The sequence below is a fragment of the Gemmobacter sp. 24YEA27 genome (assembly GCF_030052995.1).
Classification (GTDB): Bacteria; Pseudomonadota; Alphaproteobacteria; order Rhodobacterales; family Rhodobacteraceae; genus Pseudogemmobacter.
Genome location: NZ_JASJPW010000001.1, coordinates 3,417,678 through 3,471,746 on the forward strand (window position 1 = coordinate 3,417,678; position 54,069 = coordinate 3,471,746).

General features: G+C 61.8%; 65 protein-coding genes and 1 tRNA gene. 37 read left to right on the top strand and 29 right to left on the bottom strand.

What is annotated here, in order from left to right:
* The first annotated feature begins 703 nt into the window (after positions 1-703).
* Positions 704-2,203 carry an IS21 family transposase gene (gene istA / locus QNO18_RS16910; protein WP_283177606.1) on the top strand — a complete coding sequence of 500 codons (1,500 nt, stop codon included), beginning with the start codon at positions 704-706 and terminating at the stop codon, positions 2,201-2,203.
* On the top strand, positions 2,203-2,931 hold the full coding sequence (gene istB, locus QNO18_RS16915; protein ID WP_283177605.1) for an IS21-like element helper ATPase IstB: 729 nt from the start codon (positions 2,203-2,205) through the stop codon (positions 2,929-2,931). Before istA ends, istB begins: the two co-directional genes overlap by 1 nt.
* A 309-nt stretch (positions 2,932-3,240) precedes the next feature.
* Here the strand turns inward: istB and QNO18_RS16920 are convergent, their stop codons facing one another.
* On the bottom strand, positions 3,241-3,726 hold the full coding sequence (locus QNO18_RS16920; RefSeq protein ID WP_283178628.1) for a universal stress protein: 486 nt from the start codon (positions 3,724-3,726) through the stop codon (positions 3,241-3,243).
* 131 nt (positions 3,727-3,857) lie between these two features.
* Here QNO18_RS16920 and QNO18_RS16925 point away from each other — a divergent pair, with 131 nt between their 5' ends.
* From QNO18_RS16925 to QNO18_RS16945, 5 genes are all read left to right on the top strand, one after another.
* Complete coding sequence (locus QNO18_RS16925; RefSeq protein ID WP_283178629.1) at positions 3,858-4,355, top strand: terminase small subunit; 498 nt, start codon at positions 3,858-3,860, stop codon at positions 4,353-4,355.
* Positions 4,279-5,607, top strand: a complete 1,329-nt coding sequence (locus tag QNO18_RS16930; protein WP_283178630.1) for a terminase family protein — start codon at positions 4,279-4,281, stop codon at positions 5,605-5,607. The genes QNO18_RS16925 and QNO18_RS16930 overlap by 77 nt, the downstream gene beginning before the upstream one ends.
* An 8-nt stretch (positions 5,608-5,615) precedes the next feature.
* Positions 5,616-5,822, top strand: coding sequence for a hypothetical protein (locus QNO18_RS16935; protein WP_283178631.1), 207 nt, complete (start codon positions 5,616-5,618; stop codon positions 5,820-5,822).
* A gap of 87 nt (positions 5,823-5,909) precedes the next feature.
* Complete coding sequence (locus tag QNO18_RS16940) at positions 5,910-6,098, top strand: hypothetical protein (protein ID WP_283178632.1); 189 nt, start codon at positions 5,910-5,912, stop codon at positions 6,096-6,098.
* A 233-nt stretch (positions 6,099-6,331) separates the two neighbouring features.
* Entirely contained in the window at positions 6,332-6,835 is a 504-nt protein-coding gene (locus QNO18_RS16945; RefSeq protein WP_283178633.1) for a site-specific integrase, read from the top strand.
* A 103-nt stretch (positions 6,836-6,938) separates the two neighbouring features.
* On the opposite strand, the gene QNO18_RS16950 is transcribed toward QNO18_RS16945, so the two are convergent.
* Both QNO18_RS16950 and QNO18_RS16955 read right to left on the bottom strand, forming a co-directional pair.
* Positions 6,939-7,205, bottom strand: coding sequence for a glutaredoxin family protein (locus tag QNO18_RS16950; protein WP_283178634.1), 267 nt, complete (start codon positions 7,203-7,205; stop codon positions 6,939-6,941).
* Positions 7,206-7,464: 259 nt separating this feature from the next.
* Entirely contained in the window at positions 7,465-7,677 is a 213-nt protein-coding gene (locus tag QNO18_RS16955; protein WP_283178635.1) for a hypothetical protein, read from the bottom strand.
* 23 nt (positions 7,678-7,700) lie between these two features.
* Here QNO18_RS16955 and QNO18_RS16960 point away from each other — a divergent pair, with 23 nt between their 5' ends.
* The 3 genes from QNO18_RS16960 to QNO18_RS16970 all read left to right on the top strand — a co-directional run bounded on the left by QNO18_RS16960 (position 7,701) and on the right by QNO18_RS16970 (position 10,567).
* Positions 7,701-8,459 (top strand): SOS response-associated peptidase, encoded by a 759-nt coding sequence (locus QNO18_RS16960; protein ID WP_283178636.1) that lies wholly within the window; start codon positions 7,701-7,703, stop codon positions 8,457-8,459.
* A gap of 388 nt (positions 8,460-8,847) precedes the next feature.
* Positions 8,848-9,381: an ImmA/IrrE family metallo-endopeptidase gene (locus QNO18_RS16965; protein ID WP_283178637.1), complete on the top strand. Its 534-nt coding sequence runs from the start codon at positions 8,848-8,850 to the stop codon at positions 9,379-9,381.
* 7 nt (positions 9,382-9,388) lie between these two features.
* Positions 9,389-10,567, top strand: coding sequence for a hypothetical protein (locus QNO18_RS16970; RefSeq protein ID WP_283178638.1), 1,179 nt, complete (start codon positions 9,389-9,391; stop codon positions 10,565-10,567).
* 220 nt (positions 10,568-10,787) lie between these two features.
* Here QNO18_RS16970 and QNO18_RS16975 read toward each other — a convergent pair whose 3' ends face one another.
* The 4 genes from QNO18_RS16975 to QNO18_RS16990 are packed head-to-tail and all read right to left on the bottom strand — an operon-like array spanning position 10,788 to position 11,973.
* The gene (locus tag QNO18_RS16975; RefSeq protein ID WP_283178639.1) at positions 10,788-10,949 is read right to left on the bottom strand and encodes a hypothetical protein; all 162 of its coding nucleotides are present in this window, start codon (positions 10,947-10,949) and stop codon (positions 10,788-10,790) included.
* Positions 10,924-11,154, bottom strand: coding sequence for a hypothetical protein (locus QNO18_RS16980; protein WP_283178640.1), 231 nt, complete (start codon positions 11,152-11,154; stop codon positions 10,924-10,926). The genes QNO18_RS16975 and QNO18_RS16980 overlap by 26 nt, the downstream gene beginning before the upstream one ends.
* Positions 11,151-11,432, bottom strand: coding sequence for a hypothetical protein (locus QNO18_RS16985; protein WP_283178641.1), 282 nt, complete (start codon positions 11,430-11,432; stop codon positions 11,151-11,153). Before QNO18_RS16985 ends, QNO18_RS16980 begins: the two co-directional genes overlap by 4 nt.
* Position 11,433: 1 nt before the next feature.
* Positions 11,434-11,973, bottom strand: coding sequence for a lysozyme (locus tag QNO18_RS16990; RefSeq protein ID WP_283178642.1), 540 nt, complete (start codon positions 11,971-11,973; stop codon positions 11,434-11,436).
* Between the two features lie 367 nt (positions 11,974-12,340).
* Between QNO18_RS16990 and QNO18_RS16995 the strand changes: the two genes are divergently transcribed.
* Both QNO18_RS16995 and QNO18_RS17000 read left to right on the top strand, forming a co-directional pair.
* A complete protein-coding gene (locus QNO18_RS16995) occupies positions 12,341-13,540 on the top strand; it encodes a hypothetical protein (protein ID WP_283178643.1) in 1,200 nt (399 codons plus the stop codon).
* 224 nt (positions 13,541-13,764) lie between these two features.
* Entirely contained in the window at positions 13,765-13,995 is a 231-nt protein-coding gene (locus tag QNO18_RS17000) for a hypothetical protein (protein ID WP_283178644.1), read from the top strand.
* Positions 13,996-14,440: 445 nt separating this feature from the next.
* Here the strand turns inward: QNO18_RS17000 and QNO18_RS17005 are convergent, their stop codons facing one another.
* The 12 genes from QNO18_RS17005 to QNO18_RS17060 all read right to left on the bottom strand — a co-directional run bounded on the left by QNO18_RS17005 (position 14,441) and on the right by QNO18_RS17060 (position 24,032).
* A complete protein-coding gene (locus QNO18_RS17005) occupies positions 14,441-14,767 on the bottom strand; it encodes a phage holin family protein (protein ID WP_283178645.1) in 327 nt (108 codons plus the stop codon).
* 482 nt (positions 14,768-15,249) lie between these two features.
* A complete protein-coding gene (locus tag QNO18_RS17010) occupies positions 15,250-18,165 on the bottom strand; it encodes a terminase large subunit (protein WP_283178646.1) in 2,916 nt (971 codons plus the stop codon).
* The gene (locus QNO18_RS17015) at positions 18,149-18,667 is read right to left on the bottom strand and encodes a hypothetical protein (protein ID WP_253188248.1); all 519 of its coding nucleotides are present in this window, start codon (positions 18,665-18,667) and stop codon (positions 18,149-18,151) included. Before QNO18_RS17015 ends, QNO18_RS17010 begins: the two co-directional genes overlap by 17 nt.
* Positions 18,668-18,747: 80 nt before the next feature.
* Positions 18,748-18,945, bottom strand: a complete 198-nt coding sequence (locus tag QNO18_RS17020) for an HNH endonuclease signature motif containing protein (RefSeq protein WP_283178647.1) — start codon at positions 18,943-18,945, stop codon at positions 18,748-18,750.
* 337 nt (positions 18,946-19,282) lie between these two features.
* Positions 19,283-19,882: a transcription termination/antitermination NusG family protein gene (locus QNO18_RS17025; RefSeq protein ID WP_283178648.1), complete on the bottom strand. Its 600-nt coding sequence runs from the start codon at positions 19,880-19,882 to the stop codon at positions 19,283-19,285.
* Positions 19,842-19,991: a hypothetical protein gene (locus QNO18_RS17030; protein WP_283178649.1), complete on the bottom strand. Its 150-nt coding sequence runs from the start codon at positions 19,989-19,991 to the stop codon at positions 19,842-19,844. Before QNO18_RS17030 ends, QNO18_RS17025 begins: the two co-directional genes overlap by 41 nt.
* Positions 19,992-20,199: 208 nt before the next feature.
* Positions 20,200-20,886, bottom strand: coding sequence for a hypothetical protein (locus tag QNO18_RS17035; RefSeq protein WP_283178650.1), 687 nt, complete (start codon positions 20,884-20,886; stop codon positions 20,200-20,202).
* Positions 20,887-20,943: 57 nt separating this feature from the next.
* Positions 20,944-21,744, bottom strand: a complete 801-nt coding sequence (locus tag QNO18_RS17040) for a phosphoadenosine phosphosulfate reductase family protein (RefSeq protein ID WP_283178651.1) — start codon at positions 21,742-21,744, stop codon at positions 20,944-20,946.
* Entirely contained in the window at positions 21,741-22,535 is a 795-nt protein-coding gene (locus QNO18_RS17045; protein WP_283178652.1) for a hypothetical protein, read from the bottom strand. The genes QNO18_RS17040 and QNO18_RS17045 overlap by 4 nt, the downstream gene beginning before the upstream one ends.
* A gap of 9 nt (positions 22,536-22,544) precedes the next feature.
* Positions 22,545-22,955, bottom strand: coding sequence for an HNH endonuclease signature motif containing protein (locus QNO18_RS17050; RefSeq protein ID WP_092897414.1), 411 nt, complete (start codon positions 22,953-22,955; stop codon positions 22,545-22,547).
* Positions 22,952-23,656 (bottom strand): hypothetical protein, encoded by a 705-nt coding sequence (locus QNO18_RS17055; RefSeq protein WP_283178653.1) that lies wholly within the window; start codon positions 23,654-23,656, stop codon positions 22,952-22,954. The genes QNO18_RS17050 and QNO18_RS17055 overlap by 4 nt, the downstream gene beginning before the upstream one ends.
* 148 nt (positions 23,657-23,804) lie before the next feature.
* The gene (locus QNO18_RS17060; RefSeq protein ID WP_283178654.1) at positions 23,805-24,032 is read right to left on the bottom strand and encodes a hypothetical protein; all 228 of its coding nucleotides are present in this window, start codon (positions 24,030-24,032) and stop codon (positions 23,805-23,807) included.
* A 411-nt stretch (positions 24,033-24,443) separates the two neighbouring features.
* Here QNO18_RS17060 and QNO18_RS17065 point away from each other — a divergent pair, with 411 nt between their 5' ends.
* The 13 genes from QNO18_RS17065 to QNO18_RS17125 all read left to right on the top strand — a co-directional run bounded on the left by QNO18_RS17065 (position 24,444) and on the right by QNO18_RS17125 (position 30,159).
* Entirely contained in the window at positions 24,444-24,749 is a 306-nt protein-coding gene (locus tag QNO18_RS17065) for a hypothetical protein (RefSeq protein WP_092897410.1), read from the top strand.
* Positions 24,750-24,987: 238 nt separating this feature from the next.
* Positions 24,988-25,215 carry a hypothetical protein gene (locus QNO18_RS17070; protein WP_143040454.1) on the top strand — a complete coding sequence of 76 codons (228 nt, stop codon included), beginning with the start codon at positions 24,988-24,990 and terminating at the stop codon, positions 25,213-25,215.
* Complete coding sequence (locus QNO18_RS17075) at positions 25,212-25,478, top strand: hypothetical protein (protein WP_092897406.1); 267 nt, start codon at positions 25,212-25,214, stop codon at positions 25,476-25,478. The genes QNO18_RS17070 and QNO18_RS17075 overlap by 4 nt, the downstream gene beginning before the upstream one ends.
* Positions 25,475-25,669 carry a hypothetical protein gene (locus QNO18_RS17080; protein WP_283178655.1) on the top strand — a complete coding sequence of 65 codons (195 nt, stop codon included), beginning with the start codon at positions 25,475-25,477 and terminating at the stop codon, positions 25,667-25,669. The genes QNO18_RS17075 and QNO18_RS17080 overlap by 4 nt, the downstream gene beginning before the upstream one ends.
* Positions 25,670-25,680: 11 nt before the next feature.
* Positions 25,681-26,016, top strand: a complete 336-nt coding sequence (locus QNO18_RS17085) for a hypothetical protein (protein ID WP_143040453.1) — start codon at positions 25,681-25,683, stop codon at positions 26,014-26,016.
* A gap of 41 nt (positions 26,017-26,057) precedes the next feature.
* Positions 26,058-26,954, top strand: coding sequence for a DUF2303 family protein (locus QNO18_RS17090; RefSeq protein WP_283178656.1), 897 nt, complete (start codon positions 26,058-26,060; stop codon positions 26,952-26,954).
* A 175-nt stretch (positions 26,955-27,129) separates the two neighbouring features.
* Positions 27,130-27,324 (top strand): hypothetical protein, encoded by a 195-nt coding sequence (locus QNO18_RS17095; protein ID WP_283178657.1) that lies wholly within the window; start codon positions 27,130-27,132, stop codon positions 27,322-27,324.
* Positions 27,325-27,403: 79 nt separating this feature from the next.
* Complete coding sequence (locus QNO18_RS17100; RefSeq protein ID WP_283178658.1) at positions 27,404-27,778, top strand: hypothetical protein; 375 nt, start codon at positions 27,404-27,406, stop codon at positions 27,776-27,778.
* 2 nt (positions 27,779-27,780) lie between these two features.
* Positions 27,781-28,215: a DUF4326 domain-containing protein gene (locus QNO18_RS17105; protein WP_283178659.1), complete on the top strand. Its 435-nt coding sequence runs from the start codon at positions 27,781-27,783 to the stop codon at positions 28,213-28,215.
* On the top strand, positions 28,208-28,489 hold the full coding sequence (locus QNO18_RS17110; RefSeq protein ID WP_283178660.1) for a hypothetical protein: 282 nt from the start codon (positions 28,208-28,210) through the stop codon (positions 28,487-28,489). Before QNO18_RS17105 ends, QNO18_RS17110 begins: the two co-directional genes overlap by 8 nt.
* Positions 28,490-28,491: 2 nt before the next feature.
* Entirely contained in the window at positions 28,492-28,815 is a 324-nt protein-coding gene (locus tag QNO18_RS17115) for a hypothetical protein (protein WP_283178661.1), read from the top strand.
* 46 nt (positions 28,816-28,861) lie between these two features.
* Positions 28,862-29,107, top strand: a complete 246-nt coding sequence (locus QNO18_RS17120; RefSeq protein ID WP_283178662.1) for a helix-turn-helix domain-containing protein — start codon at positions 28,862-28,864, stop codon at positions 29,105-29,107.
* The gene (locus tag QNO18_RS17125; protein WP_283178663.1) at positions 29,104-30,159 is read left to right on the top strand and encodes a site-specific integrase; all 1,056 of its coding nucleotides are present in this window, start codon (positions 29,104-29,106) and stop codon (positions 30,157-30,159) included. Before QNO18_RS17120 ends, QNO18_RS17125 begins: the two co-directional genes overlap by 4 nt.
* Before the next feature lie 36 nt (positions 30,160-30,195).
* Here QNO18_RS17125 and QNO18_RS17130 read toward each other — a convergent pair.
* The 4 genes from QNO18_RS17130 to QNO18_RS17145 form a co-directional block, all read right to left on the bottom strand.
* A tRNA-Arg gene (locus QNO18_RS17130) sits at positions 30,196-30,272 on the bottom strand.
* A 91-nt stretch (positions 30,273-30,363) separates the two neighbouring features.
* Positions 30,364-32,391 carry a M3 family metallopeptidase gene (locus QNO18_RS17135; RefSeq protein ID WP_283178664.1) on the bottom strand — a complete coding sequence of 676 codons (2,028 nt, stop codon included), beginning with the start codon at positions 32,389-32,391 and terminating at the stop codon, positions 30,364-30,366.
* Positions 32,392-32,481: 90 nt separating this feature from the next.
* Complete coding sequence (locus QNO18_RS17140) at positions 32,482-33,282, bottom strand: amino acid ABC transporter permease (protein WP_283178665.1); 801 nt, start codon at positions 33,280-33,282, stop codon at positions 32,482-32,484.
* Between the two features lie 20 nt (positions 33,283-33,302).
* Positions 33,303-34,055: a transporter substrate-binding domain-containing protein gene (locus tag QNO18_RS17145; RefSeq protein ID WP_283178833.1), complete on the bottom strand. Its 753-nt coding sequence runs from the start codon at positions 34,053-34,055 to the stop codon at positions 33,303-33,305.
* Positions 34,056-34,216: 161 nt separating this feature from the next.
* On the opposite strand from QNO18_RS17145, the gene QNO18_RS17150 reads away from it, so the two are divergent.
* A complete protein-coding gene (locus tag QNO18_RS17150) occupies positions 34,217-34,882 on the top strand; it encodes a 5-formyltetrahydrofolate cyclo-ligase (protein WP_283178666.1) in 666 nt (221 codons plus the stop codon).
* Positions 34,883-34,888: 6 nt separating this feature from the next.
* On the opposite strand, the gene moeB is transcribed toward QNO18_RS17150, so the two are convergent.
* Together moeB and dut are read right to left on the bottom strand one after the other, a co-directional pair.
* A complete protein-coding gene (moeB, locus tag QNO18_RS17155) occupies positions 34,889-35,920 on the bottom strand; it encodes a molybdopterin-synthase adenylyltransferase MoeB (RefSeq protein ID WP_283178667.1) in 1,032 nt (343 codons plus the stop codon).
* 58 nt (positions 35,921-35,978) lie between these two features.
* Positions 35,979-36,467, bottom strand: a complete 489-nt coding sequence (gene dut / locus QNO18_RS17160) for a dUTP diphosphatase (RefSeq protein WP_283178668.1) — start codon at positions 36,465-36,467, stop codon at positions 35,979-35,981.
* A gap of 99 nt (positions 36,468-36,566) precedes the next feature.
* Between dut and QNO18_RS17165 the strand changes: the two genes are divergently transcribed.
* On the top strand, positions 36,567-37,436 hold the full coding sequence (locus tag QNO18_RS17165; RefSeq protein ID WP_283178669.1) for an oxygenase MpaB family protein: 870 nt from the start codon (positions 36,567-36,569) through the stop codon (positions 37,434-37,436).
* Positions 37,437-37,454: 18 nt separating this feature from the next.
* Here QNO18_RS17165 and ychF read toward each other — a convergent pair whose 3' ends face one another.
* Positions 37,455-38,552 (bottom strand): redox-regulated ATPase YchF, encoded by a 1,098-nt coding sequence (gene ychF / locus QNO18_RS17170; RefSeq protein ID WP_283178670.1) that lies wholly within the window; start codon positions 38,550-38,552, stop codon positions 37,455-37,457.
* A gap of 213 nt (positions 38,553-38,765) precedes the next feature.
* Here ychF and trpA point away from each other — a divergent pair, with 213 nt between their 5' ends.
* A complete protein-coding gene (gene trpA / locus QNO18_RS17175; protein ID WP_283178671.1) occupies positions 38,766-39,557 on the top strand; it encodes a tryptophan synthase subunit alpha in 792 nt (263 codons plus the stop codon).
* A gap of 14 nt (positions 39,558-39,571) precedes the next feature.
* On the opposite strand, the gene QNO18_RS17180 is transcribed toward trpA, so the two are convergent.
* Positions 39,572-40,504: a DMT family transporter gene (locus QNO18_RS17180; protein WP_283178672.1), complete on the bottom strand. Its 933-nt coding sequence runs from the start codon at positions 40,502-40,504 to the stop codon at positions 39,572-39,574.
* Between the two features lie 143 nt (positions 40,505-40,647).
* Here QNO18_RS17180 and ade point away from each other — a divergent pair, with 143 nt between their 5' ends.
* The 7 genes from ade (at position 40,648) to QNO18_RS17215 (ending at position 48,244) form a co-directional block, all read left to right on the top strand.
* Positions 40,648-42,372 carry an adenine deaminase gene (gene ade, locus QNO18_RS17185; RefSeq protein ID WP_283178673.1) on the top strand — a complete coding sequence of 575 codons (1,725 nt, stop codon included), beginning with the start codon at positions 40,648-40,650 and terminating at the stop codon, positions 42,370-42,372.
* Positions 42,369-42,803: an arsenate reductase (glutaredoxin) gene (arsC, locus tag QNO18_RS17190; protein ID WP_283178674.1), complete on the top strand. Its 435-nt coding sequence runs from the start codon at positions 42,369-42,371 to the stop codon at positions 42,801-42,803. The genes ade and arsC overlap by 4 nt, the downstream gene beginning before the upstream one ends.
* The gene (locus QNO18_RS17195; protein ID WP_283178675.1) at positions 42,800-43,438 is read left to right on the top strand and encodes a GDSL-type esterase/lipase family protein; all 639 of its coding nucleotides are present in this window, start codon (positions 42,800-42,802) and stop codon (positions 43,436-43,438) included. Before arsC ends, QNO18_RS17195 begins: the two co-directional genes overlap by 4 nt.
* A 69-nt stretch (positions 43,439-43,507) precedes the next feature.
* Entirely contained in the window at positions 43,508-44,176 is a 669-nt protein-coding gene (locus QNO18_RS17200; RefSeq protein ID WP_349293873.1) for a CbiX/SirB N-terminal domain-containing protein, read from the top strand.
* Between the two features lie 31 nt (positions 44,177-44,207).
* Positions 44,208-45,371 (top strand): alpha-hydroxy acid oxidase, encoded by a 1,164-nt coding sequence (locus QNO18_RS17205; protein ID WP_283178676.1) that lies wholly within the window; start codon positions 44,208-44,210, stop codon positions 45,369-45,371.
* Between the two features lie 70 nt (positions 45,372-45,441).
* A complete protein-coding gene (locus QNO18_RS17210) occupies positions 45,442-46,854 on the top strand; it encodes an aspartate aminotransferase family protein (RefSeq protein ID WP_283178677.1) in 1,413 nt (470 codons plus the stop codon).
* A 1-nt stretch (position 46,855) separates the two neighbouring features.
* Positions 46,856-48,244, top strand: a complete 1,389-nt coding sequence (locus QNO18_RS17215; protein WP_283178678.1) for a glutamine synthetase family protein — start codon at positions 46,856-46,858, stop codon at positions 48,242-48,244.
* Between the two features lie 167 nt (positions 48,245-48,411).
* Here QNO18_RS17215 and QNO18_RS17220 read toward each other — a convergent pair whose 3' ends face one another.
* Both QNO18_RS17220 and QNO18_RS17225 read right to left on the bottom strand, forming a co-directional pair.
* On the bottom strand, positions 48,412-48,735 hold the full coding sequence (locus QNO18_RS17220) for a YnfA family protein (protein WP_283178679.1): 324 nt from the start codon (positions 48,733-48,735) through the stop codon (positions 48,412-48,414).
* The gene (locus QNO18_RS17225) at positions 48,732-50,396 is read right to left on the bottom strand and encodes an NAD+ synthase (protein WP_283178680.1); all 1,665 of its coding nucleotides are present in this window, start codon (positions 50,394-50,396) and stop codon (positions 48,732-48,734) included. The genes QNO18_RS17220 and QNO18_RS17225 overlap by 4 nt, the downstream gene beginning before the upstream one ends.
* 151 nt (positions 50,397-50,547) lie before the next feature.
* Here QNO18_RS17225 and QNO18_RS17230 point away from each other — a divergent pair, with 151 nt between their 5' ends.
* Together QNO18_RS17230 and QNO18_RS17235 are read left to right on the top strand one after the other, a co-directional pair.
* The gene (locus QNO18_RS17230) at positions 50,548-51,987 is read left to right on the top strand and encodes a 2-isopropylmalate synthase (RefSeq protein ID WP_283178681.1); all 1,440 of its coding nucleotides are present in this window, start codon (positions 50,548-50,550) and stop codon (positions 51,985-51,987) included.
* A gap of 423 nt (positions 51,988-52,410) precedes the next feature.
* Positions 52,411-54,000 (top strand): 2-isopropylmalate synthase, encoded by a 1,590-nt coding sequence (locus QNO18_RS17235; RefSeq protein WP_283178682.1) that lies wholly within the window; start codon positions 52,411-52,413, stop codon positions 53,998-54,000.
* The last annotated feature ends 69 nt before the right edge of the window (positions 54,001-54,069 follow it).

Here is a 54,069-nt window from a genome sequence, read left to right on the forward strand (position 1 = left end):
TTGCCGAGGGCATTTTTATTCTAGGGAAGTGAAACCGGCGGTGGGGAAATGATGTTGCCATTCTCCCGATGATACAGACCCTGCACCCGCGACACCGGCTCGCAGTTCCCGAGAACGAACCTTTCCTCAACAACTTCGTTCGCCCCGTCCTTCAACACCTGATGGAAAACGCGAGTTAAATCGCCATTCTCATCACGGCAGGCGAGCTTATGCGCTGTCGTCCATTTCTGACCCATCGCGACCTCCTCCTTTTGTTGTGCGGTGATCGAAGTGTGACCAGACGATTCGTGCAACCATGGCGGGTAATGAAGCAAGAATTCGAGCGAAGTTCTGCCACACGCACCTATTACAGCAAGGGCCGTCACTACCCCGGCTTCCTGAACCCTTTCATCGGCCCGCACCTCCCTCGGCCACCACGCCAGTCGAAACATCTCTGATGGGCCTCAGTCATGGAACCGTCCAGATGCTCACCGACCACGGTTACGCTCTGTTGGGTGTTGATCGCCTTTGCGGGCCGACTATTCGTGACGGTGGCTTTGGTTGCGACCTTGATGGCGGCGGCGGCGGCGAAGGAAGCCGCCTGGGTGTTGAACGGCTTGCAATAAGGACCCCGCTTCTGGGGTGATCGGCGTCCAAAAGGGACCCCACCGACCGGGGGTTGGGTCCATTGTGCCTTCGATGATTATCGGAGGCCGAGCACGGGATGCTGATCGTGGAGACAATAGCAAAAATCAGGCGGCTACATTTCACCGAGGGCAAGGGGATCAAGACGATCTGCCGTGACCTGAAGCTGTCGAAGAAGGTGGTGCGGAAGGTGGTCCGCACCGGGATTACCGAGTTCACCTATACCCGGACGGTGCAGCCGCGCCCGAAGCTGGGTGCCTGGCTGGGTGAACTCAACCGGCTGCTTGAGGTCAACGCCGCGCGGGCCAGCCGGGAACGGCAGTCTCTGACACAGATCTACGAAGAGCTGAGCGGTCTCGGTTATGAAGGTGGGTATGACGCGGTGCGCCGCTACGCCTCGAACTGGGCGCGCAATCAGAGCTGGGGTGCCTCTTCCGCTTTCGTGCCTCTGAGCTTTGCGCCCGGCGAAGCCTATCAGTTCGATTGGAGCCACGAGGTTGTGGTCATTGATGGGGCGACGACCACCATCAAAGTGGCTCATGTTCGCCTGTGTCACAGCCGGATGTTCTTCGTGCGGGCCTATCCTCGCGAGACGCAGGAGATGTTGTTCGATGCCCACGACAGGGCCTTCGCCTTCTTCAAGGGCACCTGCACCCGCGGGATCTACGACAACATGAAGACAGCGGTGGAGACCATCTTCACCGGCAAAGAGCGTCTCTACAATCGTCGGTTCCTACAGATGGTCAGCCATTATCTGGTAGAACCTGTTGCCTGCAGCCCTGCTGCGGGTTGGGAGAAAGGCCAGGTGGAGAGCCAAGTTGGCACAGTTCGCCAGCGGTTCTTCGCGCCGCGCGTCAGGGTCAAAAGCTACGAGGAACTGAATGCCTGGCTGCTGGACAAGTGCATCGCCTCGGCCAGAACCAGCAAGCATCCGGAGCTGACGGACAAAACCGTCTGGCAGGTCTTCCAGGAAGAGCGCCCACACCTTGTTCCCTATGCCGGGCGCTTCGACGGGTTCCATTCGCTGCCTGCGGCGGTGTCGAAGACCTGCCTCGTGCGCTTCGACAATAACAAATACTCGGTTGCGGCAACGGCTGTCGGGCGGCAGGTCGAGATCAGGGCCTATGCTGAGCGGATCGAGATCCGGCAGGAGGGCCGACTGGTCGGAGACCACCCGCGCCACTTCGGCCGAGACCGAACGGTCTACAATCCCTGGCATTATGTGCCTGTTTTGCTTCGTAAACCCGGAGCGCTGCGTAACGGCGCACCGTTCAAGGATTGGGTTCTTCCCGGAGCTCTCGAACAGATCCGCCGTAAGCTGCAGGGCTCATCAGATGGCGACCGCCAGATGGTGAAGGTCCTCGGCGCCGTGCTGACGGAAGGGATGCCTACGGTGCAAAAGGCATGCGCCGAAGCCCTCTCGCAAGGTGTCCATTCTGCCGATGTGATCCTCAATATTATATCCCGCAGGCGCGATCCCGAACCGCCGCCTCTCCTGCTGACCTCCCCGGCCTTGCGCCTGACCCACGAACCGGTGGCGGACTGCGCCCGTTATGACCTGCTGCGGAGGGCCAGCTGATGGATCGTGCTGACATCATGGCCGCAATGGGCGAGCTGAAGCTCTACGGGATGCGCGCCGCTTATGATGAACTCATGGCGGTGGCTGTGCGCCGCCAGCATGAACCCCGCCAGATCGTTGGAGATCTTCTGGCCGCCGAGATCAACGAGAAGAAAGCGCGGTCGGTCAAATACCAGATCACCACCGCCAAGCTGCCCTATGCCCGGGAGATCGAGGAGTTCACCTTCGATGACACCCCGATCAACGAGACCCTGGTGCGAGATCTGGCCAGCGGGGAGTTCCTCAGCCAACAGCGCAATGTCGTGCTGGTTGGTGGCACGGGGACCGGCAAGACCCATATCTCTGTGGCCATCGCGCGCGCGGTCATCCGCAATGGTGCCCGGGGCAGGTTCTTCAATGTCGTCGATCTGGTGAACAGGCTGGAGGCCGAGGCCCGTGCTGGACGGGCGGGCCGGCTTGCAGAACATCTGATGCGGCTCGACTTCGTTATCCTCGATGAACTCGGATACCTGCCATTCGCCCAATCCGGAGGCCAGTTGCTGTTCCATCTGATCAGCAAGCTCTATGAGCAGACTTCCGTCATCGTCACCACCAACCTCGCATTCGGGGAGTGGCCGACCGTCTTCGGGGACGCAAAGATGACCACCGCGCTGCTCGACCGGCTCACCCACCACTGCGACATCGTCGAGACCGGCAACGACAGTTGGCGCATCAAAACCCGAGTCTGAACACCCTCCAAAACGCAGGCCCGCGTCGGCTGCGCAAGCTGAAAAGCTACGCCGCCACGGGCCTGCTCACCCGCGCGCCGAAGGGGTTACTTTTGGACGCCGATCAGGGGGCCCGTTTGGATGCCGATTGACAGCCTGGGCCGGTAGCGCCGGAATCTGCGAGGCATTCCGTTCATCCTTCCTGTTCGGTTGGAGCGAGTATCGATTACCTCGAAGTCTGCCACGAGCGCCGAAGGAGTCAAACCTTGTTAAGGGCTGATGCGGGCCCGCAGGCCGCGAATGCGGGCAATCGGGCTTGCACAACATATATCAACGCAAGAAGATCTCGGGATTATTGACTATGAGCACGGGCAGTTTGGTGCCTGCAAGAACTTCTGCTGCCTGGCTGCCCAAAAGCAGCTTTGTTAAGCCTCGCCTGCCTCGCGACCCAATGACAATCAGATCGCAGTCCAAATCCTCGGCTTTCTCGTAAATTGCTACTGCCGGGGCACTGTCTGGAACATAAACAAACTCAGGGTTTACGCAGCGGGTTTCCGCAAGGGGTTTTAGATCCGCGAAAATACTGTCGGCACGTGTTGAAAGAGCAAGCCTTGCTTCATCTTCGCGGTCACGAAAGCTGAACTCCTCGGCATAGAAATAGCTGCTGTAGGATTCTGACGCGTGAACAACGGTCAGGCGGGCCTCGAGGGCTTTAGCCATGTCAAATGCTACCGTGACCCCTCTCAGTGCCCAGTCCGATCCATCTGTCGCTGTGAGTATGTGCCTGAACATCACTTCCTCCATGGCTTTGAGCATGGGGCGCGAGATCGCCGGATCTTACCCCAGCTGCCGCAGCATATCAGAAATTACTCGCGGAGTCATGGCCGGCCTGACACCGCCGATAGCTCGACTTAACGAGGCAGAGCCGCACAGCATAGGGCAACACCATGGGTGAACCGACAGAGTCTGGTGCTGTGCTGACGCCGAAGCAAGAGGCCTTCGCCCTCGCTTATTTCGAGACCGGTAACGCCGCCGAGGCTTACCGCCGCGCCTATGATGTGGCCGAAAACGCCCGCGATTCATGGGTCTATGTCGAGGCCTGCCAACTCCTCGATCACCCTAAGATTACCCTAAGGCTCGAGCAGCTTCAGGAGCAGGCTGCAAAGCTCTCCATCTTTACCCGCCAGAAGGCGCTGGAGGAGCTGGAGCAGGCCAGATCGGAAGCAATCAAGCTCGGCATGCCGGCCGCTGCCGTCAGTGCGATCAACAGCAAGGTGAAGCTGTTCGGGCTGGATGCGCCGACCAAGATCAAGGCTGAGGTGACCGGCAAGGATGGAGGCCCGATCCGGTCGGAAGAGGTGACCGCCCGTGACCGCATCGCTCGCCGAATTGCTGGCATCGCAGCCAGAACAGATGCGCCTGGAGATACTGGCGGGGCTGAGTGACGAAGAGGCTGCGGCTCTCGAATACGACTGGCAGTTCTGGGCACGGAAGAACCAGATTGCCCCACCCGGTGAATGGCAGACCTGGCTGGCGCTCGCTGGTCGCGGTTTCGGTAAAACAGAGGCCGGCGCGCAGTGGGTTCGCCAGAGGGTAGCGGAAGGCGCCCGATCCATCGCCCTTGTGGCGGAGACCCAGAAAGACCTTGAGGAGGTCATGGTTGCCAGGTTGGTGAAGATCCACCCGCCCGGCGAGGAGCCGAAGGTCAGATACAAGCCGGTTCGGGTGATCTGGCCGAATGGTGCGATTGCCCTCGGCTACAACGGCACCGAGCCGAACCAGCTGCGCGGCCCCGAGTTTGATACCGCATGGGTCGATGAGCTGGCGAAATACCGTTACGCCCGCGAAACATGGGATATGCTGCAATTCACGATGCGCAGCGGGCCAGACCCGCGCGTGTTCGTCACCACCACGCCCCGGCCGATCCCGGTCCTGCGCGAGATCCTCGCAGACAAGACTACCGTCGTCACGCGAGGCTCGACATTCGATAACGCGGGCAACCTGCCCAAATCGTTCCTGACCAAGCTGAAGGCGAGATACGAAGGCACGCGCCTCGGGCGGCAGGAACTCAATGCCGAGATGCTGGACGATCTGCCCGGCGCGCTCTGGACGCGAGCGATGTTCGATGCGCCCGATGGCAGCGGCCAGATCGGCAGGGTGATCAAAGCGCCGGATCTGCAACGGATTGTGGTCGCGGTCGACCCCTCCGGAACCGGCGGGTCGGGAGATGGCGGAGACAGCATCGGGATCGTGGTGGCGGGCCTTGGTGTCGATGGTCGCGGCTATGTGCTGGCAGACCGGACCTGCAAGCTTTCGCCGGCGGGATGGGGCAGGCGGGCCGTCGAGGCCTTCCACGAGTTCTCAGCCGACCGGATCGTCGCTGAGCGCAACTTTGGCGGCGCGATGGTTGAGCATGTGATCCGAACCACGGATGCCAAGGTCGCATACAAGGAAGTCACCGCCAGCCGCGGTAAGGTCGCCCGGGCCGAGCCGGTTGCCGCTCTCTACGAGCAAGGCAAAATCAGCCATGTCGGGGCCTTCCCCGATCTGGAGGATCAGTGCTGCCTGATCGGGCCTGATGGCTTCATCGGCGAGGGCAGCCCCGACCGGGCCGACGCGCTGGTATGGGCACTTACGGAATTGATGCTGGGTGATGGGCCGCGCCGCGCTGCCGTAATCGAAACTGGCTTCTACTGAGGGCGGACATGCAAGATATCACGATCCGCCACCCGCAATACGATGCCTTCGCCGAAAGCTGGCGGCAGGTCCGCGATGCCAATGCAGGCGAGGACGATATCAAACAGGCGGGCGAGCGATATCTGCCCATGAAATCGGGGCAGGCGGCCATCTCATTATCGCCGCCATCTGCATCGCAGCCTGGTTCACACACATTATCACATGCCTTTCGGTAGGCCTTTGGGGCTTCCTGATTGCCGGTGCGCTGCTTTTCCCCATCGCCATCGTTCATGGGGTCGGCATTTGGTTTGGGGCGTTCTGACATGAGCCGCAAACTGATCGACCTCGCCCGTGACGCCCTTCGCGAAGCCTATGCCGTGCAGGCGTCCGATCTGGCAGCAAAGGCCCATGCGCGCCGGGCGTTGACCGCTCGTGGGCATGATGAGGCTGCGGTGTCGGATGCAGTCGAGGCGGCGTTTGCGCGCTGGTTTGACGTGTCGGAGGCCTGCTGATGCCGACCATGGTCCTGCGCGATCCATCCCACGTTGACGCTCTGGCGCGCCGCCTGTCAGGGCGCAAGCTTCAACGGGCGATATGTCGTCATGTGGAACGAGGGCGGAAAGCGCCGACGCTTTCGTCTTGACGCACACACGACCAAAGAGGCGGAGCGCGAAGCCCGCGATCTGATCATGCAGCAGACCGCGCCCTCTCAGGGGGTGACGGTTGCGCAGATATCCGGCTGGCGATGCTGCTAATGCTGACGACAGCAGGCCGTATCGGGGCAATTCTGGAACTGACCTGGGACCGCGTTGACCTGTCGCGCCGAACAATCCGGCTGGCAAGCAACGAAATCGGCCCCCGCAAGGGCCGAGCTACCGTGCCTATCAATGACACACTGATCGCCGCACTACAGAGCGCAAAGGCGGCTGCAATGTCGGATTTCGTCGTGGAATGGGGCGGGCGTCAGGTCGGCTCTATCAAGACCGGCTTCAATGCCGCCGTAAAGCGCGCGGGCATCGAGCACTGCACTCCACACGATTTGCGCCGCACCGCCGGCCGCTTCATGGCCGAGGCCGGGGTGACCATTGACGAGATTGCGCAATATCTCGGCCACACGAACCCCAGCGTGACCCGCAGCACATATGCCCGATTCTCGCCGGATCACCTGCGCCGCGCAGCAGGTTCGCTTGAGCTTGGCGGTGTGAGATTGGTTCATCGAACCAGAGGGAAAACCCCCAAATCCTCATAAGCCACTGATTTTATGGTGATCCCGACAGAATGGAAATAACCATTATGTTTCAATTACATGAATGGTAAACGCCCACCCTGCACCCCTTATGAATTTCAAGGGCTTACGAAGAGCCTTGTAAACAGGCTGACGCCTGCTCACTCTCCATCGAAGCAACTTCAGAAAGTCTGGCGGGCTGAAAGCCCGACCAGACGTGATCCCCGGCCACGACCAGCGGCCCCTGTCGCGAGCCCGCGATTCGGGCCAGCCGCTCGACCTCATCCGGCCAGTCAGCCCCTGCCCGCTCCTCATAGGCCAGCCCTGCCCGATCCAGCGCGCGTTTCGTCGCAACGCACGGGCCACAGCCCGGCGAGGTGTAGAGGATGATCATGGTGTTGGTCCGTCTTTGAAGGTGGATCAGAGGCCGGTGTAGCCAGAAGGCGTCATGATTGGCGCGGGCGGTGCAGCTTCAGGCATCAGCATTTCGACAAGCGCTGGCGCGCCGCGCCTCCCGCAATGCAGGCATTTCATGATGGCGAGGGCCTCGGCACGGATGGCCCGGCCGCCCGGTTCAAGCCATTGCGGCGGCATATCGTCGGCCGCCAGATGGCGAGATTGCCCGCAAGAACATTTGAGGTGAAAGATCCGCTTCATGGTGAGAACATATACAGAACATTTAACGATTCGAGAAGCCCGGAACCGGCCATATGCCCTCTGTCCATCCATCGGCCAACCCCTTCCAGAACCGGCGGATGATCCACGCCGCGCAGGACGGCATGATCATCACCATGCGGTGCAATGGCTGCAGGCGGAGCGTTCACTTCTGGGCATCCGATCTCGTGAAAGTCGTCGGCAATGATCACCAGCTGCACATCGCACCGTGGCCATGCGCGCGGTGCAAAAGCACCGAGTCGATCAGTGTCTCCTGGCGAGTTCCTTCACCCGACTTCCTGAATGGATTGACCATCCGCCGTCCGGTCAGGCAGGTTGTGAAATGGCTATGGCGCAACGAGAAGGCCTGACGATGTGCAATCTTTACAGCCAGACCACCTCACCCGAGGCGATGCGCCAGATCTTTGCCGGGCTGACGAACGCCGCCGGCAACATCGAGCCCGGCGATATCTACCCGGATCGCATGGCGCCGATCATCACTGCCGGAGAGGGAGGGCATGTTCTGCGCAGCGCCCGGTGGGGCCTGCCCTCCCCGCCTCAGTTCCACAGCAAGAGCGGCATCGATCGCGGCGTCACCAATGTGCGCAACACCAACTCGCCACACTGGCGGCGCTGGCTGGGTCCGCCGCATCGCTGCCTAGTGCCAGTCGAGAGGTTCGCGGAGCCGCGCCAGGGCAAGGGCGCAGGCAATGCGTGGTTCGCGCTGAAAGAGGATCGCCCGGCGTTCTTTGCCGGTATCTGGGTGCCAGACTGGACGAGCATCCGCAAGCTGAAGGACGGTGAAACCACCGATGACCTCTTCGCCTTCCTGACCTGTGATCCGAATGCGGAAGTGGCAGCGATCCATCCGAAAGCCATGCCGGTGATCCTGACGGAGCCGGATGACTGGGAAGAATGGCTGGTAGAGCCGTGGACAGACGCCAGATCCTTACAGGGTCCACTGCCGGCCGGATCTCTGGAGGTCATTGAATGATCCGGATGACCGCCCTCGCGTTCTTCATCGCCCTCTCAGGCTGCGGCCCGTTGGATTACTACAGCGGGCGCAACATGGAGTTCTATCACGCTGGATAGCCCGGACCTCATCAACAGCCGGTTTGAGTCAGGGACGATCAGGCTGGGGGTGAACCAGCCGCATCCAGGGTTCTTTGATCGAGGGTGAAGTCCCTACAACCTAACCGCAACCTATATACATATATCAGCCTTTCTGCCCGAAACATGACGGCGACAAAACCAGAACATGGAGGAACGTATGCTTGCCACACACACCCTTGTGTGCATAATGCATGCGCCGCGAAGCCAAACTGCGACGCGGCGACCAGAAGGCGCATGAACGTGAATGAAGCAGAACAGAAAGGGCGCCCATGACTACTTTCGTGCTACCGACAGGTTTGGGTGCGCCCAAGCACTCCATCGAGAGTTTTGCTGAGTATGCGGCAGAATACTGGGGTTACCAACCCGGCGGATCGCTCGAAGAGATTGTGGCGAAAGCCGGAGGTCGTATTGTCGTTGGCTCAAGCGGGTTCGAAGATGGGGAAAGCGGATCCATCGTCGCCAAGGCATTAAACGACTTCACGATATACATATCAAGAAACACATCCCGCCAGAGGGATCGCTTCACCATTGCTCATGAGCTTGGCCATTTAACTCTTCACTTGGGCCCCATACTGGAAGCGAATCCGGGGGCAGTGATGAGGGCAACACGATGGGTAGACGACAATGACCCAGAACAGCAAAGAGCGGAATGGGAGGCTAATTGGTTCGCAGCAGCCTTCCTGATGCCAAAAGAAAAGTTCACTGAAACGTATAGAAATTTAGGACTTCAGGGAACCGTCGACCTATTTGATGTTAGTGAATCCGCAGCAACAACTCGAGCAAGAACCCTTTCATTGACTTAGATTAATTATGAACCTTAATCCGCCCAAATACCGCCTACGTTTATTCCTTTCTGTTGACTTGGTTGGATCAACCGCCTTCAAGTCGAGGGCTGGTAACTCAAATCTGAAATGGATAAAGGCATTTCAGAAATTTTACGCCGAATTCCCGGATCACTTAACTAAGAATTTCAAGGAAACTGCAGGAGGTATCGACGAAATCGCGGGAAGCGAAATATCGTACGAACCAAAGGTGTGGAAGACTATTGGTGATGAGATACTATTCGTCACCCGCGTCAATAGCGTGACGCATTTAGGTGCTTGCATTACTGCCTTCTCCAAAACATTGATTGATTTTGGCAGGGTCATCTCTAGCTTCGGCTTGGACACAAAAGGAAATGCGTGGGTTGCCGCATTTCCAACTCCAAACATGAGCATTAAGCTCGCTCAGAGTGGATCTGATCCGCTGACTGGCGATGCATCACTGCCCTCGGAGGAACGGGAACTCCTAGTAGACGCGACACCAAGCCAATATGATTTCTTGGGCAAAGGTATCGATGGTGGATTCCGCATCTCTAGAAACTCATCGATCGATGACCTAACATTATCCCCTGCTCTTGCTTACTTGCTTTGCAAAGCTAAACGCATGACCGACGTCACCAAGTTTGACGCTAGGTTCAGCTTTCATGAACCACAAGTATTCAAAGGCGTAGTAAATGGTGCGAGGTACCCTGTTGTATCTCTAAGCACCAGTCGAGACGTAAATGCAGATAAAATGAGGCAGCTGGAAGCAACGCTACTTCAGAAACCCGCAGAAGCGAGGACCGACGAGCTTCTTGATTATCTTGAGCGCTTCATTGCACAAAACGATATCGAGGCCCCTGTTTTGAAATTGACAGATCATTCTCCAGACCCGAAGCCACCACCTCACTATGAGGCATATGTGGAAGAGTGGAAGAGAGATTTCGATGACCTGATATCCACACAAAAATTAGAAGAAAAATCAGCCAATGCTGGACGTGATGAAGCCGCTGACGGCTCGGCGGATAACAGCAATTCCGATGGCGGCGCCCCTAACGGAAGCCAGCACTGGTCAGGCATGATGGATGAGGCAAAAAGAGCACTTGAGGCTGCAATGCGCATCCGAAATGATTATTCAGAAGAGATCCACCGCATCCTCGGAACCAACGCTAGCGGTAAGCAGAATTAGGGCGCTCTTAGCTCACCATGGCCAAACCCGAGTTGGAACCTGACCGATATTGCTCCGCACAACCTTGGCGATGATCGAAGTAGCCGCCCCTTGGTAACGACCAGATCTCCGCAGACACACTTGGTGTGGTGGCGTCGCACCGGGCGATAATGTGATTGCTGTTGAGGCTGATCGCTCCTTGGCGACACGCAAATATCGCCCCTCCAGCCCGATCAGAAAATCAGCTGGCGGGGCCACATCCCGCATCAATCAGCGCGATCAGCCGCGCCCCGCTCACCACCGACCGATCATCCGGCGACACCGCAAGGGCCGCTGCATGATCGGCCCGCGCCGCCCTCGACCCGTCGCAGATCGCCTCACCGCTGGTTTGCGTCCCGCTCACGCATGAGCCGGCGGGCAGCATCAGGATCAGCGCCATGAATTTCAGTGTCCGCATCGATCATTCCCTTCAGGGTTTTGCCGTAGCCTTCCGCTGCTTCCAGCGCGGCCTGCTGCTTTGCGCTCGCCCGGCCACGCCACCACACTGCCAGCAGGGCCAGCAGCACGGCGACGGGCTTCCAGAGCGCGGCGAGGATTGCGCGGATCACTGCCGCGCCCTCGGGTTGGCGGTATAGGGCCGCGCTGACCCAGCCCGCTGCTGAGCGATCACCAGCGCCAGCAGCGGTGCGATCCGCAGCATCCACCCCTCGATCACCACGGGGTCACCACCGAACAGCCAGCCGATCAGCGTGGCCACCGGCGGCACAAGGGCGGGATCAGAGGCGACGGCCGCCACGATGTTCACTGCGAGATCCAACACGATCAGCAGCGAGGGGAAGATCCCGAGCCAGAAGCTGCGGGTCCAGAGAATGAAGATCGGGCGCATGTCAGGCTCCTTTCAGCGAGGCGAGGCAAAGGCGCTGCTCATCGACGCGCCGGTTGGTCAGGCCCCTGACCACCTTGCCGCCGGCCTTGTTCCATTTCGGAAGCTCGTTGCAGGCGGCCACCCAATCCCCGGCATTCGCCCGCTTCGCCAGCGTCGAGCTGCAGGCCGCGCCGGCGCCGACATTGTAGGTCCAGCTGGTCAGCGCGACCTGGACGCCCTGGGGCTGCTGCGAGAGCCCGGGAACGCATTTGACCAGCTGAGCATAATATCCGGCCAGCGAGGCGGTCAGCATGTCGAGGCATTGCTTCGGGGTGTAGCTGTCACCTTGCTTTACGCCCTTCGTCTCGCCGTAACAGACGGTCCAGACCGCCGGGACAGCGATGCGGTCGAGATAGGCCTCTGTCCGCTCGCCCTCCCAGGGCGCCACGAAAATGGCGGCTGCGGCCAGCATGGCCGTGAGGCCGCCTGTGGTAGTGGATTTCGGGCGCGCACGGAAAAGCGCACCGATCCGGGCCAGAAGCCCGGTCAGGAACTGGATCATGTCGATCTCCATGTTTGGATGTGAAAAAGCCCCGCTGCATGGTGGGGCTTCGCTGGGATGAGGCGGCATTTCAGGAGTGGCGAGCTTCCGTTATACGGCGGTTGCTACCGTTTGCAGCTGCAGCACGGAAATTGCATGCGCCTAAGCACGCTCGCCCCCAAAAGAAGGTGAGAAATCGGGCTGTCGCAGATGTGGCATAAAAGCCGCATCAACGCCGAGAATGCGATCATTCATATGACATGCCCTGATGGACATGTCTGGTCTCTTGCACGCGGAAAGCTACGTTCACCGAGTGCCGCAACACTATTGACTCCAATCAACCTTCGCCACAATCTCCGGGAGGCATTACATTTTCTGGCGATATTCTATGAATGATCTGATACCTGCAGCGAATGTGGAACTCATGGCATCATCTGGTATGCCATCACTGCTCCGAAAGATAAGGCCACAGTGGCAAGCGAAATCTCTTATCGACAGAGTTAATAGGCTTGTTGGCGTGGATCCGAGTAGTGCCTGCCAGCGGCTTTTCAATGCTTCGATACACGACCTTCGGGAAAAGGTTATAATTGCAGGTATAGACATCGCGGGTGAAGCTGCAGAGCAGCACAAACTGCCACCCGTGCGTCGCGACGAAGATGTTGAAAACTACTCCGCTTCTAAGCTGATTGATCTCTGCTATCGAATGGGACTCCTAACTCGTCCAGAATGGCGAAGAGTAAGTCGGTGTTATGAAATTCGCAGAGATTTGGAGCACGAGGATGATGAGTATGAGGCAGGTATCGAAGACTGTGTGTACATTTTCACAACTTGCATAGAAGTCATCTTATCAGTTGATCCTGTCAACCTTCTCAAAGTTACGGACGTAAAGCAAATTGTCGAGAATTCCGTTCCTAGCCAGCCAGGTGATGAGCTTCTCGCCGATTTTGAAAGAGCTCCGCAGCCACGACAGCAAGAGATTTTAGGTTTTCTGGTGAGCATTGCTCTTGACAAGAAGCAATCAGACATCATTCAGCAGAATTCATTCAGTTTCCTCCACGCTTTCAGGCCAAGAGCAGCGAATCCAGTCTTGGTAAGCTTAGCGAGCAATTTTCAAGAAAGAGTAAATAGAAATAGCCTAGATGAACGCCATGCCAGAGTTGCAGCAGCATCTGGAGCTATGCCGTATCTCAAACAATCCGCAAGGCGAGATCTGTTTAATTCATACCTGCGCAGGTTAGAACAGATCGGAACTGATTGGAGCGCCCATGATCGACACGGTGACATTCTAAGGCAATTCAGCGATCTGGGTGGTTTTTCCAGCTGTCCAAATCCACCGCGAAAAGAGATTTTGACATGGATGGTGAAAACATACATCGGAACACGCGGAGGATTAACTTCTTATGGAAATGTCAGGCATGTATTTTACAGCAATTCAGCGGCCCCTATTATCAAGGATATAATTACTTCAGATTCGGATATAATCGGGAATGATCTTAAAGATCTTCGCAATGATGAGAAGATTAGTAGCCGCTGCGAGAATGAGCACATCGCTCGCAGGTTTGAAAAGCTACTAGACCTTCTTGAATAGCGTTCTGTTCGTCTGAACTGCGCAGCCATCAGCAACTTGATCCAATGTCGCTGATGGGTCTTCTATCCCGGCCTCGGCCCCCTGAGCATTCCCTAAATCACCAGGCCTGTCCGGTCATAAACCGCCCGCCCGGCACACTGACCGGGCGGGCGGATTGAAAACTCAGGGCCACGCACCATATTCCGGGGATGTTCGCTATCCCGTTCCATAAGCGCCTGCGAGACATGCGGGATCGGACAATCCGGACCCCGGATTACCGGACGGTCTATGCCCACGCGCCGATGGTGGCGCATATGTCAGGCCGGCTTATCGCAGACGACCACCCAGGCTGGGCGAGGATCGAGGAAGCGGTGCAGGCCGCCCGAGCGGGCGATCTGTCGGCGCTGGACATCATCGAACGTGAAATCGGTCGGATGATGGGCGACGGCGTCAAGCCGCCTACCATCCAGGAATGATTACGGCGTTAGGCCCGATCACCAGAGCGATCTTGCTCATGATGTTCTCCATAATGGAAAAAAACCGGCGCGACGGACAGGCCGGTGGAACCAGAGTCACGTAAGCGAGTTAGGCAGATATCAGCTCATTGACGGAGGAAACGATGAATATTGTTCGCTTCTACGCCGCCTGCTGCGCGGCATCACTTGTAGTCGCTGCTACAGCATTCTCTTACGCGCTGAAGGTTCTGTGATGAAGACTCCAGGACCGGTGAAATCCCTTTACTGTCTCGCAGCAAATATGAGGTTTGTCGAAAAGGGGTTGTGGCCACGGATCGTTGAGCGGTTTCAGGATACCCTTGACCTGCAAGAGAGCGAAGCCACCGTCTCTCTCAAAGATGACCGGCTGACCCTTGCGGCCAACTCAGGCAGCTATGAGGTGAAAATCTTAGCTGCTTAGGGTGCATCACCCCTTACGACTGGCCCACCGCTCCACCATCGCCCCGGCCCCGCGCGGGCCGAGGTAGGACAGCACCGCGATCAGCCCGACCGTGACCTCTCGCGACAGCCCCATGTGGGCGCCAGGCGCATCCCCGGCGATGGCCATGCCAACGGCTGTCGGGATTTCCCAGATCAGGTCATAGGACAGGATCGGCCGGCGCCGGGCCCGGACCTCACCGGCATGGTACATCGCGCGACCAGAGAAGGCAGCCAGAAGCGCAGTCGCGGCCCCACCGATGAATTGGTTGATGGTGGCGATCAGGCCGGGATCGGGCGGGGGAAGATCAGTCAAAGGCGCCTCCTGGGCATTCGTATATTCTTGATTTTGCGCAATGCTCGCGCTACGGTTGAGACGGCTCCTCCAATACTACTGCAGGATCCGCCTCACTGCCCCGCCCTTAACCCGGTGGGGCATTTTCATTTTGCAGGGCGTGGCATATGGTCAGTCGTCGCTTGATCTTTTCGGAGATCGCGGCAGACCGGCGGTTGAGCTAGGCCCAACCTGAGCAGCCGCCGGCCACCCCGCCTCCAGCGCTACGGGATTTCACGAATATCGGGAGAAGACCGACGCGGTCTTGATGGTCACGTCGGCGGGGCTCAACCTGGTGCCGACGCGCTGCCCCGGGGTTCTCTGGCCGGTCGGGGCAATGCGAACAGGCGGGAGAGGCACCCCCATGCCCTCCCGCCGCTCAGCTTTTCAGTGAGGCGCTCTGGACTATTGCGCATGAAAAAGCCCGCGCGAGGCGGGGCATGTCAGGTCGGATTGCGGAAGGATCACATGCCCCGGATGGCGTTGATCACATTGCGCGCCATCAGCGCGTGACCGAGCCGGTTGGGGTGGAGGCCATCAGCAAGGTATTTCCCGGCATCGAGGCGCGCGAAGGGGGCGAAGTTGTCGATCAGGTCGAGCGTGTTATCCTGCGCCGCCTCCAGCAGCATCTGTCGAATGTCGCCCATCGTGCATTTGAAGTCCGGCGGCCCGTCCAGCGTCGGGCGATTGGCGCACATCATGATCAGTTTGGCGGTGGGCGAGAGGGTTTTCACCGTGTCGATCAGCGCCTGCGCATGTCCGCGCGCCTCGGACAGAGTATAGGACAGGTCCGGGCGCTTGCCCCGGTCATTGGTCCCGAGCTGGATGAAGATAAACCCATCCTCGGCATCAACCGCCAGACCATCGCCATGGCCGCCCGAGGTCAGCATATTGTTGCGATAGGTCATAAAGGACGTGCCGTTGATCCCCTGATTGGAAATCACGATCTGGCGGCGGAACTCGATGGCATAGGTGTAAAGCGACTGTGTCGCCCCGGCCCCGGCATTGTTCACCGTGCGGATCTCGATATTCGCATCGACGGTATAGGCGGCAAGGGCATGGTGGCGGCGGGTGAGCGCGGTATTTCCATCCTCGCCCAGTGTGGTTGAATAGACACCGCCAAGCTGCACCCCATTGACCCAGACAGTATAATCAAGACAGCCGGAGGCCAGTGCAGCAAAGCAGAACGTGAACTCTTTGCCCGTCATTTTGAAGGCATACTTGCCAGAGCTTGTGCCGCCAGATCCGTCAGTAAACCTATGCTGTGCGCCATAGGGATAGGCGGCGTTGTAAAGGGTCTGCTGCGTAAAGCTGCCCCCGGTGATGGTGACAGTGAATTTCGGCCCGGCCGGGAACACCCCATCCGTGCGGGAGAAGGTCGCGATGCTTTCGCCCGAGGGGCTGGCGGGCCAATTCGAGAGGACCGGCGCGGCCCCATTCGCATACTGCTTGCCGATCCAGCGTTTAAGCTCATTGGCCCAGGAGGCCGTGTTGTAAAGGTTCCTGGCATCCGAACCAGTCGCATCGCGCGGGGCGTCCGCGCCATTCTCGGGAAGCGTCTGGCCCCAGGTGATGCTGTCGCCCAGAAGGCTGATTTTCAGGTACTGGCGGAAGGGGTCACCAAGCGCGCGGGCCAGCTGTGCGATCTGCCTGCCGAAGCGCCAGACTGCCGCAGGGGCGTCGTCCATCTCACCCAGAACCAGAGTTGAGCGGGTCAGACCACCCACGGTGAAAAACCCGTTGACGTATTTATTGCCCGCCGGCAGCGCCGCGACCTGATACGTCCGTCCGCCGAGGTCGATCACCTGTCCGCTGACACGCGCCTCCATCCGCGTGAACGCAGCATCAGCATTGCCAGAGGCCGGTACGTTATAGGCCTCGACCTGACGCACAAGACCCGTGGTCACCGCCCGCAAGCGCACCCCGCCCGGCGTCAGGATCTCCCCGCCGGAGGCCAGCACCTCAAAGGACAGGCCCTCTTCTTTGATCCTGACGATTGTACCTGCCGTTACGCTGGATGGTGTGCCGGGCGTCCCCGACGCCTCTGGCAGCTTTCCTGCCGCCCAGATCCGGGCGCAGATCGCCGCTGCCTCTGCGGCCTGTTCCTCGCCGGTCGCTACAACCTTCAGATCGCCATCCGCCTCGAAATCCCTCAACTGCGGCGCGATCTTCGGGCGCTGTTCAAAAACCGATGGCCGCGCCCAGGCGCGAACCCATAGCAGCCAGACCTTATCCACCTTGCGGCGTCCGAGAACTGCGAGGGCCGCAAGGTCATCTGCACCACCCCAGTCAACGCCGATGGTGCATACCTCGGACTGGTCGAGCAGCTCGTCGAGGGTCAGGCCGTCGCAGACCGCCTCTTCCCAGTGCATAGCGCCGGACCATGCCGAGCCGCCAAGACCAACACCGATTTCGATATTGAGATGCTGGCTGGCCCAGATCTGCTCCGCCTCTTTCGAGACCTTGCCGTTGTTGTCGTAATCGTCCTCGAGGGCCTGCTCATCAATCGAAAGGCCATAATTCGGCAGCACCAGCGGCCAGTTCTTCTTGTCGCGCCAATAGGACTTGTCGCGCTGCAACACCTCTGGAAACTCATAGAGAACCGGCAACATGATCGGCGACTTGCCGCCCTTGCCGTCCCTGATGGCGCGAGCCTTGTCCAATTCGGTCTTCCAGATCCCCGCCGGCGTTTCGTCCGACTGGGTGGTTATCATCAGCACTTTGCCGCGCTGCTTGGTGATGCCCCCACCCCGGATCTGCTGCATCACCTTCGCAGCCTTGGCCTTTTTCCCCAGCTCGTGAAGCTCGTCGAGGATGGTAAGCACCGGGATCTCCCCGGTCACAATCGAAGTATCGAAGGTTTTCACATCCAGCGCAGTGCCGGTTTTGCGCCGGGTGATCGTCTTCAGGTGCGTCTGCACCTTGAAGATGTCCACCAGAATGGGATCGAGATCGATCATCCCGGTGGCCTGGCCGAACAGGCGTTCCGAAATGTTCTGGCTGGGCCCCACCAGCAGCATCTGCCGGTTCGGCGCATCCTCCATGTAAAGCGCGGTCAGGCCGAGGGCCGCAGCATAGGTCGATTTCGAATTCTTCTTGGGCACCGCGCAAAGCAGTTCCCAGACCAGATCACGGTGCGTTTCCGGATCCTCGCTGGCAAGAAACGCCACCAGCAGATCCTTGAACCAGTCACCGCAGGCCGTGGCCAGCGGCGGATTTCCAGCGACATCGGGCAACCGCAGCCGGTTGAAGAAGGCCAGCACCTTCGCCGCCTTCTCCTGATTGAGCGGCACATCCGCCATCGGCGTTTCGCCACGCTGCAGCTTTTCCCACCAGTCCGGACAGGCAAAGCGCGGCAGCGGTTCAATGCCGTCGGGCATTGCCGGCCTCAAGATTCAGCTGGGCAGCCAGGGCGTCATCTGCATCCAGCGCCTTCTGCTCATCGACGATCTTCTTACCGACCTTCGGCTGCGCGCTGTCTTTCGGCTTCGCGGCCAGCTTACGCTCCGATTCCATCCGGTCATTGCGCTCGAGGAGTTGAACGAATAAGCGCTCTGCGCCGACATTCCCGGTCTGGGCATTGCTCCACACCCGCATCAGGCGCTCTGCATCGAGACGATCACGGGCTGCATCACGAATCTGGAGCTCGGATCTAAAATGCCGCTTCAGCGTCGGCACCGAGATGGATTTCCCGGTGCGAGGATCGAGGATCACGCCCGCGATCCGCTCATTCGACCAACCAGCCGCAAGCAACATACTGACTTTGTTAGAATTTTCTTCCGTCCACTCAAAAGCCGGGCGACCACGCCGCTTGTCAGCAGCCAGCCACGTCTCCCCAAAGAGGTTGCGGAAGCCCTCAGCCCCCAGATTTTCACCAGCCATCAGAAAAAAAAATCCCTCGCTGAGGGGGGCGCGGGTCTCCGGCCGCGAGGCCCCCAGACTTTTGATACCCCCCTGTCCGGTCAGCCGTGCAGACCGCGCCGCTCTTCGGCCTGCTTGACCCGGTCGTGACAGCCCTTGCAGAGGCATTGGAGGTTCGACCGATCCCAGAACCGGCCCTCATCACCGCGATGGGGAATGATGTGGTCGGCAACCAGCTTTGACGTATCGCCTTCAAGGTGACCGCAGCGACCGCAGGTAAAGAGCGCACTCTCCAGCACATCCCAGCGGAGATCCTTCCAGCGAGCCGTGTTGTACCAGTTGCGCCAGGGCGACTGGATGCGGCGCTGTCGGGATCGCTCCGCCTCTGACTGAGGCGCCGAGCCGAGCCTACCGGGCGCGGCGACGAAGCGCGATGGCGCTTGCTTCAACCTTCCCATGGTCACCCCGGATAAAGCAAAGCGCCCGAGAGCGTTTGCTCCGGGCGCTATTCAGGCGTGTCAGACAGGCGTGTAACCCATCCCCGCCGCCCAGCAGCTGGGGCGCTGTCTGCAATGGCAGAGGGCCGGTCAGCGTGAGGCTATGGGAACGGAAGATAGACGGCGTGATTCACCCCTGTCAACTGGGCTTCAAAGGGATCAGTGCATCATCGGTCGCGGCAATCAGTGTCTCGCGCCCGAACAGCTCGAATTTCACCATAGCACCGCCCTCTGCCTTCAGCTCCACTACCTCAGCGCGGAAGCCAGCAAACGGCCCGGAACGGAACATGACGCCATCGCCAGATCGCAACCGAGCCTCAGCAAGGCGGCGCGCCCGCAAGGCTGCCCTGGCATCGCGCTGGCCCGCATCAATCTTGCGCATCGCATGGATCTTGCGAAGGCCGGAGCGCTCCAGCACGCCCCACTCACCATTTGATAGGCACAAAGCACCAATGATCCATGGGCAGGACATGACGCGATGCGGCAACGGCTCACCCTTGAAGCGTGCGAAGACATAGCCAGGCAGGTAGCGGCGATGGTATTCGCGCAAAATGCCATGGCGACGCACTTGTCGGGCGAGTACCGGATGAAATGCGGAGACACCCCTGATCCCCAACCACGCCTCGGCCTCATCCTCACGCTGCGGCGCGACACGAAGCGCGTACCAATCCGGCTTGCCCGGCGTGAAGATCGCTGCCCTAGGCCAGACGCGCGGCCAGTCCTTCCATCGTGGCCTCATGCTGCGCGACGGTTGCCCCGCCGGCCCGCTTCAGCCCTCTGGCGGTCAGCGGCTCGACCAGAAGCTTTCTGACCCGTTCCTTGCCTGCCTTCAGCGCATCGCTTTCCATTTCTGCCCCCTTTCTTTTCTCAGCAATTCCCCGGTTATCCACAGGCCGGAACTCGGCCAATCCGGGAAGGAATGTTCTGTTATGTCTTGTTCTGTCATTGTCCTGTCCTGTAGGGCAATTACACCTCAAGAGCCTGAAAATGCGCTGAAATCCCCTGCCAGATTTCAGCGCCGTTACTGTAATCATGTCACCGCATTACAGCGGCATTTCAGTTGCCATCGCCCCGCCCGAGGCTCACCACGCGCGGGATATTGTGAAGTGTTTCGAGACCGGCGAGGATGTTCTCGTCGTTCACAAAGAGACTGTTCTCATCGAGCCACCTGGTCACTGAAGCCACGAGTTCCGCGTTCTCCGAGAAGCGCGCCTTGCCCATGCTTTTCATCTTGGTTTTGACCCGACTGCGCATCGTCGCGAGCCGCTGCGTTTCCCGGCCCGCCGCCTTGGCAGACTTACGGGTTGCGGTGCGCTTTGCGATCTGCGCAAGCAGACCAAGGCCTCCTCGCGCTGATAAATGGCAAAGCCTGCCTCCCAGGTATTCCCCGGTCTCAGGGTCAAGGACACGCGCAGGCGCCCAATCATGAAGCGCAAGCGGTCTCATCTCTCGCCAGGCATCGATATCCTTGACCTTGGCCTTGTCCGCCAGCAGCTCATCATCGTCTGGCAAGGTGCCGGCTGGGTTCTCTTTCAGCGAGGCATTCCAGAGGATGACCGCAACCCCGATCACGTCGAAACGCTGCAGGCGGGTCATCCGGGTGACAAAAGTCCCGTCCAGAAACTTGTGCAGATGCCACTCGACCCACTCATTCGTCACCAGCAAGTCACCGAAGGCGAGAGGGTAGATCATCGCATTGGTTCCTGCGGCCATGACGCTGTCGCCGCCAAAATCCTCAATCAATTCTTCACCCCTTTCGTCAGAACCACACAGATCCCCTCAACCAGCGCGCTCGGCACTTCAATCGCCTTGGCGTTCCATGAAGTCGCGCAGCTCGCGCTTGCTGAAACGCATGGAAAACTGGCCATTATCCTCCGGGCGCCCTTTGCTGGCTTCCAGCGCCGCGATCCGCGCCTCTGCGGCTTCCCACCACGCATGGCGATCAGGGAAGTCTCGGGCAAGCACCGCCTGCGACCGTTCCGATTTCAGGAAACAGCCATCACAATTCCCCAGCCAGCAGTTGCCCCGAACATTCGGCAGGCGAAGGTCAAAGGGCTGCGACTGCCAGAACGCCGCCACGTGGCGGCGCGTGACCATCGCATCGGCCAGCGGATACCAGACTGACCAGCGCTCTTTCGCAGGATCGCCCCGCAGGCGCGCAGGTTCATCGGCCCGAATGCCGGTGGCCACTGTCCAGCGATCCCATTCGAGGGCAAGGCAGTAGCGCTTTACCGGCCTGACCTTCATTTCAGTGGTGCAATAGCGGGTGACCTTGTTCGGCAGGAACTGCTTTGCATCAATCAGCGCGTCGAAAGGCTCGCCGTTCCGGCTGGCGCTGTTATGGCTGACCACCTCAAAGAATGGGGCCTCGCGCCGGTATTCCAGCCAGACGATATTAACGCCCCAGCGGTCGCCGCACTCCTGGACGAAATCCAGCGTCTCGGGCATTTCCCGCCCGGTATTCTGAAATGAAACGATGCAGCGTTCAGGCAGGCCGCCATTGGCCTCAAGGATCTTGTGCAGCATGTAAGCGCTGGTGCGACCGCCGCTGAAAGCGATCTGCACATTTCCCTCCGGCAGGATGTAGGGCGAGGCGCTCATTCCTTCACCTCCCCGTCAGCCGATGCAGGCGGAGGGGTGCGAAGGGCGGCGACAGGCATCTGCGCATACTCGTTTCCGGTCACACGGCGGATGAACGGCCCATTTCCACCAGCGCGAAAGGCTTCCCGATCCGCCTCAGTGTCAAACCCCGACAGGCCCGTTTCAGGCTCGTCCCGATACCACACCACGCGGTCAGGCTCGATCTGACCGGGATACTCAGGCCGCCACCAGCGCCGCCGTTCTTCAAGCATTCCTGCGCCCTTGGCCTTGCGGATGGCCTCATTCACCCCGGCGCTGACCGGCTCGGGGGCGGCGGGAACCAGACAAACAGACTTGATCTGTGTCAAAGACACATTTGACCTGTCGGCACTCTGATGTGCGCTGTTGTAAACAGTGCTGTGGCCGTCGCCAGCATCTCCGCCTTGCAAGGCGGCGGCCTTTTCTTCTGCTCGACGCAGAGCCGCCTCCCCCTGTGCCTGAGAGGCGGGGAGAGAGGCGAGGGCATCTCGGCAGTTTTTCGCGCCGAGAGCGGGATGAGGCTGGCGCATAGATCTCCAGCCATCCATCACGGTTTGGCGGGCTGCCAAAGCCGCCCCCCTGCTGATCAGGTCGCCCTCGGGCGTGGGGGGTGATGGTATCGCCCTTTCAGCCTGTCCGGCCGAGGACGCCACAGCGGCGAGCGCCCCAGGGTGGTGGCCGGGGATGGCGGAGGAACCACCCTCCCCCAAACCTGCGCCGGCGGCGGCTACAGTGAGATCTGCGCCGGTGTTTTGCTCGGGATGATCTGACATATCGGCCCCCTATCGTCTGGTGACGGGTTCCCGGGTGTCGCGGTGAAGAACCCTGCCACCCGGCTGAATTATGAAGTTTTTCGCGTTCTGCCCGCCGACCGGTCGGCTGGACTTCGGCTTGAGGCCGAGGTGATTTCCACGAACGCGGGCGACCTTCGCCTTGAGCGCCACATCGGCGGCGGTTTTCTTGCCGTGGCATGGGCCGCAAAGCGCCTGCAGGTTGCTCTCGCGGTTCTCGCCCAGATTGATCAGGGCGGTAATGTGATCGAATTCCGGGCGCAGCTGTGCGCAGAAATCATTGCGGCATTCCGCGCAGCGACCATCCTGCGCATCGAGGATGCGGGATTTGACCCACGATGGCACAGCCGTGTCTGGCGTTTTGCCGATCCATTCCGGGTGCTTGCGGGCGGTCGGGGTCATATCAGCACCGCCCCAGCATCAACCGGCGCGAACTCGCCCGGCTCGGCCGGATAATCGCCGTCCCGTTCAAGATTGCCCCGGCAAGGCGCGATCCAGCGGAAGCGGGTTACAGAGCCCTGATACCGCGACCGCCAGATGATCCAGCAATAGGCCGTGGCAGTTGTGCCGCCCGGCCCCGCCAGCTTGCCGCGATGCATCGGCACCCTTTCCGTGAATTGCAGAACATCCGACGGCGGCATTACCGAAAACAGGTCGCGATACCGACCAACGCCCTCAAGGAACGCGCTGCGGACGATCACTGCGATGCCGTGCCGGCTGGTGCGCAGGCCGCGCTGGATGAACTGCTCAGCCAGGCGGAAAGGCGGGTTCATCACGGTCCAGTCGACCAGTTCGGGATCCGGCCCGAACAGGTAATCGCGCACCGGAAACCCGGCGCCGTAATCATGGACATCAGCGGCATCGACAGTCGCAAAATACTCACACAGCACCCGCACCATGTGCCCTCTGTTGGCGCAGGGCTCGCGAGCGGCCAGCACCAAAGGGTGATCCTCAGCACCCTCAGCGGACACCTTGAGCCACTCACAAAGGGCGCGCGTGGCCCAAGGCGGCGTCGGGAAATCGTCGAGGCTGTCATGTGGTTCGACCCGGCGCTGCATGACAGCCGTCGACACGTTCTGCCCCTTGGGCGCAGCGGCGGTCATTGCCCTGCCCTCCGGCGCTCAATTTCTCTGGTCAAAAACTTTTGCAGCGGGATCAGCCTGCTGGCTGCCTCCCTGGGCAAAAAGGACACGCCGGTCAGCGCCATGATTGCGGCGCTGACCCCTGCCCTGATTGCCCCCAGAACCAAGATCATCCCCGAGCCTCCAGAAAATCCTGGAACGGGCGACCGGCCAGCGCGACCACATCGCCCGAGGGCCGGTTGATCCCCTGCCACCAGTTCAGTGCGGTCTGATACCGGACGCCGAAAGCGACCGAGACCTCTTCGGGGTTGCGGTAGTTTTCGTGAAGGAAATCAGACCAGAAACCGGCGAACCGCGCCCGGAAAGAGCGAGGCTCAAAAACTTTTGACCATGACATTTGTGTGGGTCCTTCCCCATGTTGAGCGCAGGAGACGCGATCAACCGGGTTTGGATGGGAAAGGGACGAGGGCGCTGTGTGCTTCATCACGCAGCGTCCTTTTCATCTTTAGGAGGGAGCACTTCGAAGGAGAACAGGGAGCGAGGCGGTGGCTCGACCCCAATCTCTGACGCAAGAGCCAGTAGCGCCGAATACCAGCGCGGAGGCAGGGAGCCTGCTGTCACGTATCCATGAAGCGTCGAGGATCCCATGCGAAGCCGAGCGGCCACCGCGCGGTAGCCACCAAGAGCATCGATAAAGGAGCGAGCATTTTGATACATACCGCATCTTACAATCTGATTATTTCAGATCGTCAAGATCAGATTGCGATGCTGTTCGATTTTTTCAGATCAAACCGTTAGAAGTCGGGTCATGGATATCGAAGAAAAAGAGCGCATCGCGCGCTTCCGAGACACATCTCCCGAAGCGATAGCGCTGCGGCTCCGCGCAGCCAGGTCACTTGTGGCCGAACAACAAAAAGACTTCGCCGCGCTACTGAACATCAATCCAAAGACCTACCACTACCAAGAAAAAACCGGCGCGCCATCATTCCAAGTGCTTGATTATCTCTACAGAAACGCCCGAGTGGGCCCAAACTTCGTCATCATCGGTGAGATGCTTCCGCTCCCCGGCGACGTTCAGCTCGCATTGATAGCCGCTCTCCAGCGCGCCAACTGACAATCGGCCACAGGACTCGCTGCGGATTTATCCCAAGTTTGTGCAGCAGCACGATCAGCCGAATCGTGATCCTCAAATCCTCTCCTCCCATTCATCCGCTCACGCAAAGCGCGAGTGGCGCTGAGATATGCGACCATCATGCGGCATAATTCTGTCTGAAAAAATCAGATTGCAAGATTGACAGTCTGATTTTTTCAGATCAATGTCCACCCCCATCGCAACCCGATGGAGGCCACCCGTGCCCGACTATCGCCCTTCCCAGATCGAGCGCGCCCGGCGGATGCTGGCGCGCCCCGATCCTGCGCTCTCGCCCGCCGAGCAGGCCTTTCAGGAGCGCAAAGCCCGCCACGTCCTGAAATCGGCAGGTGTCCCGGTTGACTGTATAATCCTCCAGCTGCCCAGCAGCGTGGCCGAGGCCGGGCTGAGCAACCGCCGCCTCGATCAGCACCCCGGCGGTGCCGCATGAGCGCCCGCTGGTATTACGAGACGGTCTCGCCCGAGGGCCGCTGGATGCCGCATCTGGCAGAGACCCGCCCCGAGACCGTGATCCATGGCGGGCATTTGCGCCTGCAACCCGCCAGCGGCAAAGGCCTCGGCCCGCGCATCCGCGCGCTGTCCAGCATCCACCCCGGCCTGGCTGATCGCAGCGTCGAGGAATTGCAGGCCATTCTCTCGCCCGACATCAACGGCGCCGCGGTGAACCCGCCCAATCCGGGAGCGGCCGCATGATCCCGCGCATCTCTTACGCCCGCGAGGTCAGGCGCTTTCTGTTCTGGCGCCGCTTCTGGCAGGCGATGGATCACCTCACCACCATCGCAATCGTGGTCTTCCTCGCCATTCTGGTCGTGATCAGCGCCCGGATGATGCTGACCACCCTTCTCTCCCTCACCTTCACCGGCACCCCGCCGGGATGCTGCTGAAAGGATCTGGCATGTCTGCGCCTGAACTGAACTTCCTTCAATTCGTGCAAACCTTTCGTCGGGGCGAGTTGCTCGACGACTGCAACCAGAAACTCAACGAGTTGATGGACGCGATCGGTGAAACCGGAAAGAGCGGCAAGCTCGCCCTGACTTTCGATTTCAAGATCGCGAAGGGTGGCCACCTTGAGGTCACTGCCACGCCGAAGATCTCGAAGCCCAGCCAGGCGATCCCGCCGGGCATCTATTTCACGAACGATCAGAACCGGCTCACCCGGCGCGACCCGCGCCAGATGGACATCGAGGACGAGATCGAGCGGCAGCGCGAGCGTGACCGCGAGACCGGCTGACCGCATCCACCTTTCCCTTTCCACCCTCAAAGGAGCCTGCAATGGCCAAAGAGAACCAGACCGAGACCGCGCCCGATGGCGAACTGATATCGCCCCTCACCCTCGGCTTCGATGTGCGCAACCCCGGGGAGACGCTGGAAACCATCCTGAAAGGCGCGCGCCTTTTGGATCCGAACATCGCGGGCCCAGATGGCCGCGCCTATGTCGCCCTGCCGCATGACTTCAGCCTGCACGAAATGAAGGATCGGGCAGAGTTGCCCCCCTGGCAAAAGCAGCGCGTGATCGTCGATGACCGCGCCTCGCTTTCGGCCTATGCCAACCGCTTCTCGGATGAGCGCTCGATCATCATCGCCGATTATGACGCACTGACCATCTCGGCCCGGCTCGACTGGCACCACGACAACCAGTCGCACAACACCGGCACCCCCGGCCCGAACGAACACAGCGTTACCTTGAAGCTGCGCCCCTCTGAGGAGTTCAGCCGCTGGGATGCTTTTGTGAAGGCGAAGTTTCAGGATCAGGAGACCTTCGCGCGCTTCCTGGAAGAAAACAGTTCGGACGTGCTGCACCCCGATCCTGCAACCCTGATCGAGATCAGCCGCGACTTCGAAGCCACGGTCGGCCAGACCTATAAGACCTCGACGCGCCTCGACAATGGCGACCGCAAGATCTTCTTCGAGACCGAGAACCGCGCGTCCAACGGTGTGACCGTGCCGAAGAAGATCACGCTGAACATCCCGTTCTATAACGGCGAAGAGCCGTCTGACCTCGAGGCGTTGTTCCGGTGGCGCCCGTCTGGTGGCGGCGCAGTCGTGTTCGCCCTGGAATGGCACCGCGTCGAATATGCCCGCCGGGCACATTTCACCGCCATCGCCTACGCCGCTGCCGAAGAGACCGGCCTGCCCGTCGTCATCGGTCGCGAAGCTCCCGCAGCCTGAGTTTCGCAGGCGCGAGCGGCATGCCTTGCCCCGCGCCTACTTGCCCCGGTGGCGCCCTGCCAGGTGACCACCGGGGTTTTTACCCCGACCGGGGCGGCGGGTGATCCGCCCCAACCCTCCCTGTTGGACCTCTCTCGGCCAGATCAAAGGCCGGGAGCTTTTTCCAGGAACCGATATGACCCTGCATTGCGATAAAACCGGCCGCCACTGGCCCTGCGACAGCTTCTCGCAGGCGGTGCGTATGGCTCCAAACCTTGGCCTGACCGACTGGACATGGTGCCAGGGCGATACCACTCCGCCCACCATGCGCGAGACCATCGCCGAGATGCGGCGCCGCCCGCGCCACCGGATTACCGCGGGGATCGAGTGATGCTGGATCAGTCGCCCCGCATAGCCTGCCGCCCGACCGCGAGCCCGACTTCATCATCGGCACCGCTGAGCGCCCCTACATGCTCCGCTGGTGGATGATCCCGCGCAACGAGGTCTTCAACGTCTACTACCACCGCATCCTGCGCGACGACGACGACCGCGCCCTGCACGATCACCCTTGGCCAAGTTTTTCGGTGATGATCGCAGGCCAGTTGCGCGAAATCACTGCCGACGGCGCGCGCATCATCCGCGCTGGCGAGTGCGTGTATCGCGGCCCGGATTTCGCTCACCGTCTGGAATTGATCGACGGCCAGCCGTGCGAGACCCTTTTCATCACCGGCCCGAAGGTCCGCGAATGGGGCTTCCACTGCCCGCGAGGCTGGGTTCACTGGCAGGACTTCGTTGCGCCGGGCGAGCATGGCCAGGTTGGTAGCGGCTGCGGGGAGATGGGATGATCATGCGCGACCATACCCCATCCTCCCGCGTCCAGCTTTCACGCGCCAAAGGCTCGCGCCTGCCGGCCAATACCGTACGCTGCGACCGTTCCACCATGTTTGGCAATCCATGGGTACCGGGCGAGCCCAGTGGCTTGCGCATCCCGAACGGATCACTGCAGGGGAAAATGGATTGGTATCCGCCGATCCCCATGAGCGAGATCCTGACGCCGGAACGCGCGGTTGCGCTTCACGCTGACTGGCTGCGCACCGGTAACCCCTATCTGCCCGCAGGCCTGAGCGGGCCGGATGTGACGCGCTGCATCGACGCCCTCGAAGAGCTGCGCATTGCAGTCCTTGAGCGCCTGCCCGCCCTGCGCGGTCACTGCTTCGCATGCTGGTGCAAGCCGGGATCGCCCTGCCATGCCGAGACGCTGATGGAGATCGCTAATGGATGATCGTGTTCAGCTTTATGTCTGTGAGAACTGCGGCAGATCCATCCACGAAGGCGAAAAGTACCAGCCCGCTGACGATGCGAATTTTTGCGAGGAGCATGCAGCAACTCTCGCCGATATCCTTGCCTTCTGGGAAGGCGATGTCGCCGACCAGTCTGGTGATGCCTACTGGCCGGATGAGTTCGAATCCCTCGAAGACGCGCAAGAACATGTCGCTGAACTGCGTGAGCGCGTTGCCCGCGACGGCGCAGACTTCAAGCCGCTGCGTGAGGCCTGATTATGGATGGCCACACCATTCCCCACACCTGCAAAGGCAGTCTCGCCATAGCCGAGGAGACCATTGAAGTCTGCTGGGACGATCCTGCCGCAGCAGCGCAGGTTCTCGCATTTGCCGCGATCATTGCAGCGCTGAAAGCCGGCATCACCATCGGCGAACTCGCCCAGCACGTCATCCGGATGGAGGAACCTGCCCGCGTTCTGACCGGCACAGGCCAGCTCGCGAAACCGGCGCCGAATTGCGCGCGCTGCGAGGACACCCGGTTTCTGGATAGCCACTTGATCCTTGAGCAGTGCCCGGACTGCAACCCGGAGATCCCGAAATGACCCGGGCGAACTGCGCCCATCTGATGGTGAGGGAGGAAGCGGCATAATGGGGAAGCACGCACCAGTCAGCTACCAGCCCCGCTTGCTAGGGTCGCAAGAGGCCGCAACATATCTGGGCGTCAGCGAGACCACGCTTCGCGCGCTGGAGATCCCTCGCCGCATTATGGGCGGTCGCAAGCTATTTGATCGCCTCGACCTTGACCGATATGCGTCTGAACTGCCCTATGAAGGCGACAAGGCAAATGCCGACGAGGTAGATCTTTGCGATCAGCATTTCGGATTGAAGCGGTGAAGCTGCCCCGGGTGCAAAGGATCCGCCGCGGGGACAAGGTGCTATGTTACCACCGGCCGACTGGTACACGCCTGCCGGATCTCCCCGAAACCCACCCGGAATTTATAGCCGCCTGGGCCAGGGCCGAGGCGACAGTGCCGGACTATGCGCCTAAGCTGGACAAGGGTTCAGTCGCAATGATGGTGCGGAACGTTCGCGCATCGAAACGCTGGAAAGGTCTGTCCACGACCTACAAGGTCAGCCTCAGATTTCATCTGGAACGTATTGAGGGCGCCCATGGCACCCTTCCCGTCAAAGGTCTGCGCGAGAAACACATTGCGGCCGACCTCGCAACGCTCGACCCCAATCCCGCCAATGCCAGCCTTAAATGTTGGCGCCTTATCTTTGCGCAAGCAAAGGTCGACAATGTCATCGAGACCGATCCAAGCCTCGGGATCAAGAAGGCGCAGACGAAAAGCCCCGGCCACGCCGCGTGGTCACAGCATGACGTGGACAGGTTTCGCGAACACTGGCGCCCCGGAACCCGTCAGCGCGCCGCCTTCGAACTTCTGGCATGGACCGGCGCACGGGTGAGCGATGCTGCAACCATGTGCCGATCACATATTGCCAGCGATGGGCTGCTGTCGTTCCGCCAACAAAAAACCGGCGGGCTTGCACATGTGCCTTGGACCTCGCCTCTGCCCGCCTGGGCGAGAGCGTGGGAAACGGAACGGGAAGAAGTGCGCGCCATCGTAATGGCAACTGCCGGCTTCACCCTGCTCGAAACGTCATTGGGCAAATCCAGAACCGTAAAAGGGCTGTCGAACTTCATCACTGCGGCCGCCGTGGCTGCTGGAATAACTGGCAAGACGCCTCACGGGCTCAGAAAGTATCGCCTTTCAGCAATCGCGGAATCAGGAGGATCAGCCCATGCGATCATGGCTTGGGGTGGCCATGCGAGCCTGGCGGAAGCAGAAGCCTATACCCGGGCAGCAAGTCGCAAAGCCGTGGTAATCGGGGCGGAACAAGAACAGAACGCTGTAAACGAATTAAAAAATACCAGTAAACGGTGATTTTAATTCAACAAAAACAACGCTCTGCAAGCTATGTGGTGATCCCGACAGGACTTGAACCTGTAACCTGCCCCTTAGGAGGGGGCTGCTCTATCCAGTTGAGCCACGGGACCGACCGCGCCTTCAATGCACAAAATCCCACGTCATGGCAACCTCCGGGGCTGACCAGGACGCGGGTTTCTGCGGCGATGTGCCTTTGAGGGGTCAGACCGGCTCGAGAAGCCCCCTGCCCTTCAGGAGCGCCTCCACCCCAGGCATGGCGCCGCGGAACTTCAGATAGAGCTGTTCCGGGTCTTCCGAGCCACCGGCCGAGAGGATGAAGCGCTCAAGCTTTGCCGCCATTTCCGGGTCAAAGGCATTGCCGGTCTCTTCAAAGGCAGCAAAGGCATCGGCATCCATCACTTCCGACCACATATAGCTGTAATAGCCCGAGGAATACCCATCGCCGGAAAACACATGTGCGAATTGCGGCGTGGCATGGCGCATGGGAATCGCATGCGGCAAGCCGATCGCGGCAAGCACCTCGGCCTGTTTCTGCATCGGATCCTGGGGCGCGGGGCCGGAATGGAATTCCAGATCGACCAGAGCCGAGGCGAGAAATTCGACCGTGGCAAAGCCCTGATCAAAGGTCGAGGCCCCCAGCAGCCGGTCGCGCAGATCTGCGGGCATCGCTTCGCCGGTCTGGTAATGACGAGCATATTCCTCCAGCACTTCCGGCACTTCCAGCCAGTGCTCATAAAGCTGGCTCGGCAGTTCGACGAAGTCGCGCGCCACGCTGGTCCCCGAGATGAAGCCATAGGTCACATCCGACAGCATCTGATGCAGCGCATGGCCGAATTCGTGGAACAGGGTCCGCGCATCGTCATAAGACAAGAGGCACGGATCCCCCTTGGCAAAGTTGCAGACATTGACCACGATGGGGCGCTGATCACCGCCCAGCCTGCGCTGCGAGCGGATCGCGGAACACCAGGCCCCCGACCGCTTAGAGCCGCGCGCGAAATAATCGCCGAGGAAAACTGCGATATGGCGGCCGTCACGGGTCACCTCCCAGCCGCGCACATCCGGGTGGTAGAACGGCCCGTCGAGCTCGCGGAATTCCAGACCGAAAAGCCGGGTGGCACAGCCGAACATCGCCGCCAGCATCGCATCAAGCGAAAGATAGGGCTTGATCACCGCCTCATCGAGATCATGGTCCGCAAGCCGCCGCTTCTCGGAATAATAGCGCCAGTCCCAGGGTTCCAGCGGCCCCTGAATGCCATCGGCATGCAGCATCGCCTCCAGCACCTGGCCATCCGCCAGCGCCTTTTTGCGCGCCGGCGCCCAGACCCGCATCAACAGATCCCGGACTGCCCCGGGCGTCTTCGCCATTTCCGGCTCCAGCTTGAAATGCGCGAAATCCGCATAGCCGAGCAGCTTTGCCCGTTCTTCGCGCAGGGCGAGCGTCTCGGCGGCAATGCCGCGATTGTCGGTCACCCCGCCATTGGCGCCGCGCTGCCCCCAGGCCTCCCATGCCTTTTGCCGCAAGCCGCGCCGGGGCGAGAATTGCAGAAACGGCACGATCAGCGAACGGGACAGCGTCACCACCGGACCAAGCCCGCGCTCCGCCCCTGCCGCGCGCGCGGCCTCGATCACAAAGCCCGGCAGGCCTTCCAGATCATCCTCGGCCAGCTCCATGAACCAGCTGCGCTCATCGGCCAGAAGATTTTGGCTGAAGCTGGTGCCAAGGCTCGCCAGCCGCGACTTCACGGCGGTCAGACGTGCCGCCGCCGCGCCGCCGAGCCCAGCGCCCGATCTCACGAACATCTGCCGATAAAGCTCCAGCACCCGCAGCTGCTCTGCAGTCAGCCCCAGATCCGCGCGCGCCTGCCAAAGCGCTTCGATCTTCGCAAACAGCCCCTTGTTGTTGGTTACTTCCGAGGAAAACGCGCTCAGCTTCGGCGCCAGTTCGCGCTGCAAGGCCTCGCGCGCCTCATTGGACTCCGCACCGGCGAGATTGTAAAACACCCCCGCCACCTGATCGAGTTCACGCTCCGCCAGTTCCAGTGCCTCGATCACCCCGGCAAAATCCTGCGCCTCGCCGGCACTGATCGCGCCAATACGTTCCCGCGCCGCCGCCAGTGCCGCATCGAAAGCCGGCGCGAAATCCTCATCCCGGATCCGCGCAAAAGGCGGCAACCCGAAAGGCGTGTCCCAGTTTTCCAAAAGCACATTCATCGCGCAAACCTCAGCCATTTCATCTGTCTCTAAATATCCCGGGGGAGGCGCCCCGCAAGGGGCGACGGGGGCAGAGCCCCCAAACTGAGCCACGGGGGCAGAGCCCCCTCACCCACGCCGCACAGCCAGCCGCCGCTCCAGCCATCGAAGCCCGAGCGACAGGCCCAGCGTCATCACCAGATACAGCATCGCCGCCACATTATAGGTCTCCATATAGCGGAAACTGGCCGAGGAGGCGACCTTGGCCAACTGCGCGATATCGGTCACGCCCAGTACCGCTACCAGCGAGCTGTCTTTGACCATCGCTATGAAATCATTGCCCAAAGGCGGCAGGGTCAGCCGGAAGGCCTGGGGGAAGACCACCAGGCGAAAACGCTGCCAGCGGCTCAGGCCAAGTGCGTCGGCGGCCTCGGTCTGACCCTGATTGACCGCGCCGATGCCGGCGCGGAATATCTCGGCCAGAAAAGCGCCATAGGCCAGCACCAGCGCCAGAACCGCGCGCCACAAAAGCGGGAAATCGCGGGTGGTCAGGGGTTCGGCTCCGATCAGGCCACCAACGCGGTTCACACCAAGGATCAGCAAAGGCGCCAGCGCGAAGGCCACATATAAAAGCAGCACCATCATCGGAATGCCGCGCATCAGTTCGACATAGAACCTTGCGATCTGCCTGAGCCAGATCCGCCGCGACAGCGCCATCATCGCAAGCGCAAGGCCCAGAAGACAGGCGCCCCCAAAGGCCGTCAGCGAGACCAGAACGGTGATCCGAATGCCTTCGGACAGCATCACCAGCGCGGCGCGGTAATGCTCATCCGAGAGAATTTCCGCGAAAAGCCACAACAGGAGCCCGCCAAGTGCCAGCAGCCACCAGGGAAAATCCGGCCCGGATTCCTGCGTGCGACGCCCTCTCACCGGGCTTGGTCCGGCCGCTCTCAGCCGCCATCCCTGGTGTCAAAGAACCATTTGCGGTTCAGCGCCTCAAGGCTTCCATCCGCCTCCATCGCGCTGATCGCCGCATCGAAGGGCTGAACCAGATCCGAGCCTTTCGGAAAGATGAACCCAAACTCCTCTGCCCCCAGCGGCGCGCCGATGATCTTCAGCGCACCGCCCGATGTCTCGACATAGCCATGCGCGGCAGTGCTGTCCGAGAGAACCAGATCAACGTCACCGGCCCGCAGCGCCTGAAGACCCGCGCCGAAAGTCTCGAATTTCACGATACGCGGGTTTTTCTCATCACCGTCCAGCACGTCATAGACCCCCACATAGAAGGGCGTCGTGCCGGGCTGCGCGGCCATGAGAAAATCGCTGTCCGCCGCAAATGACGCCGCATCGGTAAAGCGGCTCTCATCGCCCCGGACCACCATCAGCATCTGCGACAGCATATAGGGCTGCGAGAAATCAACCGCCTCCAGCCGTTCTTCCTTGATGGTGATACCATTCATCGCGACATCATACTGGCCCGCCGAAATCGCCGGGATCATCGCATCCCAGCTCGTATTCTCGTATTTCACCGTCAGATTAAGCCGTCTGGCGATCTCGGTGACCGCATCATATTCCCAGCCGACCGGTTTGCCCTCGGGCCCGATATATTGCAGCGGCGGATAGGTGTTTTCGGTCGCAACCACGATCTCACGGCCGCCAAGATCCGGCAACGTCTCGGCCATGGCCATCGGCGCCAGCGCCATCCCGGTCAGAAAAAACGCAGCGGTTGCGATTCTGAAGGTCTGGGAGGGGGTCATTGCTCATCTCCTGCGGCTGGTACGCGGGACTATGACGACGGGGCTGCGTGCTGACAAGCCCGGGCCGGCGGCGAAAAATGGCGCAAAGGCGTGTAAAGACCGCGCAAATGGCACGCAGATCCGATCAGGATCCGGCATGGTGGACCTGGCACCAGGTTACCTGGCTGTGGGGGAATGCGATGACCGAGATCCGGCCCGAAGATGACCTGCCCGCCTGGCGGCGGTATAAGCGCGCAGAGCGGCTTGCGGCCCGCGACCTGATGTCTGCGGCCCGGCGTCAGGAAGTGGCAGCGGCGCTGGCGCTGCATCTCGACCGGCTGCTTGTGGAACGTGGCCTGCTCAGGCCTGGGCTGATCCTCTCGGGCTATTGGCCGATCAGGGCCGAGCCGGATCTGCGGCCCTGGATGCTGGCGCTTGAGGCCCATGGGCTGCACCTCGCGCTGCCGGTGGTCGAGACCCGCGCCGCGCCGCTGGTCTTCCGGCGCTGGACGAAAGGCGCCGCGATGGAACGCGGGCACTGGAACATCCTCGTCCCCGCTGCGCCCGGACATGTCCGGCCCGATATCAGCCTCGCGCCGCTGGTCGGCTGGGACCGGAAGGGTTACCGGCTCGGCTATGGCGGTGGCTATTTCGACCGCACGCTCGCGGCGCTGGACCCGCGCCCTTTCACGATCGGGGTGGGGTTTCACAGCGCGGAACTGACGAGCATCCACCCGCAGCCGCATGATATCGGCCTTGATGCCATCGTCACCGAAGAGGGGCTTCAGGTCTGAGCCGTCTCAGCCGCCGCAGCAGGCACAGCCCTTGCGCTTTTTCACCCGGATCATCCGGGTTTCGGCATAAAGCGCATCATGGATCATCAGCCGCCCCTTCAGCCCCTCACCCGCGCCGGTGATATGTTTCACCGCCTCCAGCGCCATCATCGCGCCGATCACGCCCGGCAGCGGCGCCACCACCCCGGCCTCGGCGCAGGAGGCCACCATCCCGGGCGCCGGCCGTTCGGGAAAGACGCATTCAAAACACGGGCCGCCCTGGGCCGGATCCCAGAGCGAGAGCTGCCCCTCCCATTGCGTCATCGCGCCGGTGATCAGCGGTTTCCCGAGCCGCGCGCAGGTCTGGTTCACAAGGTAGCGCGTGTCGAAATTGTCGGTGCCGTCCAGCACCAGGTCATAATCGGCGATCAACGCCCCGGCCACGGCGGCATCAAGCCGGCGGTGATAGGGCCGCACCTCGATAAACGGATTCAGCGCCTTCATAGCAGTCTCGGCGGAAAACACCTTGGGCATCCCGATCCGTGCGTCAGCATGGATGATCTGGCGTTGCAGATTGCTGAGCTCGACCAGGTCATCGTCGATCACTGCGATCTCGCCCACCCCGGCCCCGGCGAGGTACAAAAGCACCGGCGCACCAAGCCCGCCTGCCCCCACCACCAGAACTTTCGCGGATTTCAGGCGCTGCTGCCCCTGACCGCCGATCTCCCGCAGAAAGATATGGCGCGCATAGCGGCTGACCTCGGCGGGCGTGAACGGCCCTTCTTCCCGAGGCGGCTCCTGCGGGGCGGTCTTGCCCGCCTCATCGCGCAAATACCGCAGGAGGTGGCGGTAGCACTGCACCAGCACCACCACCGATCCCAGCACGAGGAAATAGCGGCTGTCCCAGCCAAGCTGGAGATTGACGCGCTCGACCCCATACCAGCCGATCCCGGCCTGGAGCGCGGCCCAGAACAGCGCAATCCCAATGGTCGCGCCCCGCCCGAGCCCGGTGCCGAGCAGAATGGCCAGAAGGAAGAACACCGTCGGATTGTCGAACATCTTCTGCCTCCAGGGCCTGAACTGCGCCTAAGCCTCAGGGGTTTAAGCCTCGGATGCCTCAGCCGCCGGTAGAGCCGAACCCGCCCGCGCCGCGCGCGGTCTCGTTTGAAAACGCCTCGACCACCCGGAAATCAGGGCGCAAAACGGGCACGAAGATCATCTGCGCGATCCGCTCGCCGGGGTTGATCTCAATCGGATCCGAACCCGCCGGATTGCGGTTCCAGACCGAGACCATGATCTCGCCGGTGTAGTCGGGGTCGATCAGCCCGGTGCCATTGCCCATGACAAGGCCCTTCTTATGCCCCAGCCCCGAACGCGGCAGCACCAGAGCCGCCAGCGACATATCACCGAAGTTCAGCGCGATCCCCGATTTCACCAGCACCGCGGGCGCCTGGGGCGCGATCAGGACCGGCGCGTCGATACAGGCCACCAGATCGATCGCAGCGGCACCTGCACTCTGATAGCGGGGCAGTCCCCAGTCATTCAGGCGGGGATCGAGAATCCTGACTTCCACTTCCGGGCTCCTTTGCGGGGGACGCCCCCTCATAGCAATCGCTCCCTGGGCATACAACATCGGGAAAGCGGGCTTGCCTGTGCTTCGGGCGCGGGTCAGGGTGCGGGCGAAGCCACCCCGACCGGATGCATGATGGCACTGGAACCGCTCAGAAAACTGATTGCCGGCAATATTCTGAAGATGACCGGCAGCGGTCAGATCCGGTTTGACGCGCCTTTGGGGGATCCCGGGCTCTTCGGGCCGGACGCGGTCTGCTGGCGGGTCCATGCCGATTTCGTGCCGATGGTGGTGGGAGGCGTCTCGGCGCTGATGCTGCAAATGCTGCACCCGCTGGCGATTGCCGGTGTCTGGGACCATTCGAATTTCCGCGCTGATGTTCTGGGGCGGCTGGCGCGCACCTCCCAGTTCATCGCCGGCACCACCTATGCCGCGCGCGACGAGGCCGAGGCGCTGATCGCGCGCGTCCGCCGCATCCATGACCGGGTTGCGGGCCAGGATGCCACGGGACGCCCCTATCGCGCCTCGGACCCGGATCTGCTGACCTGGGTGCATGTGGCGGAAGTGTCAGGCTTTCTCGCCGCCCATCTGCGCTTTACCGAACCGGATATGCCAGTGGCCGATCAGGATCGCTATTTCGCGGAAATGGCGCTGGTGGCGCGGATGCTGGGCGCGCGCGATGTGCCGGTGACCGCGGCCTCGGTGCAGGATTATCTGACCGGCATGGTGCCTCAGCTGCGCTTTGACGACCGCGTGGCCGAGGTGTTACGGGTGATCTCGACCGCGCCGGTCAAACCTGCCGTGCTGGGGCTGTTTCGCAAAATGGTGACGCGGTCGGGGTTCGAAATCCTGCCCGCATCTGTTCAGGCGCTTTACCCGGAGGGCGCACGGCCGCGCTTTCCGGCGGCGCCGCAGCTCATTGGCATGGCGGCCCCGCTGGGCCGCTGGGCGATGCAGGGCGGCGTCGCGCGCCGCTCGCGCATCAGGGTGTCGGCAGCGGGCTGAGCCCGCCGCCATGATCCATCAGGCGTTGAACAGGAAGTGGAGCACGTCGCCGTCCTTCACCTCATAGGTCTTGCCCTCGACGCGGAACTTGCCCGCCTCTTTCGCACCCGCCTCGCCCTTGCCGGCGATATAGTCATCGTAGCCGACGGTTTCTGCGCGGATGAAGCCCTTCTCGAAATCGCCATGGATCACACCGGCGGCCTGGGGCGCCAGCATGCCTTTGGTGATCGTCCAGGCGCGGGCCTCTTTCGGGCCGACGGTGAAATAGGTCTGCAGGCCCAGAAGCGCATAGCCCGCGCGGATCAGCCGGTCGAGGCCCGCCTCTTCCAGTCCCATTTCCTCAAGGAAGACCTGCGCATCCTCTTCGGGAAGCTGCGCCAGCTCCTCTTCGATCCGGGCCGAGATCACCACCGTACCGGCACCCTGAGCCTTCGCCATCTCTGCCACACGGGCCGACTGGCTGTTGCCGGCGCCTGCCGAGGCCTCTTCGACATTGCAGACGTAAAGCACGGGCTTCGCGGTCAGAAGCTGCAGGAGCTTCCACTGTTTCTGGTCATCCTCATGCACTTTGACCGTGCGCGCGGGCTGCCCCGCCTCAAGCGCGGTCTGAGCCTGGGCCAGCAGCCGGTCCTGGTCCGCCGCATCCTTGTCGCCCGATTTGATCTTGCGCGCGAGGTTGGCGCGGCGGCGTTCCAGGCTTTCAAGATCTGCGAGCATCAGCTCGGTCTCGATGGTCTCGGCATCGGCGACCGGGTCAATACGGCCTTCGACATGGGTGATGTCGCCATCTTCAAAGCACCGGAGCACATGGGCAATCGCATCGCATTCGCGGATATTGGCGAGGAACTGGTTCCCGAGCCCTTCGCCTTTCGACGCGCCCCGCACGAGGCCCGCAATATCGACAAAGGTCATCCGCGCCGGGATGATCTGTTTCGAGCCGGCAATCGCCGCCAGTCTGTCGATCCGCGCATCCGGCACCGCGACCTCGCCGACATTCGGCTCGATGGTGCAGAAGGGGAAATTCGCGGCCTGGGCCGCAGCGGTTCTGGTCAGCGCGTTGAAGAGGGTCGACTTCCCCACATTCGGCAGGCCGACAATACCCATCTTAAAGCCCATTTCCGGCCCTCCATAGCTGATGGGGCCAGTTAGACGAGAGCGGGCGCGGGATCAAGGAAGATGCGGGTGAAATCGCCGCGAGAGCCGCCCGCCCGGGGATTCGAGCGCGCAGGACACCTGAAAACCTGCGGTGAAGCATTGCCTTTCTGCCGGGCTTTCGGCAAATCATGGCCAAAAGCCCGGGCTTCGGGCCCGGTTTCGGGAGAGCTGCAGATGACCAGGATCGACGACACATTCGCCAGGCTGCGCGCTGAGGGCAAAAAGGCCTTCGTCTCCTATATCATGGCAGGCGATCCCGATGAGGCGACCTCGCTTGCGCTCTTGCGCGGCCTGCCGGGCGCCGGGGTCGACATCATCGAACTTGGCATGCCCTTTACCGATCCGATGGCCGACGGGCCGACCATCCAGGCCGCCGGCCAGCGCGCGCTGGAAGCCGGGATGACCCTGACGAAGGTGCTGGAAATGGTGCGTGCCTTCCGCGAGGGCGACCAGACCACGCCCGTCGTGATGATGGGCTATTACAACCCGATCTATTCGCATGGTGTCGACCGCTTTGTCGCCGAGGCGAAAGCGGCCGGGATCGACGGGCTGATCGTGGTCGATCTGCCGCCGGAAGAGGATGAGGAGCTCTGCCTGCCAGCCCAGGCGGCCGGGATCAATTTCATCCGCCTCGCCACGCCGACGACCGATGCAAAGCGGCTGCCGAAAGTGCTGCAAAACACCTCGGGCTTTGTTTACTATGTGTCGATCACCGGGATCACCGGCTCGGCCGTGCCACAGGCCAGCGATATCGCGCCCGACATTGCGCGCATCAAGGCGTCGACCGATCTGCCGGTGGTGGTGGGCTTTGGCATCAACACACCCGAAATGGCGAAATCCATGGCGGCGATCGCCGATGGCAGCGTTGTCGGCTCGGCGATTGTGAAAAGCGTGGGCGAGAAACGCCCGGTGGCCGAGGTCCTGGCCCAGGTCGCGGCGCTGGCCGCAGGCGCTCATTCCGCCTGACGGCGGTCAGGGGCTCAGCCCTGTGGCGTCATCGCCTTGCGCTGGCGGGCGCGCTCCAGTCCGAGGCGACGCTCGCGCCAGATGATCATGATCCCGGCCACGATGATCAGCACCGCCCCGGTCAGCATGGTCGAGGTCGGCATTTCCTGGAATACGAACCAGCCGATCGCCAGCGCGAAGATCATCGAGGCATAGTCAAACGGTGCCACCAGCGAGGCATCGGCCTCGCGATAGGCCGAGGTCAGAAGGATCTGCCCTACCCCTCCCATCAGGCCGGCGGCGATCAGGGTGATCGCCTCGCGCGGGGTCGGCCAGACCCAGCCGAAGGGGATGGTGAACAGCGACAGACATGTTGCGGTGACCGAGAACCAGAAGACGATGGTCGCGGTTTTCTCGGTCGCGACCAGCTTGCGGATGAAAACCTGGGCCAGGGCGGCAAAGACCGCACCGGTCTGCACGATGACCGCGCCGAAAGCCTCGGCATGGCTGCCCTTACCGGGCACGCCGCCTTGCAGGATGGTCAGACGCGGCCAGATGACGATCAGGACACCCACAAGCCCCATCAGCACCATCGAGATCCGGAACAGCCGCACATTCTCGCCCAGAAACATCGCGGCAAAGACCACGGTCAGCAGGGGTGCCGCATAGCCGATGGCGGTCACTTCGGGAAATGGCAGATAGGCAAGACCGGCAAAGCCCAGCCCCATCGCCATCGTGCCGGCAAAGCCGCGCCAGACATGGCCCATAGGATTGGCGGTGTAGAATCCGGTCCGCAATTCGCCCCGCATCGCCAGCCAGGCCACGATCACCGGGATCGCAAAGAAGGACCGGAAGAAGACCGCCTCGCCGCCCGGCACCCTGTCGGAGGTGGTTTTGACCAGCGCCGACATCAGGATGAAGATCAGAACCGATCCCAGTTTAAGGGCAATACCGCGCAAGGGGCGCATGGGCTTTCCTCTCTCTGCCCCCTGTTCTGACCATGGACCGCCCGACGAGGCAAGCCCGAAGCGCCAACCGGCAAAAGGTTACGGGTCGGGCGCTCTGGACCTTGGTCACGGGATCGGCTTTCCTGCGCGCAGGGGGTGCCGCTATGCCAGACGCTGAGACCAGAGCTGAACCAGGCCATCAGATTGAAAACAGGATCGACCAGGGGCGCGGGCTTGTGCCGGCTGATCTGGTGCTGAAGGGCGCGCGGTTCTTTGATCTGATCACCGGCGATCTGGTGGAAAGCGATGTGGCGATCTGCGGCGACACAATCGTCGGCACATTCGGCACCTGGCAGGGCAGGCGCGAGATCGACCTTGCCGGTCAGATCCTGGTGCCGGGGTTTATCGACACCCATCTCCATATCGAAAGCTCGCTGGTCACGCCCTTTGAATTTGACCGCTGTGTCGGCCCGCATGGGGTGACGACCGCGATTTGTGACCCGCATGAGATCGCCAATGTCTGCGGCATTGAAGGCATACGCTATTTCCTTGATGCGTCAGCGCAGACCCTGATGGATATCCGCGTGCAGCTTTCCTCCTGCGTGCCTTCGACCCATATGGAGACGGCAGGCGCAAAGCTCGAAGCCGCAGACCTGATCCCGCTGATGGATCATCCGCGCGTGATCGGGCTGGCGGAATTCATGAATTTCCCCGGTGTCCTGATGAAAGACCCGGGCTGTATCGCCAAGCTTGCGGCATTTCAGGGCCGCCATATCGACGGCCATGCGCCGCTTTTGCGCGGCAATGATCTGAACGGCTATATCGCCGCCGGGATCCGCACCGAACACGAGGCGACCTCGGCCGAAGAGGCGCTGGAGAAGCTGCGCAAAGGGATGCGGGTGCTGATCCGCGAAGGCTCGGTCTCAAAAGATCTGCACGCGCTGGCAGAGATCCTGACCGAGAGGCATTCGCCTTACCTGTGTTTTTGCACCGATGACCGTAACCCGCTGGATATCGCCGAACATGGCCATATCGACTACCTGATCCGCACCGCGATCAGCCTCGGCTGCCCGCCGCTTGCGGTTTATCGCGCGGCGAGCCTCTCGGCAGCGGAAGCCTTCGGGCTGAAGGATCGCGGGCTGATCGCGCCCGGCAAACGCGCCGATATCGCGGTGATCGACGGGCTCGAGACCTGCCGCGTCGCCCGGGTCTTCGCCGGCGGGGTGGAACTGTCGGAGACGGCCTTTGCCGCAAGGGAGACCACGCCCGCGGTCGCGCGCCATTCGGTCAAAGCGCCACGCGTCTCGCCCGCCGATTTCCGCTGTTCGGGGAACCGGGTCGAGACCCCGGTGATCGGCATTCTGCCCGGCAAGATCATCACTGAATTCCTGAAATACGATATCGCCCCGGAAGATGGCGACAAGCGCCCCGATCTCACCCGCGACCTGATCCGCATTGCGGTGATCGAACGGCATGGCAGGAACGGCAACCGCGCCACCGGCTTTGTCAAAGGCTTTGGGTTGCAGCGCGGCGCGATTGCCTCGACCGTCTGCCATGACCATCACAACATCGCGGTCGTCGGCGCCGATTACGCCGATATGGCCCTGGCGGCGAACCGGCTTTCGGACATTGAGGGCGGGTTCGTGGTGGTCGAGGGCGGCCGCGTTCTGGCCGAACTGGCGCTGCCGCTCGCGGGTCTGATGAGCCTTGAGCCTTTTGAAGCCGTGCGCGACGCGCTGGTGCGGCTGCGCGCGGCGGCGCAAAGCCTCGGTGTCGTGCTGGAAGAGCCGTTTTTGCAGCTCGCGTTCCTCGCGCTGCCGGTGATTCCCCATCTGAAGATCACCGATCACGGCATGATCGATGTCGACCGCTTCGAGGTGATCCCGTGACCAGCGCTGTCAGCACGATTTACCACAACCCGGCCTGCGGCACCTCGCGCAATGTGCTGGCGATCCTGCGCGCCGCCGGGGAAGATCCCCTGGTGGTGGAATACCTGAAAACCGGCTGGGCCGAGGCACAGCTGCGCGGGCTTTTCGCCGATGCCGGGATCACCGCGCGGGACGCCCTGCGCGACAAGGGGACGCAGGCTGCGGAGCTGGGCCTGACCGCGCCGGGTGTCGGCGAAGACGTGATCATCGCCGCGATGATCGCCCATCCGATCCTTGTGAACCGCCCCTTCGTGGTCACCTCAAAGGGCACAAAGCTTTGCCGCCCTTCAGTCACGGTGGCCGCGATCCTGCCGCGCCTGCCTGCGGCGCCGGTGGTCGCAGTGGATGGCAAAGTGATATTCGATCCTGCAAATACCGAGGTGAGCGGATGACAAAGACCCTGCTGCTTTACGGCGATTCCAACACCCATGGCACGATGCCGATGGCGGAGCTGGGCGCGATGGGGCGTTTCGCGCATCGCCACCGCTGGACAAGCCTGCTTGCCGCCGATCTCGACGGCTGGGAGGTGATCCCCGAAGGCCATCCGGGGCGCACGACGCTGCATGACGACCCGATTGAGGGCGCGCATCGCAACGGGCTGACGGTGTTGCCCTCGATCCTCGAAAGCCACCGGCCGATTGATGTCGTGCTGCTGATGCTCGGGACCAATGATCTGAAACAGCGGTTCTCGGTCAATGCCGGCGATGTCGCGCTGTCGCTGGAACGGCTGGTGCGGGTGATCCGCGCGAGCGGCGCCGGCCCGATGGGGGGCGCACCCGGCGTGGTTCTGGTAGCGCCGCCGCCCATTCGCGAGATCGGTCCGCTGGCACAGATCTTTGCCGGGGGCGAGGCGAAATCACAGCATCTGGGCCGTGAAATCGGGGCTGTCGCGGCACGAAACGGGCTGCCTTTCGTCGATCTGGCGGGCAAGATCGGGGTCTCTGCCGTGGATGGGATCCATTACGAGGCCGAGGCGGCGCCTGTGATGGCGCAGCTGTTTGCGGATGTGATCCGGGCGCATTTCTGAGAGGGTCTGCCTGTGGCTGACGCCGTATTTGAGTATTTGGATCAAGAGGAAGGGGGCAGCTCCCGCTCTTTGCTGATCCTTGCGCATGGCCAGCCCTCTGATCCAATGCCCGCGGCGGCAGAGGTGGAGGCGCTGGCGAAGCTGGTATCGGCGCATCTGCCGGGCTGGCGGGTTCTGGCGGCGACACTGGCAGAGCCGGGCGCGCTGGAGCGGCTGCAGGGCGAGGATCCGGGTCTGGTCTTTCCGCTGTTCATGGCGGCGGGCTGGTTCACATCAGTGGCTGTGCCCGCGCGCCTCGAGGCCGCCGGAGTGACGGGTTGGCGGCAAATGACGCCGATGGGGATGATGCAGGCAGTGCAGGATCTTGCGGTGCGGATCGCTGCGGAAAGCGGCGCGGCGGAGGTGCTGGTGGCCGCGCATGGCTCGGGGCGCTCACCCGCCCCGGCGGAAGTGGCACGCGACGTCGCGGCGCGGATCGCGGCGGAAAGCGGCGCGCGCCGGGTCGAGTGTGGCTTTATCGAAGAGGCACCCTTTCTGCGCGATGTCGCGGGCTGGGGCGCGGATGCCGTGTGCCTGCCGTTTTTCGCCATGGCAGGCGGCCATGTTCTTCACGATTTGCCCGAAGCCCTGGCGCAGGCGGGATTTTCCGGGCAGATCCTGCCGGCGCTCGGCCTGCATCCGGAGATTCCGGCCCTGATCGCCCGCGCCGCGCTTGAGGCGGCGGATCTGCCACATTAAGCCAGACCTCAGCGCCGTGAAGGAACCCGCCATGCCGGTCATCACCTGTATCGAGGATCTCAGACGCCTGCATCAGGCGAGGGTGCCGCGCATGTTCTGGGATTACTGCGAAAGCGGCAGCTATACCGAGCAGACCTTCCGCGACAATTCTGCCGATTTCGCGCAGATCCGGCTCAGACAACGGGTGGCGCGCGATCTGTCCGACCGCCGGCTGGGCGGTGAGATGATCGGGCATGAGGTGGCGATGCCTCTGGCGATTTCCCCCACCGGGTCGGCGGGGATGCAATGGGCGGATGGTGAGATTCTGGGCGCGCGCGCGGCGCAGCGCTTCGGGGTGCCGTTCACGCTGTCGACCATGTCGATCTGTTCCATCGAAGACCTCAGCGAGGTGGGTGTGGGGCCGTTCTGGTTCCAGCTTTACGTCATGCGCGATGAGGATTTCGTGGACGGCATCATCGAGCGGGCCAGGGTGGCGGGCTGCCCCGCCCTGGTGGTGACGCTGGATCTGCAGGTCATCGGGCAGCGCCACAAGGATCTGAAAAACGGGCTGACCGCCCCGCCCCGGCTGACTTTGCCCAATATTCTCAATATGATGACCCGCCCGGCCTGGTGCCTGGCGATGGCGCGCACAAAGCGCCGCACATTTCGCAATATCATGGGCCATGTGAAAGGGGTCGACGACCTTGCAAGCCTCAACGCCTGGACCTGGGAGCAGTTCGAGCCGCGACTCGACTGGTCAATGGTGCGGCGGATCCGCGACCAGTGGCAGGGGAAGTTCGTCCTCAAGGGAATTCTCGACGCCGAGGATGCCCAAATGGCGGCGGATATGGGCGCCGATGCAATCGTGGTCTCGAACCATGGCGGGCGGCAGCTGGATGGCGCGCTGTCCTCGATCCGGATCTTGCCTTCGATAGTGCGGGCGGTCGGGGATCGCTGCGAGGTCTGGCTCGATTCCGGTATCCGTTCGGGCCAGGACCTGCTGAAAGCCCTGGCATTGGGGGCGACCGGCGGCATGATCGGCAGGCCCTGGCTTTACGGGCTGGGCGCGATGGGCGAAGCAGGCGTGACCAGGGCGCTTGAGGTGATCCGGGACGAGCTGGATATCACCATGGCGCTTTGTGGCGAGCGGGATGTGGCGGATCTGGGCCGCCACAACCTGCTGGTGCCTGCGGATTTCGAAGGCGCCTGGGGCTGATCCCGCGCCGCCCTCTTGCTTTTTGATCAAATTCCGCGTGATAACGGAGCCGGATCAGGAGGGCGCCGATATGCCGAAAACCAAAGCCGATGCGGGACAGATTGCCGGGGTCGATACCGGGCTTCTGAAACGCTTTGCCACCCGTGAGGCGAAGGCTTACGCAAAGGCGCATCCGAAATCGAAGGCGCGGATGGCGGCTGCGGCAAAGCATTATCTTTCCGGCGTGCCGATGCATTGGATGACTGACTGGCCGATGCCGCATCTGACGGTGATCGCGAAAGCCAGCGGGGCGAGGATTCTGGATATTGACGGGCATCAGATCGACGATTTCTGTCTGGGCGATACCGGCTCGATGTTTGGCCATTCCCCTGCCCCGGTGGCGCGTGCGATTCGCGCTCAGGCCGCGCGCGGGCTGACCTATATGCTGCCCTCGGATGCCGTGGCCGAAGCCGGGCGGCTGCTGTCGGACCGCTTTGGCGAGATGCAGTGGCAGATCGCGACCACCGCGACCGATGCCAACCGCTTCGCCATCAAAGTGGCGCGGGCGGTGACCGGGCGGCCGAAAATCCTTGTGTTCAACGGCTGTTACCATGGCACCGTCGATGATGTCATGGTCGAGCTGGTGAATGGCGTTACGCAAAACCGCCAGGGGCTTCTGGGCCAGATCGCCGATCTGACGCAGGGAGCGGTAGCGGTCGAATTCAACGAGCTGGCAGCCGTCGAGGCGGCGCTGGCGCAAGGTGATGTCGCCGCGATCCTGACCGAGCCGGTGATGACCAATTCCTGCATGGTGCTGCCCGCGCCGGGCTTTCATGACGGGCTGCGCCGGCTGGCGACGCAATATGACGCGCTTCTGATGATTGACGAGACGCATACGCTCTCTTCGGGCCTGGGCGGCTATACCGGCGTGCACGGCCTCTCGCCAGATATGTTCATTGTCGGAAAATGCGTGGCAGGCGGCATGCCGACGGCGGTCTGGGGCATGAGCGACCAGGTCGCGAAACGCTACGCCACCGCCAATGCCGCCCGCGCGCCCGGCCATTCCGGCATGGGTACCACGCTTTCAGCCAATCCGATGCAATTCGCCTGTCTGGTGGCGACCCTATCGGAGGTGATGACTGCCAAAGCCTATGCCAGAATGGAAAAAGGCGCGGCGCGGCTGGCGAAGGGGCTGACAAAGGCGATCCGCAAAGCGCAGGCCCCCTGGCATGTCGCGCGGGTCGGCGCCCGCGTCGAATTCATCTGCGCCCCCGAGCCCCTGAAGAACGGCACCGAGGCCGGCATGGCGCATCACCACGCCGTCGAGGCGGCGGTGCATCTGGGCCTTCTGAACCGGGGCAGCCTGATCGCCCCCTTCCACAATATGATGCTTGTGAGCCCGGTGACGACGAAAGGGCAGATCGACCGCCTGATCGCCCATTTCGCCGCAGTCCTGGCCGAGCTTTTCCCTGCTCCGCAAAAAACCGCCGCGAAAGACCTTTGAGATGACCGAGACCAGCCCTTCCGGCTCCACCCTGGCCGAGGCCGAAACCTTCCTCGCCGCCCATCCCGAAATCGAAGCCTTTGACATCATCCTGCATGACGCCAACGGCATCGGGCGGGGCAAGATCATCCGGCGACACGAGCTGGAAGGCCTGTACAAATCCGGCCGCCATCTGCCGATCTCGATCCTCGGCCTCGATATCTGCGGCGAGGATGTGCATGAGACCGGGCTGATCTGGGATCAGGGCGATGGTGATCTGCGCGCCTGGCCGATCCCCGGCACGCTGGTGGCCCTGCACGGGACCACTCCGCCCCGCGGCGAGGTCTTCATGTCGATGTATACGCTGGACGGCGCGCCCATGACCTCGGACCCGCGCCATGCGCTGGCGGCCCAGGTCGAGGCGCTGGCTGCCGAGGACCTTTACCCGGCGGGGGCCTTCGAACTGGAATTTTTCCTGCTGGAGAACACGCGCGACCAATATGGCAAGATGCAGCCTGCCCACGATGTGCTGGACGGCCGCGCGTCGCGTAAGACCGAGGTCTATTCGGTCGACCATCTCCACGGCATGCTGCCGTTGTTTTCCGATATTTACGCAGGCGCGAAGGCGGCGGGGATCAATGCCGAAACGATGATCTCGGAATATGCGCCAGGGCAATATGAGCTGACGCTGCATTACCGCGAGAATGTCATGCAGGCCGCCGATGACGTGGTGCGGCTGAAGCGGATCGTGCGCGCCCAGGCCCGCGCCCATGGCGTGACCGCCTGCTTCATGGCCAAACCGAACGAGAATTACGCCGGGTCAGGGATGCATTTCCACGTCTCGATGCAGGACGGCACGGGGAAGAACATCTTCCGCGAAGAGGTCGAGGGACAGTGGAATGAGGCGATCCGCCACGCGCTTGGCGGGCTGAAAGAAACGATGGCGGAATCGATGCTGGTCTTCGCGCCGCATGCCAATTCCTGGCGCCGCTTTGCCTCACAATCCTACGCGCCGGTCTCGCCAACCTGGGGGGTGAACAACCGCTCGGTTGCGCTCCGGATCCCGGCAGGTGACATCCGTGCGCGCCGGATCGAGCATCGCCCCTCGGGCGTCGACGCGAGCCCCTATCTGGTCGGCGCCACCGTGCTGGCGGGGATCCGTCACGGGATGAAAAACCAGATCGACCCCGGCCCGGAAACCACCGGAAATGGCTATGAGGAGGCAGGCACCAGCGCGATCCCCTCTGACTGGAAATCGGCCATTGATGCGGCGAAGGGTTCGGAGTTCCTGAAAGAGGCGCTCGGGGAAGACATGCACCGCACCTTTACCGCGATCAAGGCGGCGGAATATGGCCGGGTGATGCGGACGGTCTCCGAGGTCGATTTCGATCTCTATCTGCATACGGTGTGACGGCCGCATCCGGGCAAGGGGGCGCTGCCCCCGTCCCGTTCCGGGCCTCCCCCGGGATATTTTGAGACAGATGAAATCAGCCGAGGTTTTTCATCTGTCCTTAAATATCCCCGCCGGAGGCTTCCGCAATCAGCCAGAGACGCAGTGGCGGAACAGGGGAGTGGTCCTCAGACCGGCCGCGCGCCCCAGAGGATGACTGCGGCGCCGGCCAAAGCGAGGGCGGCCCCAATCAGGTCGGTCGCGCGCGGCGCCTCGCCCTCGGCGAGCCAGAGCCAGGCGAGCGAGGCACAGATATAGATGCCGCCATAGGCCGCGTAAGAGCGGCCCGCATGTTCAGGTGGCGTCAGGGCGAGAAACCAGGCGAAGGCAATCAGCGCCAGCGTGCCGGGGATCAGCCACAAAGCTGCCGCGCCCTGTTTCCACCAGGCCCAGAAGGCAAAGCAGCCGGCGATTTCGGCCAGTGCGGCTCCGATATAAAGCGCGCCCGTCATGCGCCGGAGCTGTCGCGCCAGCGGTTCACCATCGGATAGCGGCGGTCGAGCCAGAAGGCTTTCTGGGTCAGCCGCACACCGGGCGCCGACTGGAACCGCTTCCACTCAGAGATACAGACGAGGTGTTCGACCCGTTTCACCGTCTCGCGCGCGAAGCCTTTCGCGACCAGATCTGCGACCGAGAGGTCATTCTCGATCAGCCCTTCGAGGATCGCATCCAGCACCTCATAGGGCGGCAGGCTGTCATCATCGCGCTGATCAGGGCGCAGCTCGGCGGATGGCGGCTTGGTGATCACCCGTTCCGGCATGACCGCGCCGGACGGACCTTTCATCCAGGGCCGGTGATTGTCATTCCGCCAGCGCGCGGTCAGGAAAACCCGCGTCTTATACATGTCCTTGATCGGGTTATAGCCGCCATTCATATCGCCATAGATGGTGCAATAGCCGACAGCGACCTCGGATTTATTGCCGGTGGTCAGCAGCATCGCGCCGGATTTGTTGGAAATTCCCATCAGCATCAGCCCGCGCAGGCGGGACTGGATGTTTTCCTCGGTCACGTCCGGCCCGGTGCCAGCAAAGACATGCGCCAGCGCCTCGCCCACCGCGCCGCGCGCGCCGACGATGGACACGGTATCGAGCCGCGCTCCCAAAAGCCGCGCGACCTCGGCCGCATCCTCCAGCGAATGCGCGCTGGTATATTCCGACGGCAACATCACGCAATGCACATTTTCCGGCCCAAGCGCATCGGCGGCAATTGCCGCGACAATCGCAGAATCGATACCGCCCGACAGGCCCAGAACGGCTTTGGAGAACCCGGATTTGCGCATGTAATCGCCAAGACCCATGACGCAGGCGCGGTAATCTGCCTCGCCGATCGGGGGAATGGCCGCGATCTCGCCCGGATCGGCCTCCCATCCTTCAGCACCGCGGCGGAAGGTCACCAGCGTGCTGACCTCATCAAATTGCGGCATCTGCACCGCGAGCCGTCCGCCCCGGTTCAGGACCATGGACGAGCCGTCAAACACCTGATCGTCCTGGCCGCCAACCATATTCAGATAGATCAGCGGCAGCCCGGTCTCGACCACACGTTCAACCATGAGGTTCAGCCGCAGATTGGGCTTGCCGCGATGATAGGGCGAGCCATTCGGGACCAGCAGGATCTCGGCCCCGGTCTCGGCCAGCGTCTCGGCGACATCGGGGTGCCAGGCATCCTCGCAGATCGGCGTGCCGATACGGACGCCTTTCACCACATAGGGGCCGGTGACATCTGCGGCGGCAAAGAGCCGCTTTTCATCGAAAACCGCGTCATTCGGCAGGTGGTGCTTGAGCACCCGGGCAGAAACTTTACCGCCTTCAAGGATGTAATAGCCGTTGAAAAGCTGACCATTCGCCAGAACCGGCCCGCCGATCCCGAGCGCGGGACCATCGGCGCAGTCAGTTGCCAGCGCCTCGATGGCGCGGATGGCGTCCTGGTGAAAGGCAGGTTTCAGGATCAGGTCCTGGGTCTGATAGCCGGTGATGAACATCTCGGTCAGCGCGACCAGATCGGCCCCGGCAGCCTTGCCCTCCTCCCAGAACGCGCGGGCCTTTGCAGCATTGCCGGCGATATCGCCTAAGACCGGATTGGCCTGCACCAGGAGGAACCGGAATGTGTCGGTCATCGTCATGTCCTTATCGCGCCTCTCGCCTCACCGCTTCTAACAGATCGGGGCGGGCTGGAAAGCCTCACGCAGATGCGCGGCCTGATGTCTGGACATGGGCGGCTTCCCCTGCTTAGGCTGCGGGCGCAAACGACACCGGAGACATCCTGCAATGCGCAAATTCACGGCATCCCTTTACGCCGCCACACTTGCCGCGCCGCTGGCCACCTGTCTGGCCCTGTCCTCCGGCCCTGCCCTCGCCCAGTCTGACGGCGAGGTCATTACCAAGCAATATGACAACGGATCGGTTTATGAAGGCACCTTCAGAAACGGCCGTCAGCATGGCAAGGGAACCTACCGCCTCCCCAACGGATATGAATATTCCGGAGACTGGGTCGATGGCGAGATCAGGGGCCAGGGCCGGGCGCGCTATCCGAATGGGTCAGTCTATGAGGGCGCTTTCGAAAAAGGCCAGCCTCAGGGCCGCGGCAAGATCACCTTTGCCGATGGCGGCACCTATGACGGTGACTGGATCGAAGGCAAGATGACTGGCGAGGGTGTGGCGACCTATCCCAATAACGCGATCTATACCGGTGCCTTCCTCAACGGGCAGCGGAACGGCAAGGGCGTTTTGCAAAATGAGGGCGGCTACCGCTATGAGGGCGACTGGGTGAATGGCGTAAAGGAAGGGAGCGGCAAGCTCACCTATTCCGATGGCACGGTTTATGAGGGCGCGATGCGGGCGGATGAGCGCTCCGGTCTGGGCACGCTGACCATGCCGAACGGGCTGATCTATGCCGGTGGCTGGGCGCAGGGCCAGATCAATGGCGAAGGCAAGCTGACCCAGCCCAATGGCGATGTCTATGAGGGCGCTTTCGTCAACGGCAAACGCGAAGGGAAAGGCATCGCCACCCATAAGGCGGGTGATGTCTATGAGGGCGATTTCAAAGCCGATAAACGCGACGGCCAGGGCAAATTCTCGACGCCGGATGGCTTCCGCTATGAGGGCTCCTGGGTGGCCGGCAAGATGGAGGGGACCGGTTCGGTCACCTATCCCGATGGCTCGGTCTATGTCGGCGCGATGAAGGCGGATCAGTCGCATGGCGAGGGCGCGATCACCTATCCCGACAAATCCACCTATCAGGGCGCCTGGGTGAATGGGGTGATCGAGGGCAAAGGTCGCGCGGCTTACGCCAATGGCCAGGTTTATGAAGGCGATTTCGTCAAAGCCCGCCCGGAAGGCCAGGGCGTGATGACCCGCCCCGATGGCTACCGCTATGAAGGATCGTGGAAAGCGGGCCTGCGCGACGGCAGCGGCACCGCGACCTTCGCCAATGGCACTGTCTACAAGGGTGACTTCAAAGCCGATAAGCGCGATGGCAAGGGCGAGCTCACAACACCCGAGGGCTACCGCTATAGCGGTGACTGGGTGAACAATCAGAGCGAAGGCCAGGGTGTCGCCACCTATGCCACCGGGGATGTCTATGACGGCGCCTTCAAGGCCGATAAGCGCCATGGTCAGGGCAAGATGACCTACAAGACCAGCCAGATCGCGGAAGGCATCTGGCAGGACGGCATCCTGACAGATCCTGCACCTGCCGCCGTGCCCTGAACCCTGCCGGGCAGAGGGGGCGCTGCCCCCTCGCCGCTGCGCGGCTCACCCCCGGGATATTTAGAGACAGATGAAATCAGCGAAGGTTTTTCATCTGTCCTTAAATATCCCCGCCGGAGGCTTCCGCAATCAACCAGAGACCCGACGAAAAATTGAGGCGCGGGTCAGAAAAATGCGTTCTGGCCCTTTTCAGGGCGCGTATCTTGCGTATAGTCCGGCCTCATGAACACGGGATCGCATCAGATACTCCTGCCGCAGCCGGGCTCCTGCCCGCTCCTGCCCCGTGGTCTCCTTCTTCTCAGCCTCGTCTGAGCGGGCCTCCGGGCGCGACCGCTCGGATGTGACCAAGCGCCCGGCCTGAGAACCGGCCCGATCCTGCATTTCGGGCCATGGCTGAGACGAACAAGCCCAAGGAATACCCCCATGGCACAGACTGCTGACACATCCGCCCAACAACCCCGCGTCATGATTTTCGACACCACCCTGCGGGATGGCGAGCAATCGCCCGGCGCCACCATGACCCATGCTGAAAAGCTGGAAATCGCGACGCTGCTTGACGAGATGGGCGTTGATATCATCGAGGCGGGTTTCCCGATTGCTTCGGAGGGCGATTTCGCCGCGGTTTCCGAGATCGCGAAAAATGCAAAGACCTCGACCATCTGCGGCCTCGCTCGCGCCAATTTCAAAGATATCGACCGCGCCTGGGAGGCGGTGAAACACGCGAAATCGCCGCGCATTCACACCTTTATCGGCACTTCACCGCTGCACCGCGCCATTCCCAATCTGGACATGGACCAGATGGCCGAGCGCATCCACCAGACCGTAACCCATGCGCGCAATCTGTGCGACAATATCCAGTGGTCGCCGATGGATGCGACCCGCACCGAGGCGGATTATCTCTGCCGCGTGGTCGAGATCGCGATCAAAGCCGGGGCCACCACGATCAATATTCCCGACACTGTCGGCTATACCTATCCGATGGAATCGGCCAAGATCATCCGGATGCTGCTGGAGCGTGTGCCCGGCGCCGATGAGATCATTTTCGCGACGCATTGCCATAATGATCTGGGCATGGCGACCGCGAACTCTCTCGCCGCTGTCGAGGCCGGCGCGCGCCAGATCGAATGCACGATCAATGGTCTCGGTGAACGTGCCGGCAATACCGCGCTGGAAGAGGTGGTGATGGCGCTCCGGGTCCGCAACGACATCCTGCCCTATCGGACCGCGATCGACACGACGAAGATCATGCATCTGTCGCGCCGCGTCGCCACCGTTTCGGGATTTGTGGTGCAGCCGAACAAGGCCATCGTCGGCAAGAACGCCTTCCTGCATGAATCCGGCATCCACCAGGACGGCGTGTTGAAAAACGTCGAAACCTTCGAGATCATGCGCCCCGAGGATATCGGGCTGAACGCCAAGAACATCGTCATGGGCAAGCATTCGGGCCGCGCCGCGTTGCGCTCGAAACTGGCGGAGCTGGGCTATGATCTGGCCGATAACCAGCTCAATGACGTCTTTGTGCGGTTCAAGGCGCTGGCCGACCGCAAGAAAGAGGTCTTTGACGAGGATATCCTGGCGCTGGTCGCGGATGAACAGACGCTCGACGCGCATGACACGCTGGCGCTGAAGAAGCTGCGGGTGGTTTGCGGCACCGATGGGCCGCAAGAGGCGGATATGGTGCTCTCGGTCGATGGGGTGGATCACCGTGTCGATGCGACCGGCGATGGCCCGGTCGATGCGGCCTTCAACTGCGTGAAACAGCTCTTTCCGCATAAGGCGCGGCTGCAGGTCTATCAGGTGGCGGCCGTGACGGCGGGCACCGATGCCCAGGCCACGGTTTCGGTCAGGCTGGAAGAAGACGGGCGGATCGTCACCGGCATGTCGGCCGATACCGACACCATCGTCGCCAGCGTGAAGGCCTATATCAATGCGCTGAACCGTCTGATCGTGCGCCGCACCAAATCGGCGCCGAATGACGATCTGAAATCGGTCTCCTACAGCGACGCGCCGTAACGGATCCGACCGGACAGGGGCAGGGTAAGGTGGCACCGCCGCCTTACCCTGCCCTCCCCGCGACCTCAT

Excerpts from the sequence above, each read along its gene's own strand:
- moeB (WP_283178667.1), bottom strand. The coding sequence starts at position 35,920 with ATGTTCGACAATCCGACGGTGTTCTTCCTTCTGGCCATTCTGCTCGGC.
- ade (WP_283178673.1), top strand. The coding sequence starts at position 40,648 with ATGCCAGACGCTGAGACCAGAGCTGAACCAGGCCATCAGATTGAAAAC.
- QNO18_RS17055 (WP_283178653.1), bottom strand. The coding sequence starts at position 23,656 with ATGACCGCCGCTGCGCCCAAGGGGCAGAACGTGTCGACGGCTGTCATG.
- QNO18_RS16920 (WP_283178628.1), bottom strand. The coding sequence starts at position 3,726 with ATGCTCAAAGCCATGGAGGAAGTGATGTTCAGGCACATACTCACAGCG.
- QNO18_RS17230 (WP_283178681.1), top strand. The coding sequence starts at position 50,548 with ATGCGCAAATTCACGGCATCCCTTTACGCCGCCACACTTGCCGCGCCG.
- QNO18_RS16970 (WP_283178638.1), top strand. The coding sequence starts at position 9,389 with ATGAACCTTAATCCGCCCAAATACCGCCTACGTTTATTCCTTTCTGTT.
- QNO18_RS16960 (WP_283178636.1), top strand. The coding sequence starts at position 7,701 with ATGCGCGCGGTGCAAAAGCACCGAGTCGATCAGTGTCTCCTGGCGAGT.
- QNO18_RS16995 (WP_283178643.1), top strand. The coding sequence starts at position 12,341 with ATGAATGATCTGATACCTGCAGCGAATGTGGAACTCATGGCATCATCT.
- QNO18_RS17180 (WP_283178672.1), bottom strand. The coding sequence starts at position 40,504 with ATGCGCCCCTTGCGCGGTATTGCCCTTAAACTGGGATCGGTTCTGATC.
- QNO18_RS17110 (WP_283178660.1), top strand. The coding sequence starts at position 28,208 with ATGGATGATCGTGTTCAGCTTTATGTCTGTGAGAACTGCGGCAGATCC.
- QNO18_RS17090 (WP_283178656.1), top strand. The coding sequence starts at position 26,058 with ATGGCCAAAGAGAACCAGACCGAGACCGCGCCCGATGGCGAACTGATA.
- QNO18_RS17075 (WP_092897406.1), top strand. The coding sequence starts at position 25,212 with ATGAGCGCCCGCTGGTATTACGAGACGGTCTCGCCCGAGGGCCGCTGG.
- QNO18_RS17145 (WP_283178833.1), bottom strand. The coding sequence starts at position 34,055 with ATGGCGCTGGCGCCGATGGCCATGGCCGAGACGTTGCCGGATCTTGGC.
- QNO18_RS17010 (WP_283178646.1), bottom strand. The coding sequence starts at position 18,165 with ATGCCCGACGGCATTGAACCGCTGCCGCGCTTTGCCTGTCCGGACTGG.
- QNO18_RS17080 (WP_283178655.1), top strand. The coding sequence starts at position 25,475 with ATGATCCCGCGCATCTCTTACGCCCGCGAGGTCAGGCGCTTTCTGTTC.
- QNO18_RS16990 (WP_283178642.1), bottom strand. The coding sequence starts at position 11,973 with ATGATCCAGTTCCTGACCGGGCTTCTGGCCCGGATCGGTGCGCTTTTC.
- QNO18_RS17235 (WP_283178682.1), top strand. The coding sequence starts at position 52,411 with ATGGCACAGACTGCTGACACATCCGCCCAACAACCCCGCGTCATGATT.
- QNO18_RS17030 (WP_283178649.1), bottom strand. The coding sequence starts at position 19,991 with ATGGAAAGCGATGCGCTGAAGGCAGGCAAGGAACGGGTCAGAAAGCTT.
- QNO18_RS16965 (WP_283178637.1), top strand. The coding sequence starts at position 8,848 with ATGACTACTTTCGTGCTACCGACAGGTTTGGGTGCGCCCAAGCACTCC.
- QNO18_RS17040 (WP_283178651.1), bottom strand. The coding sequence starts at position 21,744 with ATGAGCGCCTCGCCCTACATCCTGCCGGAGGGAAATGTGCAGATCGCT.
- QNO18_RS17115 (WP_283178661.1), top strand. The coding sequence starts at position 28,492 with ATGGATGGCCACACCATTCCCCACACCTGCAAAGGCAGTCTCGCCATA.
- QNO18_RS17120 (WP_283178662.1), top strand. The coding sequence starts at position 28,862 with ATGGGGAAGCACGCACCAGTCAGCTACCAGCCCCGCTTGCTAGGGTCG.
- QNO18_RS17215 (WP_283178678.1), top strand. The coding sequence starts at position 46,856 with ATGACCGAGACCAGCCCTTCCGGCTCCACCCTGGCCGAGGCCGAAACC.
- QNO18_RS17165 (WP_283178669.1), top strand. The coding sequence starts at position 36,567 with ATGGCACTGGAACCGCTCAGAAAACTGATTGCCGGCAATATTCTGAAG.
- QNO18_RS16945 (WP_283178633.1), top strand. The coding sequence starts at position 6,332 with ATGCTGCTAATGCTGACGACAGCAGGCCGTATCGGGGCAATTCTGGAA.
- trpA (WP_283178671.1), top strand. The coding sequence starts at position 38,766 with ATGACCAGGATCGACGACACATTCGCCAGGCTGCGCGCTGAGGGCAAA.
- QNO18_RS17135 (WP_283178664.1), bottom strand. The coding sequence starts at position 32,391 with ATGGCTGAGGTTTGCGCGATGAATGTGCTTTTGGAAAACTGGGACACG.
- QNO18_RS17210 (WP_283178677.1), top strand. The coding sequence starts at position 45,442 with ATGCCGAAAACCAAAGCCGATGCGGGACAGATTGCCGGGGTCGATACC.
- QNO18_RS17025 (WP_283178648.1), bottom strand. The coding sequence starts at position 19,882 with ATGAGGCCACGATGGAAGGACTGGCCGCGCGTCTGGCCTAGGGCAGCG.
- QNO18_RS16940 (WP_283178632.1), top strand. The coding sequence starts at position 5,910 with ATGAGCCGCAAACTGATCGACCTCGCCCGTGACGCCCTTCGCGAAGCC.
- QNO18_RS17065 (WP_092897410.1), top strand. The coding sequence starts at position 24,444 with ATGGATATCGAAGAAAAAGAGCGCATCGCGCGCTTCCGAGACACATCT.
- istB (WP_283177605.1), top strand. The coding sequence starts at position 2,203 with ATGGATCGTGCTGACATCATGGCCGCAATGGGCGAGCTGAAGCTCTAC.
- QNO18_RS17045 (WP_283178652.1), bottom strand. The coding sequence starts at position 22,535 with ATGTCAGATCATCCCGAGCAAAACACCGGCGCAGATCTCACTGTAGCC.
- QNO18_RS17105 (WP_283178659.1), top strand. The coding sequence starts at position 27,781 with ATGCGCGACCATACCCCATCCTCCCGCGTCCAGCTTTCACGCGCCAAA.
- QNO18_RS16935 (WP_283178631.1), top strand. The coding sequence starts at position 5,616 with ATGCAAGATATCACGATCCGCCACCCGCAATACGATGCCTTCGCCGAA.
- QNO18_RS17085 (WP_143040453.1), top strand. The coding sequence starts at position 25,681 with ATGTCTGCGCCTGAACTGAACTTCCTTCAATTCGTGCAAACCTTTCGT.
- QNO18_RS17095 (WP_283178657.1), top strand. The coding sequence starts at position 27,130 with ATGACCCTGCATTGCGATAAAACCGGCCGCCACTGGCCCTGCGACAGC.
- QNO18_RS16950 (WP_283178634.1), bottom strand. The coding sequence starts at position 7,205 with ATGATCATCCTCTACACCTCGCCGGGCTGTGGCCCGTGCGTTGCGACG.
- QNO18_RS16925 (WP_283178629.1), top strand. The coding sequence starts at position 3,858 with ATGGGTGAACCGACAGAGTCTGGTGCTGTGCTGACGCCGAAGCAAGAG.
- QNO18_RS17000 (WP_283178644.1), top strand. The coding sequence starts at position 13,765 with ATGCGGGATCGGACAATCCGGACCCCGGATTACCGGACGGTCTATGCC.
- QNO18_RS17015 (WP_253188248.1), bottom strand. The coding sequence starts at position 18,667 with ATGGCTGGTGAAAATCTGGGGGCTGAGGGCTTCCGCAACCTCTTTGGG.
- istA (WP_283177606.1), top strand. The coding sequence starts at position 704 with ATGCTGATCGTGGAGACAATAGCAAAAATCAGGCGGCTACATTTCACC.
- QNO18_RS17220 (WP_283178679.1), bottom strand. The coding sequence starts at position 48,735 with ATGACGGGCGCGCTTTATATCGGAGCCGCACTGGCCGAAATCGCCGGC.
- QNO18_RS17150 (WP_283178666.1), top strand. The coding sequence starts at position 34,217 with ATGGCACGCAGATCCGATCAGGATCCGGCATGGTGGACCTGGCACCAG.
- QNO18_RS17060 (WP_283178654.1), bottom strand. The coding sequence starts at position 24,032 with ATGTCATGGTCAAAAGTTTTTGAGCCTCGCTCTTTCCGGGCGCGGTTC.
- QNO18_RS16985 (WP_283178641.1), bottom strand. The coding sequence starts at position 11,432 with ATGCGCCCGATCTTCATTCTCTGGACCCGCAGCTTCTGGCTCGGGATC.
- QNO18_RS17205 (WP_283178676.1), top strand. The coding sequence starts at position 44,208 with ATGCCGGTCATCACCTGTATCGAGGATCTCAGACGCCTGCATCAGGCG.
- ychF (WP_283178670.1), bottom strand. The coding sequence starts at position 38,552 with ATGGGCTTTAAGATGGGTATTGTCGGCCTGCCGAATGTGGGGAAGTCG.
- QNO18_RS17195 (WP_283178675.1), top strand. The coding sequence starts at position 42,800 with ATGACAAAGACCCTGCTGCTTTACGGCGATTCCAACACCCATGGCACG.
- QNO18_RS17050 (WP_092897414.1), bottom strand. The coding sequence starts at position 22,955 with ATGACCCCGACCGCCCGCAAGCACCCGGAATGGATCGGCAAAACGCCA.
- QNO18_RS17100 (WP_283178658.1), top strand. The coding sequence starts at position 27,404 with ATGCTCCGCTGGTGGATGATCCCGCGCAACGAGGTCTTCAACGTCTAC.
- dut (WP_283178668.1), bottom strand. The coding sequence starts at position 36,467 with ATGAGGGGGCGTCCCCCGCAAAGGAGCCCGGAAGTGGAAGTCAGGATT.
- QNO18_RS17225 (WP_283178680.1), bottom strand. The coding sequence starts at position 50,396 with ATGACCGACACATTCCGGTTCCTCCTGGTGCAGGCCAATCCGGTCTTA.